Genomic DNA, 57671 nt, shown 5'->3' on the forward strand with positions numbered 1-57671 from the left:
TTTCTTCTAACTCGTAAGCTAATTCTTTTCCTCCAGATTTTACGATTCTTCCATTGTATAAAACGTGAACGAAATCTGGAACGATATAATCTAACAAACGTTGGTAGTGCGTGATTACGATAATTGCGTTTTTCTCGCTTTTCAATTTGTTAACTCCGTTAGCCACAATTCTTAAAGCATCGATATCAAGACCAGAATCGGTTTCGTCAAGGATTGCTAATTTTGGTTCTAACATTGCCATTTGAAAAATCTCGTTTCTTTTTTTCTCTCCTCCGGAAAAACCTTCGTTTAAAGAACGAGATAAAAATTTACGATCGATTTCTAATAATTCAGATTTCTCACGAATTACTTTCAGCATTTCATTAGCGGGCATTTCTTCCTGACCGTTTGCTTTACGAGTTTCGTTGATAGCTGTTTTCATGAAGTTAGTTACGCTTACTCCAGGAATTTCTACAGGATATTGAAACGAAAGGAAAACTCCTTTATGTGCTCTTTCTTCTGGAGCAAGATCAGCAAGATCTTCTCCGTCAAGGAAAACTTGTCCGTCTGTAACTTCATAGTTTTCGTTTCCGGCAATAACAGCCGAAAGTGTACTTTTTCCAGAACCGTTTGGTCCCATGATGGCGTGTACTTCGCCAGCTTTAACTTCTATATTAATTCCTTTTAGGATTTCTTTATCACCAATTGAGGCGTGAAGGTTTTGTATTGATAACATTGTTTTTTTATTTTATATAAATGTCAATTCTATTTTTGTTGTTTGGTTTAGGATGTTGGCATTAAAATGCGCGTGTCCTAAATATTCCATGCCTAAATAATCGGCTGTTTTTTTGAACGGAATGTAAAAACTTTCTTCAATTTCATCGTCGTGAGAATTTGATATCACGCCAATTTTCTTTCCTCTAAGCTTTCGTCCGGTTTCTTTTTCAATTCGAATTAAATCCGAAAAGCGATCAAAGAAAACCTTCATAATTCCACTCATATTATACCAATATATTGGCGTTGCAAAAATTAAAGTGTCATAATTTTCGATGATACCTTTTATTAAAGGAAAAAAATCATCTTCTCTGTTTTTGCTTTCGTAATCGTAATAGGAAATATTAAAATCACTCAAATTAATTACTTCTATTCCGTGTTCTTTAGAAATTTCGTCTACAATTTTTGTTGTATTTCCGTTTTTTCTTGATGAACCTAAAATGATGACTGTTTTATTTCCCATCTTGCAATTATCCAACAGATCCTTCTAAAGAAATCTCTAATAATTTTTGAGCTTCAACCGCAAATTCCATTGGTAATTTGTTCAATACATCTTTACTGAAACCGTTTACAATTAAGGCAATCGCTTTTTCTGTCGGTATACCTCTTTGGTTGCAATAAAAAACCTGATCTTCTCCAATTTTACTTGTAGTTGCTTCGTGCTCTATTTTTGCCGATGGATTTTTACTTTCAATATAAGGGAAAGTATGCGCTCCACAATTGTTCCCCATTAAAAGAGAATCACACTGCGAAAAGTTTCTTGCATTCTCAGCTCTAGGGCTAATCTGCACTAATCCACGGTAACTGTTTTGTGATTTACCAGCCGAAATACCTTTAGAAATAATTGTCGATTTAGTGTTTTTTCCTAAATGGATCATTTTAGTTCCGGTATCAGCTTGTTGGTAATTATTGGTAACGGCGATCGAATAAAATTCTCCTACCGAGTTATCTCCTTTAAGTACACAAGAAGGATATTTCCAGGTTACAGCAGAACCTGTTTCTACTTGTGTCCATGAAATTTTAGCGTTTGTTTCGCATAAACCTCTTTTGGTTACGAAGTTGTAAACTCCACCTTTTCCTTCTTTGTTTCCTGGGAACCAGTTTTGAACGGTAGAATATTTAATTTCTGCATCATCCAAAGCGATTAATTCAACTACAGCTGCATGCAATTGGTTTTCGTCACGACTTGGAGCGGTACAACCTTCAAGGTAAGAAACATAACTTCCTGCATCTGCAATAACAAGAGTTCTTTCGAATTGTCCTGTTCCTGCCTGATTAATTCTGAAATAAGTTGAAAGTTCCATAGGGCAACGAACGCCTTTTGGAATATAGCAGAAACTTCCGTCAGAGAAAACTGCTGAGTTTAATGCTGCGTAGAAGTTGTCTTTTTGAGGTACAACAGTTCCTAAATATTTACGAACCAATTCCGGGTGTTCTTTTATTGCTTCAGAAATTGGACAGAATATAATTCCTTTTTCTCCCAAAGTTTTCTTGAAAGTAGTTGCCACAGAAACAGAATCGACAACAATATCCATAGCGACATTGTTCATCATTTTTTGTTCATCGACAGAAATACCTAACTTTTTATACATTTCTAAAAGTTCAGGATCTACATCGTCTAATGTTTTTGAAGGATCTACTTGTTTTGGTGCAGAATAATATGAAATTGCCTGAAAGTCAGGTTTTTCATAATGTACATTTGCCCATTCCGGTTCGATCATTTCTTTCCAGGCACGAAAAGCCTCGATGCGCCAGTCGGTCATCCATTGCGGCTCTTCTTTTTTTAGAGAAATAGCTCTTACGATATCTTCGTTTAAGCCAATAGGAAACGTTTCCGATTCGATATCGGTATAAAACCCGTATTCGTATTCTTTGGTTTCGAGTTCGATTTTTAAATCGTCTTCAGTATATTTTGACATTTTTTAGTTTTTTAAAACGCTTTAAAAAGAAATTCAAATCGTTTAAATTTGTGCTTAGATTCTTTTAATTTATAGTGAAAAAGATTCACCGCAACCACAAGTTCTGCTTGCATTTGGGTTATTAAATACAAATCCTTTTCCGTTCAACCCTCCTGAAAACTCCAGAATTGTTCCGGCTAAATATAGAAATGATTTTTTTTCAACTGCAATTGTTATGTCGTTGTCTACAAATATTTTATCGTCGTCGCCTTTGGTTTTATCAAATTTTAAATCATATGACAAACCAGAGCATCCACCGCTTTTCACACCTACGCGTACGTAATCGTGAGCGGCATCAAAACCATCATCACTCATCAGGTCGATGATTTTCTTTTTGGCTGTATCAGAAACTTTTATCATTGTTTATGGTATTTGTTTTTCCTTCATTTTAATTTGCATTTAAAAATGGTAATGAATTTATTACATTTTAAAGTGCTGTATTTCAATGCTGAAATTAAATTATCTGCAAAGATACGACTTAAAAACCTTTTTCCATAACGCTTCACATTATTATAACAAATGTTAAAATAGATAATAGTTATTTTGTGAAAATCAATTTGTTCTCCAAGCATATTTTCATTTGTTTTTTAAAAATTGTGAAAAAAAGAAAAAAATGATGTTTTTGTAAGATTTACATATCAATTATTCTGATAATATGTTAAAAATGGGTATTTATACGCATTGTGGGTTGTTAATTATAAGATATTTTTGCAGAAAATTGTGAGTAATTATGAAAAAACAGAATAAAAACAATTGGTTTAAAGTTCTTTTGGCAATCTTCTTAGTTTTTGGGCTTGGTTCTACGCTCTTTATTTTAAGTAAAGAATCTTATGATGTTGTAGAGAGACCTATAAAAAGAAGAAGTGATGAAGCCTTACGATTGAGCCTTGAAGCACTTGCGCAAAAGAATATTTTAGATTCTTTAAATACTTTAAAATTAGCTTACGATGTAGCGATTCTCGAAAAAACAGCTTTATCTCAGGAATTGGAGCTGGAAAAAATAAAGGTAGAAAACTTAATCGAAATTATAAAAATTTCCAGGAATCCATCTACTTTACAAATAGAGGTTTATCGTAAGCAATTATCAGATTTAAAAACTTCATTGGAATCTAAAATTGTAGAAATTTCAAATCTAAAATCTCAGAATAAAAATTTGTTAACCGAAATTGAGAGTCAGAATGTTGTAATGTACAAGCAAAAAGCTGAAAATGATACTTTAATTTCTAAACAAAAAAAGTTAGAATCAATTTTAAAAGATGCCTCAAGGTTGTCTCTAAATGGATTTAAAGTGATAGCGCTTCGCGAAAAAAAATCTGGAAAAGAACTTGAAACAGACAAAGCTAAAAACACTGATAAACTTAAAGTAAGTTTTTCTGTTAACGGAAATTCTGCTGCCAAAACAGGAAAAAGGGTTTTTTATGTTCAGGTTTTAGATCAGAAAAATAAGGTTCTGGGCGAAAATAAATTAGTTGAATTTGACAATGATAAAGCACTCGTTTACAGTTTTATTGTGGCGGTAGATTTTCAGGGAAAACCGGCAAATGTTTATGGAGTTTTAAATTCTTATGATTATGAATTTCAAAAAGGAACTTATTTTGTCAACTTCTTCGACAAACAAGAAATTATGGGAAGTTCTTCCATTACGCTTGAATAACTCATTTTGGTCCACAGATTAAACAGATTTTACTGATTTACACAGATTCTTTTTAATTAACCAAGCTTTCTAAGAATAAAAAAACACAGTGAAAATCAGCAGAACCCGTAAAAATCTGTGGGTAATTTTATATATGCCTGAGAATATTATGATTGAATGCTTAGCATAAGGAGATTGGATTTCCTAGTTTTGTTTTTCAATTAGAAATATACTCTTATGAAACTTTACCCAATAGAATCCGGAAATTTTAAATTAGATGGTGGTGCTATGTTTGGTGTTGTACCAAAAACAATTTGGAACAAAACGAATCCTGCCGATGCCAATAACTTAATTGATATTGCAGCGAGATGCCTGCTTATTGAAGACGAAAATCGCCTGATTTTGATTGATACCGGAATGGGAGACAAACAATCTGAAAAGTTTTTTGGATATTACTCGCTTTGGGGTTCGCATTCTATAGATAAATCGTTGGCAAAATATGGTTTTCACCGGGATGATATTACGGATGTTTTTATGACACATTTGCATTTTGACCATTGTGGAGGAAGTGTTCAATGGAATTTGGACAAAACGGGATATGAGCCAGCGTTTAAAAATGCCAAATACTGGAGCAACGAAAATCATTGGGAATGGGCAACAAAACCTAATTCTCGTGAAAAAGCTTCTTTTTTATCAGAGAATATTTTGCCAATGCAGGAAAGCGGACAATTGAATTTTATAAAACGTCCTGAAAGTGATTTTGCATTTTCTGAAGAATTAGGATTTGACATTTTTTACGTTGACGGTCATACCGAAAAACAAATGATTCCGCATATAAAATATAAAGATACAACAATAGTTTTTTGTGCCGATTTATTGGCAACAGCCGGACATATTCCGTTACCGTATGTAATGGGTTATGATACGAGACCATTATTGACAATGCCCGAGAAATCGAAGTTTTTGAACGCAGCTGCAGATCATAATTATTATTTATTTCTGGAACACGATGCACACAATCAAATAATAACGGTTGAACATACCGAAAAAGGTGTTCGTTTAAAAGATATTTTTACTTGCGAAGATATTTTGTAGAGAAATTTAAAATATAAAAAAATCCCATTTTCATGAATTTGAAAATGGGATTTTTTAGTTTGTAATGGTAATGATTAGTTGGTTTTAAACTTCCAAACCTGACCAATAGTTTCTCCGCCTTTATTATCTTTTACAACAACTTTCCAGAAGTATTCTTTTGTGGCTTCAAGCGTAACAGCATATGAGGTTGAACTTGTATTCTCACTTACTTTTGCTATTGGAGGATTTGTTGTTCCAAAATATACATCATAAGTCAGAACATCTGTAGCGTCAACATCCGTAGCTTGCCACTGTAAAGTGGCAGTTGCTGTAGTCAATACAATATTTATTGATGGTTCAACCAATTCCGGGGCAAAAGGCAAATGATTAACTACAGCTTCGCCAGAAGTATAAAGTTTAAAAGTGGATGAAGAAATGCTTGACAAACCTTTGCTGTCTGTTGCTTTTATTCTCCAATAATAAGCTGTATTTTTTTCTAATGTAATAGATGTATTATTTGTTGCAACATCAACTGTTTTCGCAATTTGTGAGAATGAATTATCTTTCGCAACCTCAATGTGATATGTTATTGCATCGTTATTAGCATCTGTAGAAGCATTCCATTGAAAGTTAACAGTATTGTCTACACATAATTTATTATCTGTTGGAGCAACCAAAGTGGGTACAGTTGGTGCTTCATTTTTAGGAGTTTCAGGGTCATCGCTTCCACCGCCACAAGCTGAAACAAGCAAACTAATGATTGATAAGTATATAAAATTCTTCATTTTTATTTTTTTATAATTTTAATATATTCCGGAGTTTCTAAATAGATTTTGGCTGCATAAATTCCCGAAGGTTGATTTTCAAGATTTAATTGTGCTTTTCCGTTTTCGATATTATAGGCTTTAGTCGAAACTAATTGACCTCCAAAATTGTATAATTCTATTGTAACTTCATTTTTGCTCGTTGGAATTTCAATTTCAAAATTTCCGGATGTTGGATTTGGATAAGCTGAAAGTGATTCTATTTGAGATTCAAAATCCGAAGAAGAAACTTTTTTAGCATAAATACCTTCACAAGCTTTTGCTGTTGCAACTTCTACTAATGCATCTTTGTTTACATCTATAGAAAATGCAGCATCATTAGTTTGAAACTCTTCTGTGCCATTCACAAAAACTGTAAAAGGTGCAGTTCCTTGTGTGATTTCTATATCAACAGTTTTAGATGTAGTTTTAGATGTTCCGGCAACAGTTGTTGCTTTTGCGATTGTTACATTAAAGTTTTGTTCAAAAAGTTCGTTAGGAATAGTAATTGAAATGGTGTAGTTTCCTGGAGTTAAATTGGAATAATTCAAAACATTATTGGTAAAGGCTAATGTTTTTCCATTAATTTTTGCCTCATAAGCATAAGTTTCTTTGGCAGTGATACTTATTTGACCATTATTTTCACCAAGACAAGTTTCTCCTTTTGCTTCTATAGTAAAATTATTTGCAGGAAGAGTAAGAGGTCCGGCGCAATCTTCAGAAAATCTAACATTAGGATCTGCATAATATGACCAGTTTGTTTTGGCATATTTAGCATCAGTAACCTGAATACATTTTAGATCTGGATTGTTTTTGTAATTAGGAACATCAAGATTGATGTAAAGCTCTTTTATACCATTTTGTAAATTTAAATTGGTAAGCTTGTTATTATTACAATTTACATAATGTACCTTCTTATTTTTTGAGATATCAAAAGTAGTTAACTGATTATTGTAAAAATCAACATATTCTAACACTAAATTATTTACAGGGTTTAAAACTTTAAGCTTATTGTTTGAAACTAGTAAATAAGATAATAAAATATTTTTTGTTATATCTATTTCAGTAAGTTGATTTTGAGATAAATAAACATCCGTTAGTTTTAAATTTTTAGATAAATCAATAGTAGATAAATTATTATTACTAGCAGTTAATTTTTTTAATTCAGGTAAAAACGTAACATCTAATTCATTTAACTGAAGCGATGTGCACTCTAATTCCTTAAGTTTTAGATTTTTTGAAATGTCAAATCCAGATATTGTATTTGTACCACAAGAAAGGATTGCCAGATTGATGTTTTTTGTAACATCCAAACTAGTTAATTTATTATTTGAACAATTTAGATCTAATAAGTTTGGTGATGCAGTTACGTTTATATCAGTTAATAAATTACCACTACAGTTGAAGTAAATTAAACTTGGTTTATTAGTTGTATCTAATCCGGTTAATTTATTATTTTCAACATATAACTGCACTAAGTTGTTTTGATTAGTAAGATTCAGACTTGTCAATTCATTGTTGCTGCAAGCTAACAAAGTTAATTTATTGTTTGTTATATCCAGATTTTTTAATTTATTGCTTTTACAGCTAATTTGATCTAACTTTTTATTGTTAGACACATTCAGTTCTGTTAGGGCATTGCGAGAAACATCTATATAAGACAAATCTGTATTATTTGAAATGTCTAAAGATGTTAACTTGTTTGAAGAACAGTTCAGGTTATTCAACTTTGTATTTTTGCTAAGATCTAAAGTAGTCAGTAGATTACCTTCACAGTATAATTGTGTTAATGCAGTATTTTTAGAAACATCCAGTTTAGTGATTTTTCCACAACCACCGCCATTGCTTGAAATACAGCCGTTTCTGCATTCTAGTACCTCTAATGCAGTAAAATCTTGTATTCCTGTTAAATCAGCAACTAGTGTTGGTTCAACTTTTAATGATTTTACAGTAGCAATTCTTGGAGTTAACACTTTTCCATCAGGCTCACCGGAATCTATACCCAGCTCAATCAATCTTTTTTCAAACTCTTTATCAGGAATAAGTGTATATGATGGTGCAGAACAAGCTGTTGAAGTATAATTAAAGTATGGATCTTTTTTTATCCAGTTTTGTGTTGAATAATTTACATCGTCAACTTGTACACAATATAAACTTGGATCTCCTATTAAATTTATAGTTGTAATTTTGGTATTGTTACCGTTTTTTAAATTTATTTCACTTAATGTGGTAGTGTATTGACAAATTACTGTAGTTAAATTAGTGTTTTTAGATAAATCCAATGTTTTAATCTGACCCCAGTTACAATTAAAATAATTTAATTTTAAATTTTTAGAGACATCAATGCTTGTTAGCTTTTTTGTTCCACAAGAAATTGATGTTAGATTGATGTTTTTTGTAAGATCTATATTTGCTATTTCAGTATCAGAAAAATTAACACGATCTAATAAAATGTTATTAGACAAATCAAGAGTTGTCAATGGATTTATAAAACAGTTGAGATCAATTAAATTCAGGTTTTTTGAGACATCAATTGAAGTTAATAAATTAGAGTCACAATATAAGGTGTATAGATTTGTATTTTTAGAGACATCTAAAGTAGTTAATTTGCTATTGCTTACGTTTATAAGACGTAATCCTGTATTTTTACTAACATCAAAAGAAGTTACTTTTGTACCTGAACAAGTGAATGTTGTTAACGCCTGATGTTTTGAAATATCAATTGTATCGATTAAAGTGTTATCTAATGATAATGTTTGTAAATTAGGGTTGTTAGTTATGTTAATTGTAGCAACTTTATTTTCTCTGCAAATTAATGTTGTTAATTTTTTATTATTAGAAACATCTAAACTGGTCAATTTATTTGTGGAACAATTTAAAGACATTAGGTTAGTGTTTTTAGAGACATCTAATGTTTTTAATAAGCCATCAGCTTCTGCAGTAGCATAATAATAATTGCCTCCAGTTGCAGACAATGTTTCTAAAGCTGTAAAATCCTGAATTCCTGTTAAATCAGAAATCACTCTTGTATCGACTGTTAATGATTTGACGGTTTGGATTTTCGATGTTAACACTTTTCCATCTGTTGCACCGCTGTCAATACCTAAAAAGATTAATTTTTTTTCGAATTCAATATCTGGAATCAAAGTATATTGCAAAGGAATACTAGCAACATCTACAACAGAAACATTGTCAATTAAAACTTCAGTATTTACAGAGCCGTTAGCGTAGATATCTATTTCAATGTTTTCTGAAACAGTCGGGGTATAATCAAATTCAATTTTTCTCCATTCTGTAGAAGAAGAAGTAACATCAGATTTTTTAATTATTTCTTCTTTGAAAGTACTTGGTTTATGATATAAACTCAAATCAACAGAATACAACGCTCCTCTTAAAATCTTATGGTATAAAGTTACACGATACGTTTTATTTGCCGTAACAGGAAAATATTCGCTGTTAATGTAATTGAAAGTTCCGGTAACAATCCCTACATTGACACTTGATGAACCATTTTGAGCTGTTGTGCTCTGAGAAACCAAGCCGTTAAAATAACGATACCAGTTATCTGGCTGCGAGGATGAAGACCAAATTTCAAAGTTTCCATTCGGGACTAAATTGGTCTGCGCATAAAAAGAAAAATTTGCTAATAATAGCAACAAGAGTAGTTTTGTTTTCATAGATTACATTTATGGTTTTGGAAATACAAGAGTACGAATTACAATTGGAGTTTTATTACGGGATCCCGTATTAAAAGACAAATAATTGTATGTCTTTTTGTTTGTAATTAAAGTATTGATTTTAAGTTAAATAGCTGTGATATATGGTAAAAAAATGTTTTTTGTTTAAAGAGCATAAAAATAAAAAGCCTCATTTTCAAGTAAATGAAAATGAGACTTTTTAGCTTAAAGAATTCAATTATTCCACAATTACCTTCTTAGCCGAAGCCGCATCGTGATTGATTAAATAAATGTAGTAAACACCTTTTGGCAATCCAGATAAATTGATTGTATTATTTGTATTGTTTGAATTTAAAGTAAACGTTTTTACGAGTTGTCCTAATTCATTATAAACGTTTGCCTGTTCTAAAGTGATATTTAGAATATTTACTTCACCATTTGTTGGATTTGGATAAATCGTAGCTCTTGCAAAAACTGAATCTTCGATGCCTAATGTTTTACAAGTATTAGAATAAGTAGTTGTTGATTCTTTAATATTTGACCAATTAGCATTCGAATAATCTGCATCATCAACCTGAATACAACTTAAAGTTGTAAGTCCTAAAAAACTTGTATATAAACCAGTTGCTGCATTTTTGCCGGTTTGTGTTGGCAGAATGAAGTTTCTGTTATTGCCATTTCTTAGGTTAAGTGATACCAATGGATTATTTGCTACATAAACAATTGTAAGTTTTGTGTTTTTAGATAAATCTAAAGTGGTAAGCTGATTTGAAGAAGCATTTAATATTTCTAAAAGACCATTGTTGCTTACATCTAAAGTTTTAAGTTGATTATTACTCACATCTAGATAAGTCAATGACGTGAAATTTTCAATACCTGACAAATTAGAGATATTGCTGTTGGAAAGGTCTAAAACAGTTATACCACTGATGTTTGCAGCAGTAATTTTTCCATTTAAACCATCAGTATCTATTCCTAAATCAATCAATTTTTGTTCGAAATTTTGATCTGGAATTGCAACAAAAGAAGAAGAACAATCTGAGCTATAGTTTGCTGTTACATCTTTTCTATCAGCCCAATTTGCATTCGAATATGCAACATCATCAACCTGAATGCAAGTTAAATTTGGATTATTTGTAAATATTGTTTTGTGCTGTTCAACTACAAAATTTGTATTGTTTCCATTTTTTAAATTCAAATAAGTCAGTTCATTCGAATAGCAAACTAAATCATATAAAGCAACATTTTTAGAAACATCAAGGCTTTGTAATTTATTTCTGTAACAATGCAATTCTTTCAAGGCTGTATTGGTAGATACATCCAGATTTGTTAATTGATTATCAGGACAATCTAATGATTCTAAATTAGTTAGGTTAGAGATATTTAGGTTAGTTAATAAGTTTTCAAAGCAGTATACTGTTTGCAATAGTTTATTTTGAGATAAATCTAAAGTTGTTAATTTATTTGTGAAACAATCTAAATACCATAAATCAGGATTTGCGGTCAAATTTAAACTCATTAATTTGTTTTCATAACATTCAAGTTGTTTAAGCTTGGTGTTTTGAGAAAAATCAAGTGATGTTATTTGGTTTTTTCCACAATTTAAAACTTCTAAAGCACTAAATGCTTCAATACCGGTTAAATCACTAATAGAAGAATTATAAAGTTCTAAATCAGTAACAGAAGCAATATTTGAAGTCAAAACTTTTCCATCAGCAATGCCCGAATCAAGACCTTCGCTAATTAATTTGTTTTCAAAATTTATATCGGGAATTAATGTATATGGAGAAGTACAGATTTCATTATAAGAAGCTGTGGCATCTTTTTTAGCACTCCAGTTTGTGTTGGCATACGCTAAATCATCAACTTGAATACAAGTTAAATTTAGATTGTTTGTAAGATTTAGATATGCAAATTTAACATTGTTTGCATTCTTCAAATTTAGACTCGTTAATTGGTTAGAATTAGAATATAAACCGACTAAAGCAGTATTTACGCTAACATCCAAAGTGGTTAGCTGATTTTTAGAACAATTTAAAAATTCTAAAGCTTTATTTTTGCTTATATTCAAATTTGTTAATTGATTAGATTGACAATATAGCTCTGTTAGAGTAGTGATTTTAGAAACATCCAATTGGGTTAATTTATTTTCGCGACAATCCAGCAGTTTTAAAGCTGTATTCCTACTTACATCCAAACTGGTTAATTGACTAGTATTACATCCCAAAAATGTTAACGCAGTATTTGAGCTTACATCCAAAGCAGTATATTTGTTTGAACCCGAATCTAATTTTGTTAACGCTGTATTCTTACTTACATCTAATACTGTTAATTGATTTGAATAACAGCTCAAATTAAGTAAAGCAATATTGTTACTTACGTCTAAAGAGGTTATTTTATTGTTGTTACAGTCTAGAGTAGTCAGAGCTATATTTTTACTTACATTTACTGTTGTTAATGAATTTTGACCACAATACAAATCAGTTAATGATACAAAGTCTTGTATTCCTGTTAAATCAGAAATATTACTTTTGGTAAGGTCTAATAACTTTACAGTGCTAATATTGGAAGTAAGTACTTTTCCATCAACAGTACCAGAATCAATACCTAAATCAATTAATTTTTTCTCAAAATTTGCATCAGGAATTAATGTGTAATTAGTTGTATTGCCTGGAACATACAAAGCTAAAATTTCTTCAGGAGTCAATACACGATTCCAAATAGCAATATCATCTATTGTTCCCTTAAAGCCTTCTTTTACAGTATCTCCTGAAATTCTTTGTCCAATTCTAAAGATATTTCCAATAGTATTTAAACTCACTGCTTTTTGATCAACATACTTGCCATTTACATATATCGAAAGTTTCGTTCCGTCATAAGTAACCGTAAAAAAGTACCAATCATTGTTAGCATAATCAAAATTATTGATGTAAAAGTCGTCACTAGAAAAACTCGCTCCGCTTATCATTTGTAGATAACCTTTACTATAAACAGAAAGGGAAAGTCTTTGTAATTTGGCTAAAGAACCATAATTAAAAATAGATGCGTCATATTTATTCGGATCAGAAAAAGCATCATTAGTCTTAAACCATCCCGAAATTGTTCTTGCCGCATTGTTTTTGGGAATATTTGGTATAGCAGCATCAATATAACTGTTTACACCATCAAAATTATAGGCAGCATTGCTATTCCCGAATCTGTCTGATGTTAAAGTAGCTGCTGTAACAGTTCCACTTGATCCGTTACCGCTTGTATCATTTGCATTTCCATTAAAAGGATAATAAGCAACCAAACCATCTGTTGGTATTTGAGCATTTATTTGTAAACAGGAAAAAATTAAAAGTAAGAGTAAAGTTTTTTTCATAAATAGGATTTTACGTTTTTGGCAGTACAAGAATACGAATTAGAATTGAATTTTAATTACGGAAAGACGCATTAAAGAGATTAATATGAAATCGTTAGCATACTTACCGAAAATACATTTGTAAATAAAAGCTTTCTTTTATAGCAAAAAACCACTTAAATTGCTGCAAATAAATCATAACACAGTGTTAAGGGCTAGTTTTTTGTAACAAAAAAGTATAATTTAGACCCATCTTTTAACTTTACATTTATAATATAGATACATGAGTCATATAAAACCTCTCAAATTATCTGCTTTTGCATTACTTGTTTTAGCAGGTTGCAGCGCTACTATGCAAGCGCAAGTTTCAACTTCTAAAGAATTTATTACAGCTCCTTTAGCGGTTGTTAAAAAAACTCCGGTTACCGAAAATGAATTAAAAAGATGGAGTCATCTTGATCTGATTAAAGATTCGATTCCGGGAATGAGTGTTGATAAGGCTTATGCCGAATTATTACAAGGAAAAACAGGTAAAAAAGTAATCGTAGGCATCGTTGATTCTGGTGTTGATATTGAGCACGAAGATTTGAAAGGAATGATCTGGACAAATGCTAAAGAAATTGCCGGTAACGGAATCGATGATGATAAAAACGGATTTATAGATGATGTTCACGGATGGAATTTCCTTGGAAATGCTGTTGCTGAAAATCTTGAAATGACTCGTATCATCAAAAAGAAAGATGACGGATCTGCTGAATATAAAAATGCATTAGCTCAGTATACTGAAAAATACGAGAAAGCACTAAAAGATAAAGAACAGGTAGATTTTTTATTAGATGTTCACGCAACGATTAAAAAAGAGTTAAACAAAACGACTTATAAAGTTGAAGATCTAAGCGCTATTACTTCTACAGATCCAAAAGTGACCAGAAGTAAAATGATCATGACTCAGGTTTTTACAAATGCAGGGCCAACTTTTGATCCTGAAGCTGATTTTGAAGAATACAGAGAACAAGTTTACGATCAGTTAAATTACAACTTAAATAAAGAATTTGACGGAAGAAAAGTCGTAGGAGATAATCCTGAAGATATAAAAGACAATCATTATGGTAATAATATTGTTTTTGGTCCGGACAAAGAAAAAGCACTTCACGGAACACACGTTGCAGGAATCATTGCGCAAATTCGCGGTAATAATTTAGGCGGAGACGGAGTTGCTTCGAATGTTGAAATCTTAACCGTAAGAGCAGTTCCTGATGGGGATGAGTATGATAAAGATATTGCATTGGCCATTCGCTATGCGGTTGATAACGGTGCAAAAGTAATCAACGGAAGTTTTGGGAAAAGTTTTTCACCGCACAAACAATGGGTTTATGATGCAATTAAATATGCTAAGAAAAAAGATGTTTTAATTGTTCATGCTGCTGGTAATGATGGTTATAATATTGACGAAACAAAAAACATCAACTATCCAAATGATTCAGAAGATAACATCAAAGAATTTTCAGATAACGTAATCACTATTGGAGCCATTAATAAATCTTACGGAGAAGGCGTAATCGCTAATTTTTCTAACTTCGGAAAAATAAATGTAGATGTTTTTGCTCCGGGTGAAGAAATTTATGCAACCGTTCCAAACAATAAATACAAATACTTGCAAGGAACATCGATGGCATCACCAAATGCTGCAGGAGTTGCTGCTTTAATTAGATCATACTATCCAAAATTAAAAGCTTCTCAAGTAAAACAAATTTTAATGGATTCAGGAGTTGCACTTCCCGGAACAGTTGCTTTGGGAGAAAATAGCGATATAAAACCAGCAGCAGAGTCGTCAAAAACAGCTAAAATGGTAAATGCTTACAATGCATTATTAATGGCTGAAAAAATGTCTAAAAAATAACACCATAAATATACTAATCCAGTGGAAGAGTGCGAACTCTTCCATTTTTTATTATAAAAATCATGCATAAAATTATTCTACTTTCTTTTTTGAGTTTTGGTTTAAACTCAGCTTTTGCACAAAGCGCTCCGTATTGGCAACAACATGCTGATTATAAAATGGAGGTTTCGATGGATGTAAAAAATTATCAGTACAAAGGAAAACAAGAGTTGGTTTATACCAATAATTCTCCTGATACTTTAAGAAAGGTATTCTATCATTTATTTCCAAACGCTTTTCAGCCCGGAAGTGAAATGGATGCCCGTCTTCATTTTATAAAAGATCCCGACGGAAGAATGGTCAATAAAGTAAAAGGTGCTGATGGAAAAGATGTAAAACAAAGCAGAATTGAAACTTTAAAACCAAACGAAATCGGTTTTTTAAAAATCAACAATTTTAAACAAGATGGTGTTTCTGCACAAACAAGAGTTTCAGGAACAATTCTGGAAGTAACTTTGGCAAAACCAATTTTACCAAATTCTAAATCAACTTTTACATTAGATTTTGATGGACAAGTTCCGGTTCAGATTCGCCGTTCAGGACGTAATAATTCTGAAGGAGTTGAATTATCAATGTCACAATGGTATCCAAAATTAGCCGAATTTGATTTCGAAGGCTGGCACGCAGATCCATACATCGCAAGAGAATTTCACGGTGTCTGGGGTAATTTTGATGTAAAAATTACAATTGATAAAGAATACACAATTGGAGGTTCAGGATATTTGCAGGATAAAAACCAAATTGGTCATGGTTACGAAGATGCCGGTGTAACGGTTACTTATCCTAAAAAAGCAAAAACATTAACCTGGCATTTTATAGCGCCAAATGTTCATGATTTTACCTGGGCCGCTGATAAAGAATATACTCATGATATTGTAAAAGGACCAAATGATGTTGATTTGCATTTCTTCTACAAAAACAATCCAAAAACAACGGCAAACTGGAAACAATTAGAACCTCTAATGCTGAAAGTTATGGATTATTATGATCACAGAGTTGGGCAATATCCATACAAACAATATTCATTTATTCAGGGTGGAGATGGCGGAATGGAATATGCAATGTGTACGCTAATGTTAGGAAACGGAACGCTGGAAGGAATTCTGGGAACTGCAACTCATGAATTGGGTCACTCTTGGTTTCAGCACATTTTGGCTTCAAACGAATCTAAACATCCATGGATGGACGAAGGTTTTACAACCTATATTGAAGATAGCGCTTTGAATGAATTAAAAGGAGATAAAAAAGAAGTAAATCCGTTTAAAGGAAATTATGCTGCTTATTATCAATTGGTTCAATCAGGAAAAGAGCAGCCACAAACAACACATGGCGATCGTTACGATGAAAACAGACCGTATAGTATTTCATCTTATGTAAAAGGAAGTATCTTTTTGTCGCAATTAGAATATGTAATTGGAAAAGAAAATCTTGACGCTACTTTAAAAAGATATTTTAACGATTTTAAATTCAAGCATCCAACGCCAAATGATATCAAAAGATCGGCAGAAAGAGTTTCTGGAGCTGAGTTAGATTGGTATTTAATCGATTGGGCACAAACAGCCAATACTATTGATTATGGTATTAAAGATGTTGCTGATAATGGAGGAAAAACAACCGTTACTCTGGAAAGAATTGGAAGAATGCCAATGCCAATCGATTTAAAGGTAGAATATAAAGACGGAACTTCTGAAAATTTCTATATTCCTTTGAGAATGATGAATTTCATTAAACCAAATCCAAATTCAAACGAAAAAAGAACAGTTTTAGAAGATTGGGCTTGGGCACAATCAAACTATAGTTTTGCAATCGACAAAAACAAAACAGCAATCAAAAAAATCACAATTGATCCAAGCGGATTAATGGCTGATATAAAAGCTGCCAATAATGTTTTTGAAGTAAAGTAAAAAATTTAAAATTATTTTTAATGAAGCCAAAGCAAGATTTATTCTGGCTTTGGCTTTATTGTTTTAAAAAAATAGTACTTTATTTTAATAATCATTGCTATGCCTTCAGCACACAGGAAGTTATAATCTATACACCTTTATTAGAATACAATTAAGATATAGAATTAGTGCAGATATATATAGTATCAATGCCAAATACAATGATTTCCACTAGTGAAATTTAATAATTAAATTACTACCTTGGCGCCATTAAAATAGCAAATATTGAGAATTTTTGCGAATTTACGAGCTAAAACAAATTAACAAAACCGATCTGTTTACAAATGAAAATTAGAAAAATTGGACCCAATAATGATTTACATGAAATTAAAAATACGAAAAGAAAACCTTACAAAATTATCGTCTTTGCTGTAATCATTCTTTCAACAGCAACTTTTTTTGGCTTTAAATATTTAAAAAAACCACCCGTTGCTATTTGTTTAGATTCAGATACAAAAGTCTATAACGAATACAAAGACGCAGTTGTACTTATAAAACACAGCTATGGTTATTTTGCAAAAATTAAAGGAAAGGAAATTCAGCTTACTACTGAAGATGCAAAAGAAGAAACGGTTTTCGGAACAGGTTTTTTCGTAGACAGAGACGGAAAAATATTGACAAACAGCCATGTTTTACAGCCATGGAACTCATCAGAACAAGAGCAGGAAAAAGTAAACACTACTATAAGAAATCTAAGATTGAAAATTGCTTCAATTCTTACTACTGATATTTCAGAAGAGGAGTATCAAAGTTTTATTGAAAATAACTGGAAAGTTGCATCTGCTTATGACGAAAGTGAAGGCGAAGGTGATTATGAGGGCGAAGGAGAAGGTGAAGAAAGAACTGAAGAGCCAGCGGGTGAAGAATTTGTGAGTTCAAATGATACAGAAGAAGATACAACCAAAGTAACAACAGATATTGCAGCTGCTATACCTGTTAAAGAATATGTATCTAAAGAAGATATTGAGGTATATGTAAAAACTGTAGAAATTGCGGTAGCTCTTCATGATTCGGATGACCAATGGCTTAGTTGTGAGATCGAAAAAATTTCAGAAGATGCCAATATTGATTTAGGTACTGTACTGTTGACGGATCATAAAACCCCGCAAAGTGTTGTGAATATCATCAATCTTGATAATGCGGTTGAAGATGATGCTTCTTTAAATCCCGGACAGAAAGCAATAATGGTTGGTTATCCTTTAGGAATGGATTTAGCACAGACAAATTCAGGTATAAAAGTGCAGCTTTATGATGGTAAAATAAGTAAAGAATCAGACGGGAATAAAATTCAATACAGTATCACTTCTACGCATGGTGCCAGTGGCGCACCGGTATTTAATGAGTGCGGTCAACTAATTGCAGTCAATTTCAGCGGAGTAGATGAGGTACAAGGTTTTAATTTTGGGATTGTAGCAAAGCATATTCATACTTTCTAATTAGAACCTCTTAAGAATTTATTGTTTTTTCTTCTTTGTAATTAAATAAAAAATCCCTTTTTTAATATGAATAAAACTTTTACTATTTGTGCATTAATGGTTTATAGTGCAGTTTTTTCTCAAATACCAACTTTGGATGTAAAAAATCAAAAAAAACATCCAGTAATCCTGCAGGAAGTAAAAATTGAAACCAAAATTTTAGGAAATCTTGCATCAACTACCGCAACTTATATATTTTTCAATCCTGGTGATAGAATTTTAGAAGGAACATTTACACTTCCGTTACCGGAAGGAGTAAGTATAAGCGGCTATGCTTTAGATATCAACGGAAGCTTAAGAGATGCAGTTCCTGTTCCGAAAGAACGAGCTAAAGAAATATTTGAAAGTGTTGAAAAAAGAAATATAGATCCCGGTATTATTGAAAAAGTAGCCGGAAATAATTTTAGAACCAGAATTTATCCAATTACGGCCAGAGGCACAAGATTCATTAAAATTACATACAATCAGGAACTAAAAAATTCTGCTACCGATTATCAGTATTTTTTAAGTTTTGCCAATGCAGTCAATATTCCAAAATTTAATTTAAAAGTATTGGTTAATGAAAGTCTGACAACTCCTAAAATTACGGAAAATCCAGATGGAAGTTTTACTTTTCAAAAACAAGGAAATCAATGGATTGCTGAGATTAATAAAGCAAACTTTACGCCAAATGAAAATCTCAAAATAACTATTCCAAAAGTAAACGAGTCTTCAAAAGTGCTGTTGCAAAAAGCATCTGGTGATAAATTTTATTTTGCAGCGAGTGTTTCAACGGATTTCCCTGTGAAGGAAAAATCAAAATCTCATAAGATTGCAATTATTTGGGATAATTCATTCAGCGGATCAAAGAGAAGCCATTCAAAAGAGCTTGACTTTCTTAATTCTTATTTTTTAGAGAATAAGGATGTTGCAGTATCATTTGTGCTTTTAAATAATATTCTCGAAAAAACAGAAGAATTTACTGTTTCTGGTGGAAACTGGAGTGCATTAAAAAACAGAATTGCTGACTTGAAATATGATGGTGGAACCGACTTTGGTGCATTAAAAGAGATTTCAGGAATAGAAGAATATCTTTTGTTTTCTGACGGAATTTCAAATTTTGGTGATTTGACTTTAAAATTCAAAAAACCGGTAAACAGTATAGTAAGTACGCCAACTTCAGATTTTAACCTTCTTAAACTTTTGGCATCGCAATCAGGAGGGAATTTTATCAATCTTAATGAATTAGACACTCAGTCTGCTCTAAAAACATACAATAAACAGCCTGTTATATTTTTAGGATTTAAAGAAAGTGCTGATATACAAGATTTATTTCCAAATGTTGGAACTGCAGTAAATGAGCCAGTGAATATATTTGGAATTTCATCTCCAAATTTGGGCAAACTTACGGCTCTTTTTTCTGTAGGAAATAAGAAATTTGAAGTTCCCGTAGATTTTAATACTGCTGTAAAAGTTGATAACTGGCCAATTGCACAGTTTTGGGCACAAAGAAAAATCAATGATCTTGAATTGAATTCAACTCAAAACCGTGTTGAAATCACAAATTTGAGCGAACAGTTTGGCGTGGTAAGTAAAAATACCAGTCTTATCGTATTGGATGATGTTAATGATTATGTGCGTTACGGAATTAAACCTCCGCAGGAATTATTATCGGAATACAACAAAATTGTTTCAAGAAACAAAAAAGAAATTTTAGAAAAAAGAAAAACCCTTCTATCCAAGTCTTTTGATATAACCCGTGAACTGGTAACCTGGTGGAATAGCGAGTTTAAACCTGTCGAAAAAAAGCAATATCCTAAGATTTCAAATCAGTCATTATCAGAATCAACAAATAAAGATCAGCTAGAAGATAATGCTGTTTATAGTAGTGAAGAAATGGCTAGGTCAACAAAATCTACAGGTAAAATAACTTTGGTAGATGTAGAGAGCAATCAAGAGTATATGAAAGATTTTCAGACTTTACAGTCTGCAGAATTGATTTATCAGAAATATCTTGAAAATCGTCCTAAATATGAAAATCAGGTAACCTATTATTTTGATGTTTCTAAACTGTTATTTAAAAAAGGAGACAAAGCACTTTCTCTAAAGGTTTTAAGTACATTAGCAGAGCTTGATCTGGAAAATGAAGAGTTATACAAGACTATATATTATCTTTTGAAACAGAGAGGTAATTACGAAAAAGAATTATGGATTACCCAGAAAATTTTGGAATGGAGACCATTCGATTCTCAAAGTCACAGAGATTATGCATTGGCCCTCATTGATAATAAAAGACCTCAGGAAGCTCTGAATGTCTATAAATCCATGCTTTATCAGGAATATACAGATGAAATTTCAGTAAGAGACAACGGTATAGAGGAGATTTTGATTATGGAAATTAACAATATTCTGAACCAAAACAAGAATGTTGATGCAAGCAAAGTAGATGATCGTCTAAAAGCAAATCTTCCGGTAGACATTCGTATTGTAATTAACTGGAATAAAGACAATACAGATATAGACCTTTGGGTTACAGATCCAAGAGGAGAAGATTGCTCCTATTCTCATAAATCTACAGAAATTGGAGGAAGATTAAGTAATGATTTTACTCAGGGTTTTGGCCCTGAACAGTTTTTACTAAAAAAAGCCATAAAGGGTAAATATAAAATTAAAACCAATTTTTTTGGAGAGAGACAGAATATACTTTCCGGCCCAACAACAGTGATGGCAGAAGTGTATTTGTATTACTCTGATGGAAGACAAGAACGTAAAATTGCTGTTTTCCAGAGTCAGAAAGAAAATAAACGCGAAAACGACAGTAAAATTCTTATTGGAGAATTTGAGTTTTAGAAAACTTAAAAAAGCCCTTAAAAATATTTTTAAGGGCTTTTTGGTTTTTTTCAAATTTATCTAAAAGTAATTTATATTGTTTTTACTTCAATAATGGTATCAGAATTAGTTTTCTTAAAAGGAAACCATTGCTTGTAGCTCGCGCATCTCCAAAGCCATTCAAGTGGTCCGTAATTGTATTTAGACAACCACCATTTACTTATAAATAATTGGAGAATAAAGACAAAAATAGCCAGTGCAAAGAAAAACCAATAGGGCATTGTCGCTTTGATTCCCAAACCAATTCCCGAAAAAATAAGAGCAGTAAAAATATTTTGTGCAATATAATTGGTCAATGTCATTTTGCCGCCCGCACTAAAATAACTGAAAACCGTTTTGAGTTTTCCATTAGCGAATAAGAGCGTAATTCCGGTTGCGATAAAAACCATTGTACTTAAAATTAGCCAGAAATAAGGGTGGAAAAATTTAAGAAAGCCAGCTTTGTATTCAATAGCGACGAAGAAAACAACACCAATTATAATGGCAATAACTAAGCTGCTTATAAGTACATATTTCAAAAGTTTTTTCATTTCGTTCAACCTGTCAAAAAAGTTTAATTTTTGAAGCATAACCCCAAAAAGCATGCAGCCCAGCATTACAATATGTGCTGTAATAGCATAACCTGGAGAAATGATTTGTTGGTGAAAAGTAGCCAGTAAATTAAATTTAAAAAACTCCAGCCAGTTTCCGGAATAATAGAGTTTTAAATAGTCAGGATTTGAAATAATGTCAATCCTTTCAAAATTAAAACTTTTGATGTAAGCCATTACAAAAGGAACGATAAGGATTAGGACAGCAGAAATAATGCCCAATGTTTTTGTCGAACATTTATAAAAGAGCAATAATACAAGTCCTAAAAAAGCATAATCTTTTAATATGTCCCCAAACCAAAAAGCAGAATGGATAAAAGCCAGTATAAAAAGCAAAAACATTCGCCAGCTAAAAAAGGTAACAGGGTTTTTGCCTTTTGCAGTGACATTATTAATTAAAATAGCAAAGCCATAGCCAAATAAAATGGTTAATAAAGTCCATGATTTTCCGGCGAAAAAAAACTGATCAAACTTAGATAATATTTCAGATAAAACATTGTTGGTTTCGTTTGGTACACTAATGTGCGGAAGACCACCATAATTGCCAATAACTACACCTAATATGGCCCAGCCACGAAGAATATCGACAATAGCAGTTCTTTTGCCTTGTTCGATAGGATGATAAGAATTTGTCATTTGATTAACGTTTTTGTTGTGATTTGATTGATGATTTTAGATAAATTTGAAATTATTCTGATACAGCCAAAAATATGAAATTATCTAATCGAATAATTATCTTTAAAATATCTTTCATAAAAAAAGCGCGATAATCTAAAGAATTACTTTTAGATTATCGCGCTTTAAAGGGTTGATGAATAATGGAGCTTAACTCAAATGGTCAAGCATATCTTTTGTCATCGATTCAAGATCAAAGGTATGTTTCCAGTTCCAGTCTTCTCTTGCAGAACGATCATCAATACTTGCCGGCCAGCTGTCCGCAATTTTCTGACGGAAATCAGGTTTGTAAGTAATCTCAAATTCAGGAATATGTTTTTTAATTTCAGCAGCAATTTCAGTCGGAGTAAAACTCATTGCAGCCAAATTATATGACGAATGTATTTTGATATCTTCAGCAGGAGCTTTCATGATATTGATAGTCGCTTCAATTGCATCATCCATATACATCATTGGCATTTTGGTTTCTGAAGATAAAAAGCATTCGTATTTTTTATCGGCAATAGCCTTATAAAAAATATCAACCGCATAATCTGTAGTTCCGCCGCCCGGAGGAGTAGACCAGCTAATTAAACCAGGATAACGAATGCTGCGAACGTCAACACCATAAATATTATGGTAATATTCACACCATCTTTCGCCCGCTTGTTTACTAATTCCGTAAACCGTTGAAGGTTCCATTATGGTATATTGAGGTGTGTTTTCTTTAGGAGTTGTTGGTCCAAAAACAGCAATACTCGATGGCCAGAAAATCTTTTTTATTTTTTTTGCTTTCGCCAGATTCAAAACATGAAAAAGAGAATTCATATTCAAATCCCATGCAAAAGCAGGGTTTTTTTCAGCTGTAGCCGATAAAAGCGCTGCCATCAAATAAATATCAGTAATTTGATGAATTTCAACAAGATGCTCAATTTGATTAAAATCTAATGCATTGACCACTTCAAAAGGCCCTGAATTTACAACATCAGTATTTAATTTTCGAATATCAGAAGCAATTACATTTTCTGTTCCGTATAACTTACGCAGTTTTTGAGTCAACTCTGTCCCAATCTGACCGCAAGCGCCAATGATCAATATTTTTGGATTCATTTAAGAAGATTTAGTCTTGCAAATATAACGTTTTCGCAAATAATTTTATTTTTTACACCACTAAATTATAAAATTAATAACAATGAAGTTTGTTTTTTGGATTATTCGTTGCTGATTAAAATTTTATAATTGAAGCGCTGAAAAAGTTTAGCCACAGATTAAACAAGTTTTTTTGCCACGAATTGCACGAATTATCACAAATCGTTGCGTTTAAAACTTAAAATAATTCGTGGAGATTAGTGAAATTAGTGGCAAACTTTTTAAAATCTTTTATGCTCCTTAAAAATACGTTAATCTCTGCATCACATAGCAAAAATCAGAATTCGTAATTGTAAATTTACTTTGTAACTTTGTAGCTTAATGTTTTGCCAAATGAAATATAAAATATCTCTTTTTCTACTTTTAATTTTTGTGTTGAATTCTTGTCAGGATGAAAACGAAAAACGTCTTGCTGAGAACAAAAAAGAAGCAAAAAAGAAAGAAAAAATCTTCGATAATATTAATAAAGCCTGGATTTTTATTGATGAACCGATCAATGAAGTTTCCGAAAAAAATGAAAGAGAATGGACTGAATGGCGTGATTTTTTAAAAGAAATTGGAGAGAAACCTAGAAAGACAATTGGTGCATTTCAAAAAAAATCAGCAGCAATTTCAAAAAAAGCAATGGCTTTAAACACCAATATTCCGGCGCAATTTAATCAGCCCCAAATAAAAGCCCGAATTTCAATTTTAATTACCAAAGTTAAAATGATGGATTTATTTATTCATTTAAATCAAATTCCGGATGAAAAGGTTACTTTTTTAATTGGAGAAATAAATAAGGAAATGGTTTCTTTAGAAAGACAATTTGACAAAATTGTAGAGAAAAGTAAGATTCCGAAAGAACAAGGAGAAGAAGATTTCCTGAGAATGTTAGATACAACACGTGCCATTCCGAACACAACAGCAGCACCAATAATGCCGCCGCCACGAAATATAGATCAAAATTCACCAAAAGTTGAGTAAAAACGCCTTATATACAACGTATGACAATCTGCCTAAAACACAGCAGATTGCCACACAATTACTGGAACAGAATCAGGTAAAAATGCATCTTAGCGGATTGTTAGGATCGGCTGTTTCGTTTATAATTCGCGGAGTTTTCAAAAAAACCGAATTGCCTTTTTTAGTTGTTTTAGACAATAAAGAAGAAGCCGCTTATTATTTGAATGATTTAGAACAAATGATTGGCGAGCAGGATGTATTATTTTATCCCGCTTCATTTCGTCGTCCATATCAGGTTGATGAAACCGATAATGCCAATGTTTTGCTTCGTGCTGAAGTTTTAAACAGAATAAATTCAAGAAAAAAGCCAGCCATAATTGTTACCTATCCCGAAGCGCTTTTTGAGAAAGTGGTGACGCGTCAGCAATTGGATAAAAATACTTTAAAGGTTTCTTTAAATGACAAAATTTCAATTGATTTTATTAATGAAGTTTTGTTCGAATACGAGTTTAAAAGAGTCGATTTTATTACAGAACCGGGAGAATTTTCGGTTCGTGGAGGAATTGTCGATGTATTCTCATTTTCAAACGACCATCCATATCGAATCGAGTTTTTTGGTAATGAAGTAGACAGTATCAGAAGTTTTGATGTAGAAACACAATTATCTGTAGAAACGCACAAAAAAATTACGATTATCCCGAATGTTGAAAACAAAATATTTCAGGAAAACCGCGAAAGTTTCTTAGATTATATTGCCGAGAAAACGGTTATTTTTATTCAAAATACCGACGGACTTTTTAGTCAGTTAGACAAACAATTTGCAAGGGCAGAAGAAGCTTTTGGAAAACTTTCCGGAGAAATAAAACATGCCGAACCAGAGCAATTATTCTTAAACCAAAGTTCATTTATAAAACGCGCTTTGGATTTTTCAATTGTAGAATTGGCTTCAAAACCCATTTTTAAAACGACTAAGAAATTCGAATTTCATTTTCAGCCTCAGCCATCTTTCAATAAACAATTTGATTTATTGCTGAATAATTTGAGCGAAAATCATTTTAACGGATATAAAAATTATTTGTTCTGTTCGAATGAAACGCAGGCAAAACGTTTTCATGATATTTTTGAATCGCTTGATGAAGCAAATTCTGAAAACATCAGAAAACAGTATAATACTATTGTATTGCCTCTTTACCAGGGTTTTATTGATGAAGAAAATCAAATAACAGCTTATACGGATCACCAGATTTTTGAGCGTTATCATAAATTCAACATTAAAAACGGCTATTCTAAAAAGCAAAATATTACGCTAAAGGAATTAACTGCACTTTCGGTTGGCGATTATGTTACGCACATCGATCACGGAATTGGAAAGTTTGGCGGACTACAGAAAATTCAGGTGGAAGGCAAAACGCAGGAAGCCATAAAATTGGTTTATGCCGATAATGATATTGTGTATGTGAGCATTCACTCGCTTCATAAAATTTCAAAATACAACGGAAAAGACGGAACGCCTCCAAAAATCTATAAATTAGGATCGAACGCCTGGAAAATTTTAAAACAAAAAACCAAGGCACGTGTCAAACATATTGCATTCAACCTGATTCAATTGTATGCGAAACGCCGTTTAGAAAAAGGGTTTCAGTTTGCGCCGGACAGTTATTTGCAAAATGAATTAGAAAGTTCGTTTATTTATGAAGATACGCCGGATCAAACCAAATCGACACAAGAAGTAAAAGCCGACATGGAAAGCGATCGTCCAATGGATCGTTTGGTTTGTGGTGATGTTGGTTTCGGGAAAACGGAGGTCGCGATTCGTGCTGCTTTTAAAGCCGTTGACAATAGTAAACAAGTTGCCGTTTTGGTACCGACAACCATTTTGGCGTACCAACATTACAGAACTTTCACCGAGAGATTAAAAGATATGCCGGTTTCTGTTGGTTACTTAAACCGATTTAGAACAGCAAAACAAAAAACACAAACCTTAAAAGATTTAGCCGAAGGAAAACTAGATATCGTCATCGGAACGCATCAATTAGTTAACAAAAATGTGGTTTTTAAAGACCTTGGTTTATTGATTGTCGATGAGGAACAAAAGTTTGGCGTAAACGTAAAAGATAAATTAAAAACGATTGCTGCAAATGTCGATACGCTGACATTAACAGCAACACCAATTCCGAGAACGCTTCAGTTTTCATTAATGGCGGCGCGTGATTTATCTGTAATTACAACGCCTCCGCCAAATCGTTATCCTATTGAAACGAATGTGGTTGGTTTTAATGAAGAGATTATTCGTGACGCCATTTCGTATGAAATTCAGCGAAACGGACAAGTTTTCTTCATCAATAACCGAATCGAAAATATAAAAGAAGTAGCGGGAATGATTCAGCGTTTGGTTCCAAATGCCAGAGTCGGAATTGGTCACGGACAAATGGACGGTGCCAAACTGGAGGAATTGATGCTAGCTTTCATGAACGGAGATTTTGATGTTTTGGTCGCAACCACAATCATCGAAAGTGGTCTGGATGTACCAAATGCGAACACGATTTTCATCAACAATGCCAATAATTTCGGATTGTCAGATTTGCATCAAATGCGCGGGCGTGTTGGTCGAAGTAACAAAAAAGCATTCTGTTATTTCATCTGTCCCCCTTACTCGTCTATGACCGAAGATGCCAGAAAACGTATCCAGGCTTTGGAACAATTCAGCGAACTCGGAAGTGGTTTCAATATCGCGATGAAAGATCTTGAAATTCGTGGTGCAGGAGATTTATTAGGAGGCGAACAAAGCGGTTTCATCAACGAAATTGGTTTTGATACGTACCAAAAAATCATGAACGAAGCCATCGAAGAATTAAAAGAAAACGAATTCAAAGATTTGTATCCGGAAGAAAATAATATCGACACCAAAGAATATGTAAAAGATATTCAAATCGATGCCGATTTCGAACTTTTATTCCCAGATGAATATATCAATAACGTTTCAGAGCGTTTAGTTTTATACAACGAATTGGGCGCCATAAAAGACGAAGCCGGATTACAGGAATTCGAAAGAAAACTAATCGACCGTTTCGGACCATTGCCAAAACAAGCAACAGCATTACTAAATAGCATCCGTATAAAATGGATTGCTACGAAAGTGGGAATTGAAAAACTGGTTCTAAAACAAGGCAAAATGATCGGTTATTTTGTTTCAGATCAGCAATCAGATTACTATCAATCCTCTAAGTTCAGAAACGTTTTGCAATTTATTCAAAAGCATAGTTCTCTCTGCAAAATGAAAGAAAAACAAACCGTAAACGGACTACGTTTGTTGTTGACTTTCGAAAATGTTAAATCGATAAAACGAGCTTTGGAATTGATGGAGCTTTTTGAAGAATAAAAGAAAAAAGTTTGCCACGAATTTCACTAATTTTCGCTAATTTTTATACACCAAGATTGAATTTTATTCGTGCTAATTAGTGAAATTCGTGGCAAACTTCAAAATTAAGTTTTATTTATCTTTTACTTAAGAAAAAACTTAGAAGTAATAAGGTTTCTTTGGATCAAATTTCCAAACCAACTTTATATGCAATACCACTTTATTCTTTTGTTTTTATTTTTTGGATTAACTTCAATTTCCGCACAGGAAAACCCTCAAATTATAGCTGTCGATACTTTAAAATCTGAAACTATAGATCCGCTTCGTCCGGCAAAAGCTGCATTTTATTCGGCTATTTTTCCGGGTTTAGGGCAGATATACAATAAAAAGTACTGGAAACTTCCTTTAGTTTACGGAGCAATTGGAACAAGTGCTTATTTTTATTTTGACAGTCAGAAAAACTATAATATTTACAGAGACGAATATAAAAACAGACTTGCAGGAAACACAAGTGATTCTGAATATTTGTCCAGATTAAGTGAAAGTCAATTAATAACTGCTCAAAAACAATTTCAGAGAAACAGAGATTTATCGGCTTTGTTTGTTGTTGGATTTTATATTTTAAATATAATCGACGCTAATATTGATGCTGCCTTATCTCAATTTAATGTAAGCGAGAATTTAGCTTTTAAACCTGCTATTAATAGGAATACATTAACATCAAAAGATGATTTTGCAGTTGCTTTGAATTATTCGTTTTAGAAAAAGATTGTCACAAATTTCACAACCCCATGAATTAAATTTAGTTTTACACATAAAAATATAAGTGCTAATTAGTGAAATTAGTGGCAAACAAAAATAAAAGCCCGAATGAAATTTTCATTCGGGCTTACTTTATTATCGGTTAATGGTTTTGGATTTAGAAACGAAAAATGGAATCTAATTTTTGTACTTTCGTTTAATACTATTTTCGAAAGTATGTTAATCACCTTAAGTTGGTATTGCAAACCAAATAATTTCTATGTATTATTACTAAAAAATAAGTAATAACTTACAATAAGATTATTTGCCATGTTTAGAAACTTTGATGGTTTTAAAAAAGATGAAGGTCTTGGTCAGTATTCCTCATATACGTCCTATAACAACGATTTATTGAGATTGGTAGATTTTTACGGAAGAACTCCATTTGATTGGTATCGAAATAAAAAGACAGGGGAAATAATTTGGCTCGATGGACATGCTAAAATTGACAACTACTCTAATTTAGGGCATACGTGGGGGAAAACTTTTGCCAATGGCAACAGATTATTATTAGATGGAGACACCAAACAAATAACCTATAACGGAGACGTTATTCATAATTTCAGTAAAAAATCACAGCGGTTTGGTGCAGGAATTGCATTTTCTGATGGAGGAAATAATCAAGACCCAAGCTCATTGCGCAGAGGATCCAGAGATGTAACATGGATTGATTTTGGAGGTGCTTTTGAAGCTCTTATTATTATATTGGGGTTTGAAGTAAAAGGCAGTAAATCAAAAGGAAAAGGAACAAATGAAGGAAAACCAACATATGAGAATAAAGTAGATGATGGAATAAATGCTGTTGATTTTGGGGCAACTGGTGTAAAGACAATTGTTGGAGGAATTAAAAAACAAAAAGATGAAACCACAAAAGTAAATGATACTGTAGAAATTCTTCATTATGGAGGAAGCAATAACACACTTCAAAAGACAGAAAAATTAGTTAATGGAAAAATTGTTAAAGTTGAAAAAAAATGATTAAGGAATTAAAAAATAAATTTTACAGATATCTTATATTCATATTCTTTTTAGGGTTTGTTTTTTCTTCTTGTGAAAATGAGAAAAAAGTTAATATACTAAAAACTTATTTCCCAAAAGACAAACAAATAGTATTTTCTGAATATATTATTAAAAATGGGGATACTATTCTGGATGGAAATTATATTGTCCGTAAATATGACGGGATAAAAATTAAATCAGGTGTTTATAAAAACGGAAGGGCAATTGGGCCCTTAATTTTTTATTTTAATAATGGTAATATTGAAAGCATTGATTACAAAAATGAGAAAAGATTATCTCAAGAAACAAAGTATTATTATGAGAGTGGAAAAATTAAAAAATACGCATTAAGCGATGATCTTGGAAACACAGCATTCATTATAAAATATGATGAATCAGGTGATATAAATAGCTATGAAGGTCTTGTGTTAATGGAAGTATACCAATATAAAATAGCACATCAAGAAGGATTTAAAATAAAGATCAACCAATATCTTAAAGTTGGAGATACTTTAAAATATAAATATTTGCTAGCTAATATACCAAATACCAAGCGCAGTTTTAAAATAGAAAATATTGATGTTGATAATTCTAAAGTCAAAAGAATACTTAGAAAAATACCGCCAGTGGAAAGTGATGTTAAAGAAGTTCTGACAAAAAAAGGAATCAATACAATAAGAGCTATCGTTAAATATGAATTTAACGATAAAGAAAAAACAGTTATTAAGGATACTATTTCTTTTAAGGTTATGGTTAATTAAGCAAAAAGATTAAAGTATTTTGAAAAAATAACTTTTAAAACAAAATGGCGTATGAAATTTTTCATACGCCATTTACTTTATAACTAAATTTAAATTACTTAACAATCAGTTTTTTATTCACATTTAAACCTTTAGAATTTATATTTACAATATATATCCCAGAAGCCAAATGGTGATTAATTTGCCCAGAAGCCGAAAGAACTTCTGTTAAAACAATCCTTCCATTCATGTCAGAAACTGTAATTGAAGCCGAATCTCCATTTTCTAATTCAGGTAATAAAATTTGAAACTGATTAGCTGTTGATGGGTTTGGATAAATAGCAATCGTTTTTTCAGTTTCAGAAACTTCATCAACTTTTAAAGCAGATTTTCCTGTTCCAACTGTAGTTGATTCCAATTGCCATTGTGCACTAAACCAGCCATCTTGAGAGTTACCATATTGTGCAGATCCGGTTTGGTTTTCTACATGAATAATATTTCCGGATTGCCATCTGTTTCTAAGTCTGGTCCATGTTCCGTCAATATAATCGCTTGACCATTGTGCGCTCCAAAAAGTAGTATCGGTTATATTACATTGAACATTTCCGGTTTGACCTTCGATATTGATTAATTCACCTGTTGCTACATTTTTCAAGACAAAATAAGTGGCGTCGATAGCAATTTTTTGCCATTTGTAACTGTTACCAGAAACGGCAGTTCCATAACCCACATTGCTACCGGCATCAGATAAATAAGCGCCTGTCCATCTGTTTTTGATGGTGTAATACGTTCCACCGGTTGAAGTCGTAGAAACAGTTACGGCACATGTACTTGTTTTACTTCCGTCGACAGTTGTTACGGTAATTACTGCGCTTCCGTTTGCGACAGCCGTTACCAATCCAGAACTGTTTACAGTTGCCACAGCGGTATTATTTGAGCTATACGTAACGCTTTTATTTGTTGCATTTGTTGGAAGAACTGTTGGTGTTAATTGTTGTGTAGCCCCAACTGATAATGATGCAGAAGCCGGATTCAAACTCACGCTTGTAACCGCTACACCTGTTCCCGGGTTCGAATCATACCAAGTGGCGTTCATGTACCAACCTGTTTTATTTCTGCTTAAATCAGCAGATTGGCTGGTTCCATCGTTAAAAATTAAATTAGTCGAAGTTACATTTGTAAACGTGTAACTGTACCAGCCATTTCCGGCATTGGCCATGTTTACACCCGGCCAGGTTGCATTTGCTAAAACTCCTGTTGGCAAAGCATCCCAATAATAAATTTTAATTGCGGTTCCCCAATTTGATGGTTTGTAGAAATAGACTGTAAAATTACTATTCGGGTTAACCGTAATTGTTGCGGTTGCCGTTTTATTTCCGTCCTGCGTTGTAGCTGTAATTGTAGCTGTTCCTGCAGAAACCGCTGTTACCAATCCAGATGAATTTACAGTTGCAATTGCAGTATTGGCGGAACTCCATGTTACATTTTTATTCGTTGCATTTGCAGGAGAAATTATTGCCGAAAGCTGTTGTGTATTTCCTGCATATAAAGTTGCCGTTGTTGGTGTAACACTTACAGAAGCGACCTGAATTGCAGCAACCGTTATTGCCGAAGTTGCTGTTTTATTTCCGTCAACCGTTTTTACTGTAATGGTTGTTGTTCCTGCAGCAATTGCTGTAACTAATCCAGCGGCATTAACAGTTGCAACTGCGGTATTGCTTGAAGTCCAGGTTAGGTTTTGGTTTGTTGCATTTGCCGGAGCAATTGCTGCATTTAATTGTTGCGTCGAACCCAAACCAACAGTTGCATTTGTTGGGCTAACCGAAACTCCTGTAACGGCTACAACTGGTGCATTTGTATTGGTCAAAACCAAATATTCGTAAGCGGCAAACGATCTTGTTGCGCCTGCAGTTAGTGTTAACGATGCATTATTGTTATACGGATTTACATAAGTTCCGGCCAAAGCTGCCGGAATAACATACGATTTTGAAGCGTTTCGCAAATTCGACATTACGATTACTTTTTCTGTACCTAATGTTTTGGTAAAAATGCTAATATCATCGTTGGCATACATCGTTAAATCGCCACGTCTGATGGCTGCGCTTGCAGTTCTGAAATTTAAAATTTTAGCAAAATCAGCTGCAGCAGTTGGGTTTTGCGACCAGTTAAATTTAAAGCCTTGCCACGGCCAGTCGGTTTTGGGTTCGTAGTCAATTTCCTGACCGCTCATTAAAAACGGAACGCCTTTCATATAAGCAGAAACCAAGAAGTTAGCCACGATTCCATTATGATTATTGAAGATTACAAAAGGTCTTTGCACACCATTATCATTTGTATAAGTATCATGATTTCCGGTATAGCGAACTGCTTGTTTTGAACCTGTTGCATTTGCATATTCGTAATCATTTATGGTTTGAAAACGCTGCGAAACCGGACCTCCGGCAGCAACATCTTTCAAAGCATTCCAAAACCATCTGTCGCCAAAATTCATATCAAAACCAGCCGTAAAATTGGCTTGTCTGTCTCCTTCGGCTAGCATTAATAATTTATGAGAAGAAATTCCACGAATGTTTCCGATAACTTCAGACCAGAAATCAAGCGGTGGATTATTGGCATAATCACAACGGTAACCGTCAACGTTTGCTGCCAGAATCCAATAACGCATGGCATCTTTTATAGCAGCTCTTGTACCCGAATTATTAAGATCCAGCGCGGCGATATCTGAAAAGTTGCCTAATTGCTGAATCGTTGTTCCGCTTCTCAAATAATACTCGGGATGCTGTGTTGTCCACGCATTATCCCAAGATGTTCCGTTGATGGCAATATCCAAAATAACGGCCATTCCGCGACTGTGAGCCCCATCGACCAAAGTTCTTAAATCAGCAAGTGAACCATATTCTGATCCAACGGCTTTAAAATCTTTGATACAATATGGCGAAGGCGAACTTCTGGAATCGGTTCCGTGTGGGTAAATGGGCATTAAATAAATAACATTGGTGCCAAGCGCTTTTATATTATCTAATCGGGCGGTTACTCCAGCTAAATTTCCGTTGGCACTAAACGGACGAATATGTACCTGATACATGTTGACATCGCGGGTATCCGGAACGCCGGCGAATGGTGTGCCGTATTGAGGCGGATCCTGCGCAAAAACTGAACTTGCAAATAATAATAGAAAACAGATTAGTGTTTTCGTGAAATGAAAAAATCTGGTGGTAATGTTGATTTTCATAATTTTTGTTTTTTGAATGCTTGTCGGCATTTCTAACTAAAATTCATTCTCACTCGCATTGTTTTTAAATTTGACAAACATTTGTGGTTAATAGTTTTCAAGTAGTAATAAAATTCTTAATTTTCGTTCAAAAAAGACATGCGTATTGCCACGAATTTCACGAATTAGAACAAATTTTAATCTGCAGCCTTAATTCGTGTTATTCGTGAAATTCGTGGCAAAAAACTTAGAACCTTAGTGTCTCAGAACCTTAGTTCCTAAATTATAGTTTTTTCAATCCCTTTAATTCTGATGCATTTCCTTCTTTGATGCTGATGGCAACACCTCCGCCCGGAGCTAAATACTGTTTTAAAATTGTTTTTGAGGTTACAACAACTTTAGTCACGGTATATTTTTGTGGGTTTTTATCCCAATTTGCTTCTTTGGCATCAGCATAAATAGTGGCTATGAATTTTTTTCCGGCAGGTAAATAATCAAATGTGATGTTGGCAGTTCTGGCATTTTCATCTGTGATTCCTCCAACAAACCAGCTATCTTTTCCTTTGGCTTTGCGGGCGATTGTAATGTAATCTCCCGGTTCAGCTTCAAGAATATAACTGTTATCCCAATCGACAGCAACATCTTTAATGAACTGAAAAGCATCCGGAAAACGTTCGTAATTCCCAGGGATATCTGCTGCCATTTGCAACGGACTGTACATCGTAACATAATATGCCAATTGTTTTACCAAAGTTGTGTTTACACGTTGCGAACTTCCGGTTCCGTAATACGAAAGATCAGTTTGGAAAATTCCCGGAGTGTAATCCATTGGTCCTCCCATTAAACGGGTAAATGGCAAAATTGTGGTATGATCCGGCGCTAAACCTCCCATGGATTCAAACTCCGTTCCACGAGCAGATTCCTGAGCAATCCAGTTTGGAAAGGTTCGGTGCAAACCCGTTGGGCGAACCGCTTCGTGACTGTCAATCATAATTTTATAATCGGCGGCACGTTTGGCTACGTTAATGTAATGATTCACCATCCATTGTCCGTCATGATGTTCGCCACGTGGAATAATTTTCCCTACATAACCCGTTTTTACGGCATCGTAACCGTTGTCATTCATAAATTGAAAAGCACGATCTAAACGGCGTTCGTAATTGGTTGCTGATCCTGAAGTTTCGTGGTGCATGATAATTTTTACTCCTTTTGAAGCCGCGTATTCATGAACCGCTTTTACATCAAAATCCGGATAAGCGGTTACATAATCAAAAACTTCTTCTTTCCAGTTGCCAATCCAGTCTTCCCAGCCAATGTTCCAGCCTTCGATTAAGATGGCATCGAAACCATTTTTTGAAGCAAAATCAATATATTCTTTTGCACGTTCTGTTGTGGCTCCGTGTTTTCCATTCGGCGTAAGCTTAGAAAAATCATCTGTCAATTTTACGTTGTTTTCTTTTCCGAAAGCCCAGGTACTTTTTCCGGCAACGAAATATTCCCACCAAATTCCGATATATTTTACCGGTTTGATCCACGAAACATCTTTGTAACTTGTTGGTTCGTTGAGGTTCAAAATTAATTTTGAAGCCAAAATATCAGTTGCTTTATCGCTTACCACAATGGTTCTCCAAGGCGATTGAGCGTCTGTTTGCATATAACCTTTTGCACCAACAGCATCTGGCGCCAAATGACTTTTCATCTTGTTGTTTGCAGCATCAACTTCAAGATACATTGCCGGATAATTGATTAATCCCGCTTCGTGAATGTTGATGTACAAACCGTCGTCTGATTTCATCATGGATGGCGTTTGAACAGATAATTCTTTGATAGGCCATTGTGAATTAATCTCAATGGTAGCTTTTTTCATCAACGAAGGAATCTCAGAAATTTTCGAAGTCGTATAAGCATATTCATTCGTATCATAATCTCCCGGAATCCAGAAAATTTTATGATTTCCGGCCAGATTAAATTCAGAACGTTCTTCTTTTATTACAAAATAACTCAAATCATTTTGCTTCGGAAATTCATATCTAAAACCTAATCCGTCGTTGAATAAACGGAAACGAATGCGAATATATCTGTTATTGTTTTTGGCCTGAGCCAAAGTCACAACCAATTCGTTATAGTTATTGCGTATTGTTTTTTCTTCACCTAAAACAGGATTCCAATTTTCATCAACAGAGGATTGTGCTGTATTTGTGATGGTAAAACCATCCATAAAAGAAGGCATATTTTGAAGTTCTAAACCCAAAGAACTTGGTTTTATAAGTGCTTTTTGTTTATATGATAATTGGTAAGACGGAACTCCGCCTTCTTTCAATTCAAATTTTAAAGAAAGATTTTTGTTTGGCGAAGTTATTTCCTGCGCCTGAATCCAAAATGAATGGGCACAAACAATAAGACACAACGCGATTTTTTTGCCTAAACGAATTTGAAGCAATGATTTGTGGGATTGAAAATTCATGTTATTTTAATTTTTTGCAAATCTAATTTTTTAAGTTGCTTTGGTATTAGTTTTTCAATACTAAATATTGAAAAGGTTCAAGCATTATTTCGGCGCCAACGGTTACAGTTGTTCCTGTAAAAGCATCTTTCCAGGTCCCTTTTAAGGCAGACGGAACCAAATATTTTGCTGTATTATTGGTTAAATTTGAAAGTACAAGCACTTTTTCGGCATCGTTTACCATTGTAAAAGCACTTACGGCATCGCTGCTGTATCCTGTAAAAGTTCCTTTTTTAATAGCGTTGCTTGTATTTCTGAAGGAAATAATCTTTTTATATTCGGCAAGCATTTCTGTATCTGCAACAGACCAATCGATAGGCGTGCGTGCGAAATAATTCAGTCTTTTTGCATATCCAATTTCCTGACCGTTGTAAATCATCGGAACAGATTTTAAATAAGCAGCCACAACAAATGCTGCAATAGATCCTTTCTTACCTCCAAAAAGTTCTAAAGGCGTTCCGTCAGAAAGGTTTACGTCATGATTCGTGGTGTAACGTACAACTCTGTTTCCTGTATTGTAGTTACTTGCATATTCTGTAGCATTAGAATCCTGCAGGGTAGTGGCGGATTTATTTTCTTTAAAAACTTTTTCTAATGTGCTAAAGAAATTAAAGCCAAATATATAATCAAAACCGGAGACGAAATGGCTTACTTTAGAACCTTCGGCCAACATTAAAATAGTTTGATTTTTTTTGATGCTTCTTAATTTTGTAATCGCATCTGTCCAGAAACCTTGTGGTACGAAATCAGCATAATCGCATCTAAAACCATCTACATTTGCTGTGTAAATCCAATAAGACATCGCGTCGATCATGGCATTTTTCATTTCAACATTATTGAAATCCAATTGTGCAACGTCATTATAATTAGTTCCGGGTGGAATAATAATTTCTCCTTTATCATTTTTTTGATACCAATTTGGATGTTGTGTAATCCAGACATTATCCCAAGCTGTATGATTGGCAACCCAGTCTAAAACTACAGCCATGTTTTTTTTGTGTGCTTCTTCAACCAAAGTCTGAAGATCTTGCAGAGTTCCAAAATCCGGATTTACGGCTTTATAATCTTTCACGGCGTAAGGCGAACCTAATTCTCCCGAAGCTCTTTCTTTTCCAACAGGAAAAATGGGCATTAAATAAATAACATTTGCACCCAATTCCTGAATTTGAGTCAATCGATCCTGAACTCCTTTTAAGGTTCCGGCTTCGCTAAAAGCACGAATATTAACCTGATAAATGATTGCGTCTTCCTTTTTTGGCATTTTTTCAAATGAAGAACCAAATTGCGGATAGGCAGGTTCTGTATTTGTATTATTGTCATCTGATGAACTACAGGAAACAAACGCCAGTGTAAGCGTAAGAAGTAGTGTGTAGATGATGTTTATATTATATCTCATATTTTCTAAATTTTAAGTTTTAGAAATGATTTAAAGTAACCTGCCTTTCAAAATGGAAAGACAGGTACAACTCAAACCAAACTAAATTTTTGTTATTTTTTTGTGATGGTGTAATTTGCTTCTGCAGGATACCCAAGACCAAGCGGATCAACATCGTTTATTTGAAATGTGATTTCATAGCTGCCAGCATCAGGAATATAGTGTGCTCCCGAATTATCAAGATAAGCAACAAAGTCTGTATTGTTTTTAGAACCGTAGTTAATTGCCCAATCGTTATTTAGCCTGAATTTTACATTTCCAGGTACTAAATTCACGGTTACTTTCCATGTTTTTGTTTGATAATCGTAGTTCATTGGTGTACTGGTATCCCAGCCACCGGGTGTTCCATCTCCAACAACTCCCCACGAATAGGCAATTGAGCTCCATTTTAAAGTATTTAAATTTACTTTTACCTGATAAGAACCTTCTCCCGGAAGTGCAAAATCAGTCGTACTCATGTTTTTCAGGTCACTGTTTGTCGCTCCTGCGCCGTAAAATTGCTCCCAGTTTCTACCTGTATTTAATTTAAATACGGGACCATAACCCGGTAAAACGGTTACATAACCCTGATAAATACCTTTTGAAATTTCTGGCAAAGCCAATGCCGTGTCTACATTCCAATCACCCTGATAAGCACCCGGCATATAAATTTCACCAAAAACAACACTTTTTTCATAAGGCGTCACCGTTATTGTACTGGTGTTTGAATAGATTTTACGATCCATTGTAGCTTCTATACGAATGGCTAATTGCCCCGGAACATCTATTGGAAGTCCTAAATCTGTTGCGATTTTATTTAAATCCCTGTCAAGAAATGATTTGCTTAGAACGTCTTCGCCAACCACAATTCGTTTTGCTTTTTGCCACGCCTGACTTCCGCTTATATCATTTACTAAATCAAATTGTATGGCATAAGTAACCGGTGCAGTAATAGGGAAAGTAACGGCAGGCCAGGAAACAAGCAAAGCCTGATCTTCTGCAGTACTTTCAGTAAGTATTATTTCGCTTGACGAAACTTCGAATGAAGAAGGAAAACTTACCGCCTTTAAAGTTGTTAACTGACCATCAGTTTCGCAGGATGAACCTAAAAACAGCAAGCCGCCCAACAGAAGTAATTTATTTATATATTTTTTCATGATCGTTTTGTTTTTAGTAGTAACCCTCGTTTTGTTTTAATCCTTTATTGGCATCTAAAGCAGATGTTGGAATTGGGAATAATTTTCTATAAGCTGGAGATGCCGGTCTGAACTCGTTTGCCAATAAAAATGTATCAAAACGAATCATGTCCTGTCTTCTGTGGCCTTCCCAGTTTAGCTCAAATCCTCTTTCGTTATAAACATCTGTAAGAGTTGGGTTTGCAGCTAATTCGTTTAAACCTGCACGAAGTCTGATTTCATCAATAAAAGGTTTTGCAGCACCGGCGTTTCCTAAACGGACATGACATTCTGCTTTCATTAAAATTACATCGGCATATCTAAAAATCGGAAAGTCATTTGAAGCTCCACCACCGGATCTTGGTGCTACCGGATAAAATTTCACATTACGAACACCAGCCTGAGGCGCAGCTCCCGGATTGTCCAGAGAAGCAACATCAAGCGTGTAATTGAATCCGCCTGGCTGTTCTCCAACTAAAAATTGTTTTATTCGAATATCATTTGCATCGTATTTCAGGAAGAATTCTTTAGGGACAATAGTTCCGTTCCAGCCATCATATCCAAATAAATTTTTACCGTGCGGACCGTATAAACTGCGCGTTGCATAAATATTACGCGAAACGACATCAAGTGTTGCGTAAATAGGCAAAATAGTTTCATCATCCGGAAGTACATCTCCAAACAATTCGTAGTATTTGTTTCCTAAAGGACTAGCGCTGTTTTCCGCACCAGAATGAAGACTATATCCGCCTTCGCTAACTTTATTGCAAGCGATTAAACATTCGTTCCATTTTGATTCTCCGGTATATACTTCGGCATTCAAATATACTTTTGCCAATAGTGTGTAACCTGCCCACCTGTTGAATCTTCCGTAATAATTTCCTCCTTTTGTAACAGAAAGCAAATCGACGTTTTGAGTAATTTCTTTTACAATAAAATCAAAAACTTCTTTACGGCTTGATTGCGGAATTTTATCGACTGTAATGTTATTATCTGTATAAAAAGGAACGTTACCAAAATCATCAATCAGTAAATAATAAAAGAAAGCACGTAATACTTTTGCTTCGGCAATTTTTGAAGCTTCGGCATTTGATTTTTCTAATAATTCGATGGCTAAATTGGCATTGAAAATAGATTTGTACAGCCAGTTCCAGGTATTGTTAATGATGAAATCTGTTGGCAGCCATTCGTGTTTGTGTAAGCGGGCAAAATCCTGTTGCCAGTCGCCGGTATTTCTATGCGGAATTACCTGCTCATCTGATGACATACAGTTCATATCATACCAGCCGTTATCTGCTCCGGCGTAACCAACACCCGGAATATTATTGCGTTGAAAGTCACCCGGAATTTCGGCATAAACGCTGGCAAGAGCAATATCTGCTCCTTCAGGAGTTCCATAAAAGCTGTCTGGTTGGTATTTGTCGTATATATTTTCGTTGATATCGGTACAGCTAAAAAGGGTTAGGAAACATGCGCTTCCTGCTATTACTATATTTTTTATTTTCATTTCTTTTACTATTTAAATTTTACAGTCAAACCAAATGCAACACTTCTGGTACGCGGATAAATTCCTCGGTCTCCACCAAAATTATCATTAGGATCACCACTTCCGCTGATGTTCAGTTCAGGATCCACACCTGTATAATCTGTAATCAGCAATAAATTGTTTCCTGTAAGAGAAAGTCGAACATTGTCTATATATTTATCGGTAAAACGGAAAGTGTATCCGGCCGTAAGATTTTCTAAACGTACAAATGAACCGTCTTCCAGCCATACATCAGATCCGTATGGAGAAGAGTGAATTCCTTTGTCGACAGCACTTTCTAAAATGTTTGATTTACCGGTATTTTCCAGCATACTTAAGTTTTGGTTCAGCGCGTTGTAAATTTTATTTCCTCCGGAACCTCTTACTAACATCGAAGCATCAAAGTTTTTATAACGGTAAGATGGATTAAAAGCAAAGGTGTACGTTGGCAATGCTGAACCTGCATAATAACGATCCGGACTTTTAACACCCTGATCGATTAGGCCGTTTCCGTCACGATCTAAAACTGTTTCCACACCATTGTCGTTTACGCCGGTATGCTCTAAAATATAAAACGCACCAACTGGTTTCCCTTGCACTAAGTAAGAGTTTGCCGCTCCCCATCCCACATAATCAGTATTTAATGGAATACCGTTAATGCTTCCGCTTAAATTAAGCACTTCATTTTTCATAAAAGAAACGTTTCCGGCTAATGTTAGTGTGCTGTTTTCAGTTCTGATGACATCGTAGCCAAGAGCAATCTCCAAACCTTTGTTTGAAATACTTCCTACGTTTGCTTTAATTTCCTTGAATGGAAAAGGAGGCTGAGGTACCGTATAATTAAATAATAAATTATCTGTTCTGGAATCGTAAACGTCTACGCTACCTCTTAGTCTTCCGTCGAAAAGAGAAAAATCAAGACCTAAATTAGTTTGTTTTTTAGTTTCCCATTTCAAATCAGCATTTGCGTTTTGAGAAATTCCAAAGTTGGTAATAAGCGCTCCTCCAAAGTAGGTAGTTCCTGCACTATCCACTAGCGGTAATGAAGTTTGCGGATAAAGACCTTGCTGATTACCGGTTTCACCATAGCCAACACGCAATTTTAATTCATTAAACAAAGTTTGATTCAGCATAAATGACTCTTTGTTTATTTGCCACGCAACAGATGCTGAAGGGAAATTTCCCCATTTGTTGTTTGTACCAAATACCGATGAACCATCTCGCCTGATACTTGCTGTAAGTAAATAACGATCTAATAAAGAATAGTTTAATCTTCCTAAATAAGAAACTAAAGACCTGTCGTTTTTATAAGATCTAATATCTGAGGGTCTTACTTTTGACAAATCACCAAACTGAAGTGCATTGTAAGTTGCTTCATCACTAATAAAACCTCTTGCCTGAGCAAAATTTCCCTGATAGGTCTGACTTTGCCATTCGTATAAAGCCAACGCATTAAAACTATGAACCCCAAAAGTTTTTTTATAAGTAAGACTGAAATTGGTTAATTTTTCGTTTTGTCTTTTATTATCAATATTGGCGTATCCTTTTTGTTCAACTGCAAAAGCTTCTGTTGACGATACAGGCAAAAAATAACCTTGAGTTGAATTTGTTTTTCTCCAGCTTCCAAACCAGTTTGCAGAGAATCCTTTACCCAAATCTAAATCGGCTTTTAAACTTCCAAATAAATTATCTTCTTGTTTTTCATTCTTTACCGACTGTGCTGCTGCATAAGGATTTAAGTATTGAAATACGGTTGAATCAGTAAAATAACTTCCGTCAGTATTATAAACCGGATCTGTTGGTCTGGCCAATAATGAATTTGTAATTAAGTTGGACTGATAAGAAACAGCACCAATTTTGGCAATACTTCCTGTTACATTATTTACTCCTGTATTTAAATTAAAAGTCAGTTTTAATTTGTCATCAAGAGCCAATTGCGTTGCCTGAACGCGCCCAATATATTTTTGGTTGTTTGAATTAATTACAACACCATCCTGCATAATTGCAGTTATAGAAGCTCTGTAATTGAATTTATCAGTTCCTCCGCCAAACGAAAGTGTATGCGTTTGCGTAATTCCTGTTTGAGTCAAAAGTCCGTACCAATCTGTGTCAGAACCGTGATTTGCAGATGCCGGAACACCAACACTTTGCGCAGTTTCCCACCATTGGTTTGCGTCAAGCATTTCTAGTTTTTTCGGAATAAAATCTATAGAAGTATAGCCGATATATTCCATAGTTGTTTTTCCCGCTTTATTTTTTTTAGTAGTTACAATGATAACTCCGGGCGCTCCTCTTGAACCGTAAACTGCTGTAGCCGAAGCATCTTTTAGAACATCGATACTTTCGATTTCACTTGGCGGAACCTGATTTAATAAATCCATGTTTCCCTGAATTCCATCAACAACAACAAGCGGATCATTTCCTCCAATTAAGGAAGAAATACCACGAATACGAACACTTGGTCCTGAACCTGGCTCACTACCAATTTGCGTAATATTTACACCCGCAGCTTTTCCTGAAATCAACGATAACGGATTTACAATGGCGCCCTGGTTCATATCTTTTGCAGCAATTGAAGAAACTGCTCCGGTAACATCTTTTCTGGCTGTAGTACCATAACCAACCACTACAATTTCCTGCAGGTTAGTAGCATCCGGAAGAAGCTGAATATTGATAATATTTTGATTTGCTGTTACTTTTTTCTCTTTATATCCTATAAAAGATACTACGATTACAGATGCACTGCTTTCAACAGTAAGTTTGTATTTTCCGTCAAAATCAGTTACCATTCCGTTTTTGGTTCCTTCTTCGATAACAGAAGCGCCGGGCAATGGCAAACCATTTTCGTCAGTAATAATTCCCGAAACAGTTACTTTTTCATACTGAATATTTTCAGTTCTTAATTCCGGTTTTTTAAGTATAATTTGTGTATCTCGAACTTTAAATTCGGTTGGAGTTCCTCTAAAAAGTTTATTTAAAACAATATCAATAGTTTGGTTTTTTACCGAAATTGAAATGACGCGATCAAGATCAATGTCGTTTAATTTGTAAATAAACCTGAAATCTGTTTTTTGTTCAATGGTCTCAATAACCTTTTCGATTGTTGAATTGTTTAATTCGAGGGTAACTTTTGTTTTTTGGGCATAAGTATTTCCTCTAATATTAAACATGGCGACCAAAATAAGTAATGTAGTTAGTTTCAATTTTAGGTCATTTTGGAACACTCGGTATAAAAACCCAGTATTCTTTGATTTTTTTTTCATAATTTTGTTAATTGATTGTAGTTAATTCGTTATATTCAATCACTTAGTAAATCGGAAATTGTTCGCAGCTCTTTCCGATTTTTTTATTCCTGTACTTTTAGTTCTTCATAGTTTGTCATGTTTTTGTGGTTATTTAATTACTATCTGATTGTTTTTTATTGTGTAATTAATGCCATGAATATCATTAAAATAACTCATTACATTTTCTATTGATTCTTCTTTAAAACTTGCGTTGAATTTTTCATTGGCCAGTTTTTCGTTTTTGTTGATGATCGTCACATTATAGCGTCTTTCCAATTTTGTAATAATATTTTTGAAAGTCATATTTCTAAAAGTCAAACCGCCGTTTATCCATGAAGTATAAATGTCTGTAATAACGGGTTTTGTTATAATTGAGGCGTTTTCTCTGTTGAAACTTCCTTTGTAACCTGGTTTAAGAATCGTGTTTTTATCAGCATTAAATTCTTCATTTGTATTGTACATTCCCACAGAACCTTCAACCAAAACAACATCTGTTGCGGCATCTTCAGGATAATTCGAAACATTAAAATGAGTTCCTAAAACGCGTACATTCAAGTTGTCAGCGTTTACTATGAAAGGATGTTTTTTATCTTTGGCAACATCAAAAAAGGCTTCACCATCAAGAAAAACCTGTCTGTTTTCGCCCGCAATAAATCTTACAGGATATTTTAAAGTTGTTCCTGAATTCAGGTGAACAAGCGTTCCGTCTGACAATTGCAATTGGAATTTTTTTCCATACGGAATTTTAATTGTGTTGTACGAAACTTTCTCTAAATCTGAATTATTTTCATAAACCAATTTGTTTCCAGCTTGATTTCCAACCACATTTCCTTTTGAATCCAAAACCTGAACAGAATTATCTTCATGAATGATCTGCACTTTTCCGTCTTCCAATTGCAAAACAATATCAGTGCTTTTAAAGTCGAATTTTGGTTCAGATATTTTGTTTTGGATATTCTGTTTGTAGAAAAATCCAATTCCCAATAAAACCACAACCGAAGCAGCAATTGCAATGTATTTTTTGAAGTGGGATTTTTTAGGAGCAATATCAATAGTAGTTTCATTTTCTTTTGATGAACTCAAAATATTCATAAAAATACCATCGGCAGTTTGCTGACTCATTTTTGGCATTTCGCCCAAAAGATTTTTGATATCTTCTACAGAAGGGAAATCATCCGTAAGCTTGTTTTTTTTATAATACGCAATTACCTCGTTTGTTTCTTCGGGTGTGCATTGGTTTAAAACAAACTTTTGTAAAAGATCTTTTATTTCAGAATTTGAATTCATTACGAATTGATTTTAGTTCGGGTTTTATATAATACAGTTGAAAGAAAGTTGAGTACTATTCAGACGTTGTAAATTTTTTAATTTTAACATATTGATGATAAAAAAAATGCGTGAAGTACTGATTTTGTTAGGGCTTTTGTGATTTTTTTTTCGAAGAAACAAACAGTTTTGTCATTTCGGGCGAAGGAAAATTGCATGAAGAAAGCGACGTACTGTGTTTTAACCCGCAAAATTGAACGCGGATAACACGGATTCGCCTTGCGAAAACACAGATTGTCGCGGATTTTTTATTTAAACGCATTTTTTGTCATCCTGACGGAGGAAGGATCGCACTCGTAACTCGACAAAGGTTGGCGATATAGCATGCGGAGTCTCGAATGTGATCCTTCCTTCGTCAGGATGACAATATTGCGGAACTCTTTGCGGTTAAACAAAAAAAATCACCCGAAAGAGTGATTTTGATGGTTAAAGCGTATTTTGGTTTAGATAATTTCATCATGAACCTGGAAAAAGACTCGCATCGATTCTAATGCTTTGCTCATTTGGTTCCTGACTGTATTTATAGAGATGCCGAGTTCCTGACTTATTTCTTCGTAACTCATGCCTTTCTTTCGTGACATTTTAAAAATTTGTTTCCGTTTTGGCGGTAATTGATTCATAGCTTCTTTTCGAAGTTTTTTGCAATCTTCTTCACGAATCGAGTAATCACCATATTCATGGGATTTTTGGCTTTCATAGAAAATCTCTTCTTTAAGAAGCACTTCGTTTGCTGCTTTGTTTAAGAAATTAAAAGCCTGATTTCGGGCAATTGTAAAAATATAGGCCTTAAAAGATTGTTCCAGATTTAATTTCTCCCGATTCTGCCAGACTTTCATAAAAACATCCTGCACATTTTCTTCCGCAGCTTCTTTTGATTTTAAAATGCTAATGCTATAACCATAGATGTCTTGGTAGTATAAATCAAAAAGTTGACGAAATGCTTTTTCGTTACCATCTTTGAGTGCACTAACCAATAATTTTTCGCTATTGTTTTTCGCTTCTAACATTAATTTAATTAGTCTTTATTTAATTCTAATTATATTAGGATACTGTAAAATGAGTAGTTTATTTGTTGACGGGTTAGCAAATATATAAAAATATAATTCGCAACAAATAGCATATAAAAAAATATAATTAAAATTTTTTTAATAAAATTTTAACGAATCCCTAGTAACGGCGCATAGGAATTGATTTTACTGGTTTATAAAATTTTTAATGAAATTTGTTAAAAAGCTGTAAATGCTGATATTTAAAAGGAATATTCTTATGCTTAACTTTAAACATGGCCCAATTTACAATAGGATGAAAAGAAAAAATCCTTTTATCTAAAAGACAAAAGGATTTATGAAGAAGAATTTTAAGATTCTATTTTTTATTCAAATTAGTTTTTCAAATCTTTAATTACTTTAAAAGCAACGTCAACCTGATCTTCTCCAACTAAAATGGTGAATTCATTTGAAGTCGAAATTACCTCATTTATAATGATTCCTTCCCAAGCCAAACGCTGGAAAATGAAATAATAAATACCAGGAACTACGATGTTTTCTTTTGGTAATTTTACTGTTATCGAAGCCAGATTATCTAATTTCTGAATTAGTTTTTCGCGCATAAAATGTTTTTCAACCAAATGATTTACACTGCTGCTAACCACGATGTTAGTTTCATTTACACCACGAGATGAGGTATAAAAAATATCAGATAAAACATTAATATCAGAAATTAAATCTGCTTGTTTGTTCAATACGGTTTCTGAAGCTGCAAAAGTGTAATCTGTCAATTCAGAACGAACTGTAATCTCACCAATATTCTTAATTACCTTATTAATTTTGTGGTTCAATTTAAAATCTAATTCTTCTGTGAGCCGTTTTAGCGACATTACAACAGCGCCTTGTTTCACTTCTTTACCAAATTCACTTTCAAGCTCGGTCATAATGTTCCTTGACAGAGAAGTTAAGTTGATAATTCCAAGCGACAATGCGTTTAATAGAAATGGCTTTGTTTTGATGTAATTTTCTACAATTGATGAAACGGTTTTCATAATTCTTTTTTTTTTTTGTAACGTAATTGGGTTGGTTTAGTTTAATAGGGTTGTTATAAAACCTTGCAAATATAAATAAAAAAACAATTTGTTACAAATATAACAATAAAAAATTATGTTAAAAATGGTAAAAAGCGTCTGTAAGATGTTCAATTGCAAATGTTTCATCCTTTTTTTGTACGGCAATTATGTCAAAACGAATTTCTAAATCTTCTTCAAAATCCTTTTCCCTATAGTTTATGTAGGCATTTATTGCTTTTACCAATAATTGAATTTTTTTTGGCTTGACAAAATCTTGTGGCAATCCAAAATCTGTACTTGATCTTGTTTTGACTTCTATTACCGCTAAAAAATTATCTTTTTGTGCAATTATATCTATTTCTGCCTTCTGAAAAATCCAGTTTCTATCGAGTATTTTATAACCATTTTCACGGAGATATTCTACCGCAAGTTCTTCTCCTTTTTTTCCAAGTTCGTTGTGTTCTGCCATTTTTGCTTTTTAGCCACGAAGTCGCAAAGACACAAAGTTAATTTCTTTGCGTCTTTGCGACTTCGTGGCTATTTTGAGTTTATATTATTTTTTAAAAGTAAGCGTACTACTGGATGCGTTTACATCAATTGTAACCGTGCTTCCCATAATTAAAGCTCTGTTATCCTGAATATGTCCTGCAGGGAAATTAAAAATTACCGGAATATTGTATTTTTTAGTAACATCATCTACAATTTCAACAGCATTTTTTCCCCATGGCACTTCGTTATCTTTCATTTTGGTCATCGCGCCAACAACTATACCTTTTAGGTTTTCGATACAGCCATTTCTGCGTAAATTCATCATCATACGATCGATATGATATAGATATTCATCTAAATCTTCAATAAATAAAATTTTATCTTTGCAGTCTATTGCCGATTGTGAACCTAATAAGCTATATAAAATAGACAGATTTCCGCCCACTAATTCGCCGGTTGCAGTTCCAAAACGATTCATTTTATCAGGTCCAACAGAGTAGGAAAGCGGTTCACCAAACAAGCTCGATTTCATTGAGCTGATAGCTGCAGGAGTCGCACGCGGGATCGTTACGGGCATTACACCATGAATAGATTTGTAACCCATCGTGTTTAAATGGTTGTGTAAAACAGTAACGTCGCTAAAACCAATAATCCATTTTGGGTGTTGTTTAAATTTGGTAAAATCAAGTAAATCAATCATTCTAACAGTTCCATAACCGCCACGAACACACCAAATTGCTTTGATATTGGGATTATCTAATTGTTTTTGAAAATCAGTTGCACGTTGTTCATCAGTTCCTGCCAATTGATTAAAATCGAGTCCAATTGTAGTTCCAACAACTGCTTCCAGACCCCAACTATGCAATAAATCGATTGTTGGTTTTAGGTTGTCATCGATATTTTTTCTGGCAGTTGCTAAAATGGCTACAGTATCTCCTTTTTGTAAATAAGGTGGTGTTATCATGTTTTGTTGAGATTGACAGGTGAATGATTGTAAGGCAAAAATAAGAAATACGAATTTAAAGTAACCAAAGTGTTTCTTCATGTGACGTAAATTGTTCGTTTTCATATTTTTTCTTTTCCTTAAAATTATAAATTATTTTTTAAATCAGATTTTGGTTAACTGATTAACCACCATATTTGTTTTGCAATTTTTCTAAAAGAAGCATTAATCCTTTATCTGCTTCTTCAGATTGAACATTGGCAAAAAGAATAAAAGCTTTGTTAATTGCAGGGCAAATATACACTTTGGTTAAAAAAGTTCCCGGATTTCCGTTGTGAAATGAATATCGTAATTTGTTATTTTCTTTGATTTCTGATTCCCATCCAAACGAAAATTCAGGTAAACCGTAATGCATTTTATTAAATTCTTCGGCGCTTAATAGTTCTGATTTCCCCAATAAACCCTGCAATTGCATTTGTGTAAATTTACAATAATCAGGCAAACTAAGGTTTACATTTCCTGCCGATGAAAGCCAGTTGAGTTTGTAATTTAATGCCGGAGCTTCTGGTTTTAAATCTTCATCATGTCCCCAGGGCTGATTAATATCTTTTAAATTTGGCTGACCAAAATCAAAATCGATATTTAAACTTTTGCCTAATTCTTTTACCAGAGTTTCATAAGTTTTGCCTGTTGCTTTTTCGAGCATTAATCCAGCAGCAACATAACTTGGATTTGACCAATAAACATCTTGTTTTTTTACATTCTGATTTTGATGTAAAAACCAGGCTATAAATTCATAACGCTGTTGTTGGTTATTTCCTTTAATTTCTTTTTGGGTTGGCGTTTCATTTCCATACGACCAAATACTTAGTTTGGCTCTAAAAGTGATGAAATCCTGTAAAGTAAAATCGTAAGTTTCCGGATTGCTTTTTGCTTTTAATTCAGGGTATAAATCAAAGAATTTGGTGTCCCATTTTATTTTTCCTTCTTTAACCAAAACCGTTGCCAAATAGCTTGTGATTGTTTTTGTGATTGATCCTAAACGAAATCGATCATCAATTTTTGCTTTAAAATCAGTATTAATTCTTTGATTTCCTAAACTTTCAATTTCTAAAACAGTATCAGATGAAACAACAGCATAAGCCAGTTCAGGAATATGATATTTTATTCTGATGCTGTCGGCAAGTGCGCTATTTTTTTGACAATAAAAAACATTAGAAAAGGTAAATAAAATAAGAGCAAAAAAGATTTTTTTCATTTTTTGAATAGAAGAATTGAGTCAGCAAGTTACAAGAGAAATTACAATAAAAAAATGCCAAATGAAAATTAAATTTAATATAAATTTCTTACAGATAATTTTATTCTTTACTTTAGATTTTTATTCAATCAAAATATATGCACACGCTTAAGTTAAAGTTCTTATTAATATTCGTCCTTTCAATATTAAATATACAAGCCCAGTCTAAAAAGTACACTATTCATACTGTAGCTTTTTATAATTTCGAAAATCTATTTGACACTATAAATGACCCAACTACACATGACGACGAGTGGACGCCAGCCGGAGTTCAAAATTGGACGAAAGCAAAATATCAGCAAAAATTAAAAAATCTTTCGATTGTTTTGTCAGATATTGGAACTCCCGAAAACCCAAATGCACCAACAATAATTGGTGGTTCTGAAATTGAAAATAGAGGTGTTTTGGAAGATTTGATCAAAGAACCCAAATTGCTTAAATTTGATTACGGAATCATTCATTTCGATTCGCCGGATAAAAGAGGGATTGATGTAGCTTTATTATATCAGAAGAAATATTTTAAACCAACATCCTATTCAAACATACCTTTATATATTTTCAAAAATAAAGAAGCAATCAAGGAAGAGGAAAAGGATGAAACTGAAAACGAGGAAGTAAAAATAAAACCTCAAAATAATAGGGTTTTTACAAGAGATCAGCTTTTAGTGACGGGCTATTTAGAAGGCGAAGAAATAAGTATAATTGTCAATCACTGGCCATCGCGCTCTGGTGGAGAAAAAGCTTCGAGTAAATTTCGGGAAGAAGCGGGCAAATTAAACAGAAGAATTATCGATTCGCTACAGCGTATAAATCCTAATGCCAAAGTAATTACAATGGGAGATTTAAATGATGGGCCTTATAATAAAAGCGTAAAAGAAGCTTTGGGCGCAAAAGCCAAAAAAGCAGATGTTCCAGAATTTGGCGTTTTCAATCCCTTTGAAGAAATGTTTTATAAAGGGATGGGAACTTTGGCTTTTCGGGATTCCTGGGATATTTTTGACCAGATTATAGTGTCAAAATCATTGATTAATCCTGATTTTGAATCATTTAAATTTTGGAAAGCAGGTATTTTCAACAGATCTTATCTCATTCAGACGTCGGGTAAATATAAGGGATATCCGTTGCGGCATACTTTGACAGAAGTTGGTTTTAGTGACCACTTTCCGGTCTATATTTATTTGATAAAAGAGATGAGATGAGCCACAGTTTGAGTTTCAGTTTTCAGTTTTTAGTAGTGAAAACTGCGACTGCGACTGAAAACTTTTCATTAACTTAGCTACATAAAACATACTTCAAATAAAATGGCAATAGCAAAACCTTTTAACCTTACCAAATGGATCGACGAAAACCGTCATTTACTTAAACCGCCTGTTGGAAACAAAAATCTTTATGTAGATTCCGGTGATTATATTGTAATGATTGTTGCAGGTCCAAATGCCCGAAAAGATTATCATTATAATGAAACTGAAGAACTTTTTTATCAGCTTGAAGGTAATATAAAAGTTGTCATTCAGGAAGATGGCGAGCGCAAGGAAATGGAACTGAATGCAGGCGATATGTATTTGCATCCTGCAAAAGTTCCGCATTCTCCTGTTCGTTCCGAAGGTTCAATAGGTTTGGTAATTGAACGCAAACGTGCCGGGAAAGGCTATACTGATGGATTGCTTTGGCATTGCGATAATTGTAATCATAAACTTTATGAAGTGTTTTTTGAATTACATAATATTGAGAAAGACTTTTTGCCGCATTTCGAACATTTCTATAATTCTGAAGACTTAAGAACCTGCGATAATTGCGGAACAGTAATGGAAAGTGATCCTCGATTTGTTGCGAAGAAATAATTTTTTTAGGAGCTAATCCCGCTATTCGTTCCAATCTTTTTGTGTCCGCAGCGGCGAACACAAAAGGATTTCCACTTCTATCGGGGCTAGGGCATTAGTTTTCAAAATAAAATTTAATGAGTAAATAAAATTAGAATGAAAAATCCAGATGAAATAAAGGAAACTACTTCTGTTGAGAATATCATTAAAGAAATTCATCTTGAAGAATTAAAAGCAGAAATAGAACAAGGAAAATTAGATATTAAAGAAGGTCGATTTATTACTCATGAAGAAATGCTTATTGAGCTGAAAAATAAAGGAATTATATAAATCTTAATTGTAGATTGAACTCAAAAACCTTTGTCAAAGTTTTAAACTTTGACAAAGGTCTACACAAGAAAAATCTTTTATAATCTAATAATCTGTGGCAAAAAACTACAACTCAAAACGCTTTCCTTGTTCAGGATAAATAATCTTCAATCCTAAATCATTTTGATTTTTAATTTGCTCTTTAATTTTAATAATATTTTTTGTTGGTGGTTTCAAATGCGTAATGATAATTTTAAAACCTTTTAAAGTATCTTTTCCGGCCAGTTCTTCAAGAACATGCATTTCCTGCATTAAATAATTAGGTGTCAAATGGCCAAATAGAAACTTATCGGGCTGTTCATTTGGAAAAGAAACTTCGATAAAAATTCCTTTCAATTGTTTGTTTTTTACTAGTGGAGCAATTGCTGTCCATAAATCACGTAAATCAGTACTTTTTTCTACAGCATCAGGTCCTGTATCGCCAAGATACAAAGCATAATCTTCGCCATTCTTTATTAAAAAAGTAGTGCTTTCAAACGGATTTACATGACTTAACGGAAACGCTTTTACCGTCATTTTTGTATTCGTTAAAGGAGTTTCTTCTCCAATATTCAAAGTTTGAAAATGATATTTTTTCAAAGGAAAACCAACTCCGGCATCTCCAAAATTGGCCCAGGTTTGATCGTTAAAATAATGGTTTTCCATCATTTCCATACATTTATTCGTAGCATAAACTGTTTTTGAAGAATCGGCTGGGGAATTAATTATTAGACCAGAAACGTGATCTAAATGTGCGTGCGATATCAAGTATCCTTTTATGTATTTTCGTAAAACTTCACTTGTTGAAGCTTTAAAAACTTTGTTTTCAATTGCTTTTTCAATTCCTGCATTTACAGTTCCCGCGTCAAGACAGATAAAATCTTTTGTGTTGGCCGGAGCCAACAAATAAGCCGATAGATTTTTTTCGTCAATTCCGCCTTTTACTCCTAAAGGAACAATTTGGAATGATGCTTTTTGTTCTTTTTGAGAAAATGCATTAAAAGATATTAAAAGGAAACAAAGTAAAAATCGATTGAAAATAGTCATGTCTGGATAATTTTATAATGCAAATTTCATCAATTAAAGCGAATAAATAAGGGCATATTTCTAAAATTCATATGAAATAACGCTAAATTTACGTTTATTTTAAAATCTCATTTAGATTGTTTTTCAGCTCGAAAACAATATCTTTACATGAAAATATAACAATTTTAACTAAAAAAGTTACAATGACAACAATAGCATCGCAATTTGGAATGAATGAGGCTCTGGATAAATTGGGCATCAAATTGATAAATGAAGGAACATCAACAGGGATCAATAATTTTTCGTCAGGAGAAGTTTTAGATAGTTTTTCACCGGTTGACGGAAAATTAATTGCCTCGGTAAAAATGTCAACTCAGGAAGATTACGAAAAAGTAATGCAGGCTGCTACGGAAGCTTTCAAGACATTTCGTTTGATTCCTGCTCCGCAACGTGGAGAAATTGTACGTCAGTTTGGAGAAAAATTACGTCAAAATAAAGAAGCTCTTGGTAAATTGGTTTCTTATGAAATGGGAAAATCATTGCAGGAAGGTTACGGTGAAGTTCAGGAAATGATTGATATCTGCGATTTTGCGGTTGGATTATCACGTCAATTACACGGATTAACGATGCACTCTGAAAGACCTGGACACCGTATGTATGAACAATATCATTCATTGGGAGTTGTAGGGATTATTTCTGCATTTAATTTTCCGGTTGCAGTTTGGGCTTGGAATACAGCTTTAGCCTGGATTTCGGGTGATGTTTGTGTTTGGAAACCTTCTGAAAAAACTCCTTTATGCGGAATCGCTTGTCAAAATATTATTGCTCAGGTTATCAAAGAAAACAATTTGCCAGAAGGTATTTCATGCCTGATTAATGGCGATTACAAAATAGGAGAATTAATGACGGCAGATACACGAATTCCTTTAATCTCAGCTACAGGTTCAACCCGAATGGGGAAAATTGTTGCTCAGGCAGTTGCAGGACGTTTAGGAAAATCGCTTTTAGAATTGGGAGGAAATAATGCTATAATTGTAACTCCGGATGCAGATATTAAAATGACCGTAATTGGTGCTGTTTTTGGTGCTGTTGGAACTGCTGGTCAGCGTTGTACATCAACACGTCGTTTGATTATTCACGAAAGTATTTATGATAAAGTAAAAGATGCTTTGGTTGCGGCCTACAAGCAATTACGTATAGGAAATCCGCTTGACGAAAACAATCACGTTGGACCGCTAATCGATACTCATGCGGTTGAAATGTATGCAATTGCATTAAATAAAGTTGTTGCCGAAGGAGGAAAAATTTTAGTTGAAGGCGGTGTGCTTTCAGGCGAAGGATATGAGAGTGGATGTTACGTAAAACCTGCAATTGCCGAGGCTCAAAATTCATTTGCAATTGTACAGCATGAGACATTTGCGCCGGTTTTATATTTAATTAAATATTCGGGTGATGTAGATAATGCAATCGAAATTCAAAATGGAGTAGGTCAGGGATTATCTTCGTCTATTATGACGAATAATTTACGTGAAGCAGAAAGATTTTTATCTGTTGTAGGTTCTGATTGTGGTATTGCAAATGTTAATATCGGAACTTCAGGAGCAGAAATAGGCGGAGCTTTTGGTGGAGAAAAAGAAACAGGAGGCGGGCGTGAATCAGGTTCTGATGCCTGGAAAATTTATATGCGCCGCCAAACCAATACCATTAATTATACAACAAGTTTGCCATTGGCACAAGGTATAAAATTTGATTTGTAGTTAAATTAAATGATAATTAATAAGAAAGGCTTCCAAATATGGAAGCCTTTCTTTTAAAATTTAGTTTGCTATTATTTCTTTAGAATGGTTTGATTAATTGTACCATTGGATGTGTAAATTTTCGCAAGATAAGTTCCGTGAATAAGTTTACTTATATCGATACTTTCAGTATTTTTTCCTGATGAATTGACCAATGTACCCGAAATATTGTAAATCTCGATTTTCTCTACTGTTTGGTCAGAATTAGAGAGATACAATACATTAGTAACAGGATTAGGATATAAAACGACTTTTGCAGTTTCTGCTTCTACAGTTGGTGTATCTGCTATACGTAAAGTACTTCCGCTATATTGTGTGCTCATATAAAATAAATTAGCAGTATCTTTCTTTGTTATTGTATGGCTCCCTGCAGCAAGTGTCACAGTCACAATTCCCCCTGAAGCAGTTTTATCTACGTTGTCCACTTTAATTGTTCCTGCCGCTTCAACAAATACCAAAGTCAAAGTGCTTGGCTGCGTTGTTGTAAAAGTTATGCTTGTAGACGACTCAATTTTAAGACATTGTGTCAATATTAAGCCATTGTAAGTTACAGTTCCTTTTGTTGTAGAGAGATTTCCTGTTATGTTGTAGAAAGAACTCGTTTTTCCTGAAGTTGTAAAATTGTGTATTTCATTTCCCCCTGGATTATTTGTCGTTACCGTTATTGTGCCCGATCCGGTTGCAGCTGATCCTGATGATCCGGTTGTGGCGATTGAATAAGATAAAGTTGCAGTTGGTGTTCCGGTAATTGTGATCGTTTTTGCTGTTGTATTTTTTACAAAACTAATTCCGGATGCAGGTAATCCTGTAACAGTGGCATCTGTTGCGCTACCTCCCCATGTAAATACGATCGAACCTATTGCAGTCCCGCTTGCAACTGTTTGATTGTTATTGGCAGTTGAAGTTAAAGTTTGTGCCGAAGCAGTTGTAACCGTTATAGTTCCAGATCCTGTTGCCGGTGTTCCCGTTCCTGTTGTAGCAATAGAATAGGTTACATTTGCAGTTGGTGTTCCTGTAATTGTAATTGTTTTTGCTGTTGTGTTTTTTACAAAACTTATTCCTGATGCCGGTAAACCGGTTACAGTTGCATCAGTAGCGTCTCCTCCCCATGTAAATACAATAGAACCAATTGCTGTGCCAGTTGTCACAGTTTGATTATTGTTTGGAGTTGAAGTTAAAGTTTGAGAACTTACAGGAGGATTATTCGTACCATCCTGGACAAATACTAAAGTCGTCTGATAATTTACGAGGGCAGCTTTAAGAGCCGTATTAACAGCATCTGCAGTATCGTCTACAGCATTGTTGAAAGTCCATTTTAAATCTCCGCCAGAAACACGCCCTGCATATTGCATTACATTTGTTTTTGCAGTTTCAGGGCTATCAGGAGTGTAAGAATACATAACACTTGAATTAGTATCAAAGTTGTTGTAAGTATTAGAGCCTTGTTTAGATTTTATACTACTGCTGATAGTTTCGTTTCTTGTTGAAGCAATATAAGCATCAAATTCAACTGGATTTGTGCTTGCGTCATAACCTACAAAACGTGTTTGCCCGCTAATCGTGTTGTTGAATGCTTTTATTGTTCCACCATTTTCGCTTGAAAAAGTTCCTTCAGCACCATTATATACATCAGTTCCCTGCATCGAAGTTAGCATTGGATATTTGCAATTGCGAAAAAAGTTATTTTCAACAAAAACAGATGAACCTAATGTTGATCCTACTCCATATTTTGAATTTCCGTCATAATAATTGTTATAAACGTGAGCAGAATAATAGCGCACACGAGGATGACGAGAATCAGAATGGTCGTACCAATTGTGATGATATGTGATGTATAGTCCCGCAGTTGTTCCTTCACTTAATCCTAATAGATTTGATTTTCCCGAATCCCAAAAGTGATTGTATGAAAACGTAACATAGGTTGATTTTTTACAATCCATAGCTCCGTCTCCTTTTACCTGATCTGCATCGCTTCCTGCATCTCCATAGAATAAATCGCAGTTGTGTACCCAGACATAATCGTTGTTTTGTTGTAATCCAATATTATCACCTTCGCTGCTATTACAGTTCATAGTTCCAATATTTCTGATTTCGATATTAGAAGCGTTTTTAATTCTTATTCCCCATCCGTCCGCTACAGCATCGTTCCCGATACCTTCAAAAGTAATATAGCTGGATGCGTTTTTATTATTTTCTATCGCTATATCGCCACTTTGCATATACGATAGATCTGTAATTTGTCCCACCAAACGAACAATTAATGGACGCAAATCCTGACCTTTCTTGTATCCGTCCAAAATAGTTTGTAAACCAACGCAGGGATTTGTTGTTGCTCCCGTAACATTTAATGATACGGTGTTTTTTGTTTGTTCTGTAATGTATAAAATTACAGCATTACTTTTTAGCGTACCATCAGCATTGTAGCCACCTGGCACACGTCCGTTTGAAAAAGCGAAGCCAGTTCTGTCTTGTGCTTTCACTGTAAGAGAGCCTGTCGTGGTGCCTGTTCCTTCTGTTCCTGAAACTACAGGTTTTATTTTTACGGTGTAGGTACCAGCTTTTAGTCCGGGAATATCTGCACGGAAATAAGATCCATAACTGCGAATAAGCTGATTGTCGATTTTTCGATCAGTAATTCCTTCACCTGTATAGTATACATTATACGATTGCGCATTGCTTACAGGTTGCCATTTTACAAATACAGATTCGAGCCATCCAGTAGATTCGGTAATTTGCTGTGCCCATGATTGTAT

Annotated in this window: 39 protein-coding genes (2 of these 39 running past the window's edge); 16 read left to right on the plus strand and 23 right to left on the minus strand. The window is 33.8% G+C overall.

Annotated features, from left to right (window positions below; translation table 11 throughout):
* The 4 genes from sufC to SD960_RS06250 form a co-directional block, all read right to left on the minus strand.
* Positions 1 to 715, minus strand: the 5' portion of a protein-coding gene (sufC, locus tag SD960_RS06235) for a Fe-S cluster assembly ATPase SufC (protein WP_042564756.1). 32 nt of this gene lie to the left of the window's left edge; the window shows 715 of its 747 coding nt (coding positions 1-715); the start codon lies at positions 713 to 715; its stop codon lies beyond the left edge, outside the window.
* A 12-nt stretch (positions 716 to 727) separates the two neighbouring features.
* On the minus strand, positions 728 to 1216 hold the full coding sequence (locus tag SD960_RS06240) for a flavodoxin family protein (protein ID WP_318801606.1): 489 nt from the start codon (positions 1214 to 1216) through the stop codon (positions 728 to 730).
* A 7-nt stretch (positions 1217 to 1223) separates the two neighbouring features.
* Positions 1224 to 2672: a Fe-S cluster assembly protein SufB gene (gene sufB, locus SD960_RS06245; protein ID WP_318801607.1), complete on the minus strand. Its 1449-nt coding sequence runs from the start codon at positions 2670 to 2672 to the stop codon at positions 1224 to 1226.
* 69 nt (positions 2673 to 2741) lie between these two features.
* Positions 2742 to 3071 carry a HesB/IscA family protein gene (locus tag SD960_RS06250; protein ID WP_035686721.1) on the minus strand — a complete coding sequence of 110 codons (330 nt, stop codon included), beginning with the start codon at positions 3069 to 3071 and terminating at the stop codon, positions 2742 to 2744.
* Positions 3072 to 3441: 370 nt separating this feature from the next.
* Here SD960_RS06250 and SD960_RS06255 point away from each other — a divergent pair, with 370 nt between their 5' ends.
* On the plus strand, positions 3442 to 4365 hold the full coding sequence (locus tag SD960_RS06255) for a hypothetical protein (RefSeq protein WP_318801609.1): 924 nt from the start codon (positions 3442 to 3444) through the stop codon (positions 4363 to 4365).
* A gap of 216 nt (positions 4366 to 4581) precedes the next feature.
* Positions 4582 to 5439 (plus strand): MBL fold metallo-hydrolase, encoded by an 858-nt coding sequence (locus SD960_RS06260; RefSeq protein WP_318801610.1) that lies wholly within the window; start codon positions 4582 to 4584, stop codon positions 5437 to 5439.
* Between the two features lie 74 nt (positions 5440 to 5513).
* Here SD960_RS06260 and SD960_RS06265 read toward each other — a convergent pair whose 3' ends face one another.
* The 3 genes from SD960_RS06265 to SD960_RS06275 form a co-directional block, all read right to left on the minus strand.
* Positions 5514 to 6203: a hypothetical protein gene (locus tag SD960_RS06265; RefSeq protein ID WP_318801612.1), complete on the minus strand. Its 690-nt coding sequence runs from the start codon at positions 6201 to 6203 to the stop codon at positions 5514 to 5516.
* A gap of 2 nt (positions 6204 to 6205) precedes the next feature.
* Positions 6206 to 9898, minus strand: coding sequence for a T9SS type A sorting domain-containing protein (locus SD960_RS06270; protein ID WP_318801613.1), 3693 nt, complete (start codon positions 9896 to 9898; stop codon positions 6206 to 6208).
* 238 nt (positions 9899 to 10136) lie between these two features.
* Positions 10137 to 13262: a LamG-like jellyroll fold domain-containing protein gene (locus SD960_RS06275; RefSeq protein WP_318801614.1), complete on the minus strand. Its 3126-nt coding sequence runs from the start codon at positions 13260 to 13262 to the stop codon at positions 10137 to 10139.
* 262 nt (positions 13263 to 13524) lie between these two features.
* On the opposite strand from SD960_RS06275, the gene SD960_RS06280 reads away from it, so the two are divergent.
* The 4 genes from SD960_RS06280 (at position 13525) to SD960_RS06295 (ending at position 21427) form a co-directional block, all read left to right on the plus strand.
* On the plus strand, positions 13525 to 15141 hold the full coding sequence (locus SD960_RS06280) for a S8 family peptidase (protein ID WP_318801615.1): 1617 nt from the start codon (positions 13525 to 13527) through the stop codon (positions 15139 to 15141).
* A 62-nt stretch (positions 15142 to 15203) separates the two neighbouring features.
* Positions 15204 to 17084, plus strand: a complete 1881-nt coding sequence (locus SD960_RS06285; protein ID WP_318801616.1) for a M1 family metallopeptidase — start codon at positions 15204 to 15206, stop codon at positions 17082 to 17084.
* A gap of 323 nt (positions 17085 to 17407) precedes the next feature.
* A complete protein-coding gene (locus SD960_RS06290; protein ID WP_318801617.1) occupies positions 17408 to 18559 on the plus strand; it encodes a serine protease in 1152 nt (383 codons plus the stop codon).
* 66 nt (positions 18560 to 18625) lie between these two features.
* Positions 18626 to 21427, plus strand: a complete 2802-nt coding sequence (locus SD960_RS06295; protein WP_318801618.1) for a VIT domain-containing protein — start codon at positions 18626 to 18628, stop codon at positions 21425 to 21427.
* A 71-nt stretch (positions 21428 to 21498) separates the two neighbouring features.
* Here SD960_RS06295 and SD960_RS06300 read toward each other — a convergent pair whose 3' ends face one another.
* Both SD960_RS06300 and SD960_RS06305 read right to left on the minus strand, forming a co-directional pair.
* Positions 21499 to 22692: a DUF418 domain-containing protein gene (locus SD960_RS06300; RefSeq protein WP_318801619.1), complete on the minus strand. Its 1194-nt coding sequence runs from the start codon at positions 22690 to 22692 to the stop codon at positions 21499 to 21501.
* Between the two features lie 189 nt (positions 22693 to 22881).
* On the minus strand, positions 22882 to 23820 hold the full coding sequence (locus SD960_RS06305; RefSeq protein WP_318801620.1) for an L-threonine 3-dehydrogenase: 939 nt from the start codon (positions 23818 to 23820) through the stop codon (positions 22882 to 22884).
* A gap of 372 nt (positions 23821 to 24192) precedes the next feature.
* Here SD960_RS06305 and SD960_RS06310 point away from each other — a divergent pair, with 372 nt between their 5' ends.
* From SD960_RS06310 to SD960_RS06335, 6 genes are all read left to right on the plus strand, one after another.
* Complete coding sequence (locus SD960_RS06310; RefSeq protein WP_318801621.1) at positions 24193 to 24825, plus strand: hypothetical protein; 633 nt, start codon at positions 24193 to 24195, stop codon at positions 24823 to 24825.
* Positions 24818 to 28183, plus strand: coding sequence for a transcription-repair coupling factor (mfd, locus tag SD960_RS06315; RefSeq protein ID WP_318801622.1), 3366 nt, complete (start codon positions 24818 to 24820; stop codon positions 28181 to 28183). The genes SD960_RS06310 and mfd overlap by 8 nt, the downstream gene beginning before the upstream one ends.
* A 186-nt stretch (positions 28184 to 28369) precedes the next feature.
* Positions 28370 to 28924, plus strand: a complete 555-nt coding sequence (locus tag SD960_RS06320) for a DUF5683 domain-containing protein (protein WP_318801623.1) — start codon at positions 28370 to 28372, stop codon at positions 28922 to 28924.
* Between the two features lie 108 nt (positions 28925 to 29032).
* The gene (locus tag SD960_RS06325; protein ID WP_318801624.1) at positions 29033 to 29209 is read left to right on the plus strand and encodes a hypothetical protein; all 177 of its coding nucleotides are present in this window, start codon (positions 29033 to 29035) and stop codon (positions 29207 to 29209) included.
* Between the two features lie 24 nt (positions 29210 to 29233).
* Positions 29234 to 29941, plus strand: a complete 708-nt coding sequence (locus SD960_RS06330; RefSeq protein WP_318801625.1) for a hypothetical protein — start codon at positions 29234 to 29236, stop codon at positions 29939 to 29941.
* Positions 29938 to 30723: a hypothetical protein gene (locus tag SD960_RS06335; RefSeq protein ID WP_318801626.1), complete on the plus strand. Its 786-nt coding sequence runs from the start codon at positions 29938 to 29940 to the stop codon at positions 30721 to 30723. The genes SD960_RS06330 and SD960_RS06335 overlap by 4 nt, the downstream gene beginning before the upstream one ends.
* Before the next feature lie 94 nt (positions 30724 to 30817).
* On the opposite strand, the gene SD960_RS06340 is transcribed toward SD960_RS06335, so the two are convergent.
* From SD960_RS06340 to SD960_RS06395, 12 genes are all read right to left on the minus strand, one after another.
* Entirely contained in the window at positions 30818 to 33934 is a 3117-nt protein-coding gene (locus SD960_RS06340; RefSeq protein ID WP_318801627.1) for an Ig-like domain-containing protein, read from the minus strand.
* Between the two features lie 262 nt (positions 33935 to 34196).
* Entirely contained in the window at positions 34197 to 36377 is a 2181-nt protein-coding gene (locus SD960_RS06345) for a glycoside hydrolase family 97 protein (RefSeq protein WP_318801629.1), read from the minus strand.
* Between the two features lie 46 nt (positions 36378 to 36423).
* On the minus strand, positions 36424 to 37812 hold the full coding sequence (locus SD960_RS06350) for an alpha-amylase family glycosyl hydrolase (RefSeq protein ID WP_318801630.1): 1389 nt from the start codon (positions 37810 to 37812) through the stop codon (positions 36424 to 36426).
* A 92-nt stretch (positions 37813 to 37904) separates the two neighbouring features.
* Positions 37905 to 38987, minus strand: coding sequence for a SusE domain-containing protein (locus tag SD960_RS06355; protein ID WP_318801631.1), 1083 nt, complete (start codon positions 38985 to 38987; stop codon positions 37905 to 37907).
* A 13-nt stretch (positions 38988 to 39000) separates the two neighbouring features.
* On the minus strand, positions 39001 to 40512 hold the full coding sequence (locus SD960_RS06360; RefSeq protein ID WP_318801632.1) for a RagB/SusD family nutrient uptake outer membrane protein: 1512 nt from the start codon (positions 40510 to 40512) through the stop codon (positions 39001 to 39003).
* An 8-nt stretch (positions 40513 to 40520) separates the two neighbouring features.
* On the minus strand, positions 40521 to 43733 hold the full coding sequence (locus SD960_RS06365) for a TonB-dependent receptor (protein WP_318801633.1): 3213 nt from the start codon (positions 43731 to 43733) through the stop codon (positions 40521 to 40523).
* A 189-nt stretch (positions 43734 to 43922) separates the two neighbouring features.
* Positions 43923 to 45101: a FecR family protein gene (locus tag SD960_RS06370; RefSeq protein ID WP_318801634.1), complete on the minus strand. Its 1179-nt coding sequence runs from the start codon at positions 45099 to 45101 to the stop codon at positions 43923 to 43925.
* A gap of 482 nt (positions 45102 to 45583) precedes the next feature.
* Positions 45584 to 46147, minus strand: a complete 564-nt coding sequence (locus SD960_RS06375; protein ID WP_318801635.1) for an RNA polymerase sigma-70 factor — start codon at positions 46145 to 46147, stop codon at positions 45584 to 45586.
* A gap of 374 nt (positions 46148 to 46521) precedes the next feature.
* The gene (locus SD960_RS06380; protein WP_042564741.1) at positions 46522 to 47178 is read right to left on the minus strand and encodes an aspartate kinase; all 657 of its coding nucleotides are present in this window, start codon (positions 47176 to 47178) and stop codon (positions 46522 to 46524) included.
* Positions 47179 to 47296: 118 nt separating this feature from the next.
* The gene (locus SD960_RS06385; RefSeq protein ID WP_318801637.1) at positions 47297 to 47668 is read right to left on the minus strand and encodes a YraN family protein; all 372 of its coding nucleotides are present in this window, start codon (positions 47666 to 47668) and stop codon (positions 47297 to 47299) included.
* Positions 47669 to 47752: 84 nt separating this feature from the next.
* Entirely contained in the window at positions 47753 to 48652 is a 900-nt protein-coding gene (locus SD960_RS06390; RefSeq protein WP_318801638.1) for an LD-carboxypeptidase, read from the minus strand.
* Positions 48653 to 48815: 163 nt separating this feature from the next.
* The gene (locus SD960_RS06395) at positions 48816 to 49889 is read right to left on the minus strand and encodes a serine hydrolase domain-containing protein (protein WP_318801639.1); all 1074 of its coding nucleotides are present in this window, start codon (positions 49887 to 49889) and stop codon (positions 48816 to 48818) included.
* Between the two features lie 137 nt (positions 49890 to 50026).
* On the opposite strand from SD960_RS06395, the gene SD960_RS06400 reads away from it, so the two are divergent.
* From SD960_RS06400 to SD960_RS06410, 3 genes are all read left to right on the plus strand, one after another.
* Positions 50027 to 51127: an endonuclease/exonuclease/phosphatase family protein gene (locus tag SD960_RS06400; RefSeq protein ID WP_318801640.1), complete on the plus strand. Its 1101-nt coding sequence runs from the start codon at positions 50027 to 50029 to the stop codon at positions 51125 to 51127.
* A gap of 102 nt (positions 51128 to 51229) precedes the next feature.
* Positions 51230 to 51769: a 3-hydroxyanthranilate 3,4-dioxygenase gene (locus tag SD960_RS06405; protein WP_318801642.1), complete on the plus strand. Its 540-nt coding sequence runs from the start codon at positions 51230 to 51232 to the stop codon at positions 51767 to 51769.
* A gap of 135 nt (positions 51770 to 51904) precedes the next feature.
* On the plus strand, positions 51905 to 52078 hold the full coding sequence (locus SD960_RS06410; RefSeq protein ID WP_318801643.1) for a hypothetical protein: 174 nt from the start codon (positions 51905 to 51907) through the stop codon (positions 52076 to 52078).
* 105 nt (positions 52079 to 52183) lie between these two features.
* Here SD960_RS06410 and SD960_RS06415 read toward each other — a convergent pair whose 3' ends face one another.
* Positions 52184 to 53143, minus strand: coding sequence for a 3',5'-cyclic-nucleotide phosphodiesterase (locus SD960_RS06415; protein WP_318801645.1), 960 nt, complete (start codon positions 53141 to 53143; stop codon positions 52184 to 52186).
* Positions 53144 to 53325: 182 nt separating this feature from the next.
* Here SD960_RS06415 and SD960_RS06420 point away from each other — a divergent pair, with 182 nt between their 5' ends.
* A complete protein-coding gene (locus SD960_RS06420; protein WP_318801647.1) occupies positions 53326 to 54879 on the plus strand; it encodes an aldehyde dehydrogenase family protein in 1554 nt (517 codons plus the stop codon).
* Between the two features lie 71 nt (positions 54880 to 54950).
* Here SD960_RS06420 and SD960_RS06425 read toward each other — a convergent pair whose 3' ends face one another.
* A protein-coding gene (locus SD960_RS06425) for a T9SS type A sorting domain-containing protein (RefSeq protein ID WP_318801648.1) crosses the window boundary here: on the minus strand, positions 54951 to 57671 show its 3' portion. Its footprint extends 39 nt past the window's final position; the window shows 2721 of its 2760 coding nt (coding positions 40-2760); its start codon lies beyond the right edge, outside the window; its stop codon occupies positions 54951 to 54953.

It is taken from the genome of Flavobacterium sp. MMLR14_040 (genome assembly GCF_033657265.1).
GTDB lineage: Bacteria > Bacteroidota > Bacteroidia > Flavobacteriales > Flavobacteriaceae > Flavobacterium.

Bases quoted from the DNA above. Each gene is read 5' to 3' on its own strand.
- SD960_RS06240 (WP_318801606.1), bottom strand. From the start codon at position 1,216: ATGGGAAATAAAACAGTCATCATTTTAGGTTCATCAAGAAAAAACGGA.
- sufB (WP_318801607.1), bottom strand. From the start codon at position 2,672: ATGTCAAAATATACTGAAGACGATTTAAAAATCGAACTCGAAACCAAA.
- SD960_RS06250 (WP_035686721.1), bottom strand. From the start codon at position 3,071: ATGATAAAAGTTTCTGATACAGCCAAAAAGAAAATCATCGACCTGATG.
- SD960_RS06255 (WP_318801609.1), top strand. From the start codon at position 3,442: ATGAAAAAACAGAATAAAAACAATTGGTTTAAAGTTCTTTTGGCAATC.
- SD960_RS06260 (WP_318801610.1), top strand. From the start codon at position 4,582: ATGAAACTTTACCCAATAGAATCCGGAAATTTTAAATTAGATGGTGGT.
- SD960_RS06265 (WP_318801612.1), bottom strand. From the start codon at position 6,203: ATGAAGAATTTTATATACTTATCAATCATTAGTTTGCTTGTTTCAGCT.
- SD960_RS06270 (WP_318801613.1), bottom strand. From the start codon at position 9,898: ATGAAAACAAAACTACTCTTGTTGCTATTATTAGCAAATTTTTCTTTT.
- SD960_RS06275 (WP_318801614.1), bottom strand. From the start codon at position 13,262: ATGAAAAAAACTTTACTCTTACTTTTAATTTTTTCCTGTTTACAAATA.
- SD960_RS06280 (WP_318801615.1), top strand. From the start codon at position 13,525: ATGAGTCATATAAAACCTCTCAAATTATCTGCTTTTGCATTACTTGTT.
- SD960_RS06285 (WP_318801616.1), top strand. From the start codon at position 15,204: ATGCATAAAATTATTCTACTTTCTTTTTTGAGTTTTGGTTTAAACTCA.
- SD960_RS06290 (WP_318801617.1), top strand. From the start codon at position 17,408: ATGAAAATTAGAAAAATTGGACCCAATAATGATTTACATGAAATTAAA.
- SD960_RS06295 (WP_318801618.1), top strand. From the start codon at position 18,626: ATGAATAAAACTTTTACTATTTGTGCATTAATGGTTTATAGTGCAGTT.
- SD960_RS06300 (WP_318801619.1), bottom strand. From the start codon at position 22,692: ATGACAAATTCTTATCATCCTATCGAACAAGGCAAAAGAACTGCTATT.
- SD960_RS06305 (WP_318801620.1), bottom strand. From the start codon at position 23,820: ATGAATCCAAAAATATTGATCATTGGCGCTTGCGGTCAGATTGGGACA.
- SD960_RS06310 (WP_318801621.1), top strand. From the start codon at position 24,193: ATGAAATATAAAATATCTCTTTTTCTACTTTTAATTTTTGTGTTGAAT.
- SD960_RS06320 (WP_318801623.1), top strand. From the start codon at position 28,370: ATGCAATACCACTTTATTCTTTTGTTTTTATTTTTTGGATTAACTTCA.
- SD960_RS06325 (WP_318801624.1), top strand. From the start codon at position 29,033: ATGAAATTTTCATTCGGGCTTACTTTATTATCGGTTAATGGTTTTGGA.
- SD960_RS06330 (WP_318801625.1), top strand. From the start codon at position 29,234: ATGTTTAGAAACTTTGATGGTTTTAAAAAAGATGAAGGTCTTGGTCAG.
- SD960_RS06335 (WP_318801626.1), top strand. From the start codon at position 29,938: ATGATTAAGGAATTAAAAAATAAATTTTACAGATATCTTATATTCATA.
- SD960_RS06340 (WP_318801627.1), bottom strand. From the start codon at position 33,934: ATGAAAATCAACATTACCACCAGATTTTTTCATTTCACGAAAACACTA.
- SD960_RS06345 (WP_318801629.1), bottom strand. From the start codon at position 36,377: ATGAATTTTCAATCCCACAAATCATTGCTTCAAATTCGTTTAGGCAAA.
- SD960_RS06350 (WP_318801630.1), bottom strand. From the start codon at position 37,812: ATGAGATATAATATAAACATCATCTACACACTACTTCTTACGCTTACA.
- SD960_RS06355 (WP_318801631.1), bottom strand. From the start codon at position 38,987: ATGAAAAAATATATAAATAAATTACTTCTGTTGGGCGGCTTGCTGTTT.
- SD960_RS06360 (WP_318801632.1), bottom strand. From the start codon at position 40,512: ATGAAAATAAAAAATATAGTAATAGCAGGAAGCGCATGTTTCCTAACC.
- SD960_RS06370 (WP_318801634.1), bottom strand. From the start codon at position 45,101: ATGAATTCAAATTCTGAAATAAAAGATCTTTTACAAAAGTTTGTTTTA.
- SD960_RS06375 (WP_318801635.1), bottom strand. From the start codon at position 46,147: ATGTTAGAAGCGAAAAACAATAGCGAAAAATTATTGGTTAGTGCACTC.
- SD960_RS06380 (WP_042564741.1), bottom strand. From the start codon at position 47,178: ATGAAAACCGTTTCATCAATTGTAGAAAATTACATCAAAACAAAGCCA.
- SD960_RS06385 (WP_318801637.1), bottom strand. From the start codon at position 47,668: ATGGCAGAACACAACGAACTTGGAAAAAAAGGAGAAGAACTTGCGGTA.
- SD960_RS06390 (WP_318801638.1), bottom strand. From the start codon at position 48,652: ATGATAACACCACCTTATTTACAAAAAGGAGATACTGTAGCCATTTTA.
- SD960_RS06395 (WP_318801639.1), bottom strand. From the start codon at position 49,889: ATGAAAAAAATCTTTTTTGCTCTTATTTTATTTACCTTTTCTAATGTT.
- SD960_RS06400 (WP_318801640.1), top strand. From the start codon at position 50,027: ATGCACACGCTTAAGTTAAAGTTCTTATTAATATTCGTCCTTTCAATA.
- SD960_RS06405 (WP_318801642.1), top strand. From the start codon at position 51,230: ATGGCAATAGCAAAACCTTTTAACCTTACCAAATGGATCGACGAAAAC.
- SD960_RS06410 (WP_318801643.1), top strand. From the start codon at position 51,905: ATGAAAAATCCAGATGAAATAAAGGAAACTACTTCTGTTGAGAATATC.
- SD960_RS06415 (WP_318801645.1), bottom strand. From the start codon at position 53,143: ATGACTATTTTCAATCGATTTTTACTTTGTTTCCTTTTAATATCTTTT.
- SD960_RS06420 (WP_318801647.1), top strand. From the start codon at position 53,326: ATGACAACAATAGCATCGCAATTTGGAATGAATGAGGCTCTGGATAAA.